General features: G+C 55.8%; 54 protein-coding genes, 1 tRNA gene, 3 pseudogenes and 1 riboswitch (1 of these 59 only partly in view). Of the genes and pseudogenes, 32 read left to right on the top strand and 26 right to left on the bottom strand.

Annotated features, from left to right (window positions below):
- Both parC and ACOTX7_RS16670 read right to left on the bottom strand, forming a co-directional pair.
- Window positions 1-1,891: the 5' portion of a DNA topoisomerase IV subunit A gene (parC, locus tag ACOTX7_RS16675; RefSeq protein ID WP_006811968.1), read on the bottom strand. It extends 368 nt beyond the left edge of the window; only the first 1,891 of its 2,259 coding nucleotides appear in the window; it begins with the start codon at window positions 1,889-1,891; its stop codon lies off the left edge, out of view.
- A 118-nt stretch (window positions 1,892-2,009) separates the two neighbouring features.
- Window positions 2,010-2,411 carry a YgiW/YdeI family stress tolerance OB fold protein gene (locus tag ACOTX7_RS16670; RefSeq protein WP_039274438.1) on the bottom strand — a complete coding sequence of 134 codons (402 nt, stop codon included), beginning with the start codon at window positions 2,409-2,411 and terminating at the stop codon, window positions 2,010-2,012.
- A 139-nt stretch (window positions 2,412-2,550) separates the two neighbouring features.
- Between ACOTX7_RS16670 and qseB the strand changes: the two genes are divergently transcribed.
- From qseB to lysM, 5 genes are all read left to right on the top strand, one after another.
- Entirely contained in the window at window positions 2,551-3,210 is a 660-nt protein-coding gene (gene qseB, locus ACOTX7_RS16665) for a quorum sensing response regulator transcription factor QseB (protein WP_221256466.1), read from the top strand.
- A complete protein-coding gene (qseC, locus tag ACOTX7_RS16660) occupies window positions 3,207-4,544 on the top strand; it encodes a quorum sensing histidine kinase QseC (RefSeq protein WP_221813469.1) in 1,338 nt (445 codons plus the stop codon). Before qseB ends, qseC begins: the two co-directional genes overlap by 4 nt.
- Before the next feature lie 104 nt (window positions 4,545-4,648).
- The gene (locus tag ACOTX7_RS16655) at window positions 4,649-5,230 is read left to right on the top strand and encodes an NAD(P)H-dependent oxidoreductase (RefSeq protein ID WP_221256468.1); all 582 of its coding nucleotides are present in this window, start codon (window positions 4,649-4,651) and stop codon (window positions 5,228-5,230) included.
- 30 nt (window positions 5,231-5,260) lie between these two features.
- Window positions 5,261-5,575, top strand: a complete 315-nt coding sequence (locus ACOTX7_RS16650) for a putative quinol monooxygenase (RefSeq protein WP_003862506.1) — start codon at window positions 5,261-5,263, stop codon at window positions 5,573-5,575.
- An 85-nt stretch (window positions 5,576-5,660) separates the two neighbouring features.
- On the top strand, window positions 5,661-6,101 hold the full coding sequence (lysM, locus tag ACOTX7_RS16645; RefSeq protein ID WP_221256469.1) for a peptidoglycan-binding protein LysM: 441 nt from the start codon (window positions 5,661-5,663) through the stop codon (window positions 6,099-6,101).
- Between the two features lie 33 nt (window positions 6,102-6,134).
- Here the strand turns inward: lysM and ACOTX7_RS16640 are convergent, their stop codons facing one another.
- Genes ACOTX7_RS16640 through ACOTX7_RS16630 form a run of 3 tightly spaced genes read right to left on the bottom strand, consistent with a single transcriptional unit; the run spans window position 6,135 to window position 10,462 of the window.
- Entirely contained in the window at window positions 6,135-7,322 is a 1,188-nt protein-coding gene (locus ACOTX7_RS16640; RefSeq protein ID WP_006811974.1) for a glycoside hydrolase family 88 protein, read from the bottom strand.
- A 28-nt stretch (window positions 7,323-7,350) separates the two neighbouring features.
- Window positions 7,351-8,616 (bottom strand): oligosaccharide MFS transporter, encoded by a 1,266-nt coding sequence (locus tag ACOTX7_RS16635; RefSeq protein ID WP_221813471.1) that lies wholly within the window; start codon window positions 8,614-8,616, stop codon window positions 7,351-7,353.
- A 31-nt stretch (window positions 8,617-8,647) separates the two neighbouring features.
- Complete coding sequence (locus ACOTX7_RS16630) at window positions 8,648-10,462, bottom strand: DUF2264 domain-containing protein (RefSeq protein WP_221256470.1); 1,815 nt, start codon at window positions 10,460-10,462, stop codon at window positions 8,648-8,650.
- Window positions 10,463-10,628: 166 nt separating this feature from the next.
- Here ACOTX7_RS16630 and ACOTX7_RS16625 point away from each other — a divergent pair, with 166 nt between their 5' ends.
- A complete protein-coding gene (locus ACOTX7_RS16625; RefSeq protein WP_047355134.1) occupies window positions 10,629-11,465 on the top strand; it encodes an AraC family transcriptional regulator in 837 nt (278 codons plus the stop codon).
- Between the two features lie 101 nt (window positions 11,466-11,566).
- On the opposite strand, the gene parE is transcribed toward ACOTX7_RS16625, so the two are convergent.
- From parE to nudF, 5 genes are read right to left on the bottom strand one after another with little or no spacing between them, the layout of a single operon-like run.
- Window positions 11,567-13,459: a DNA topoisomerase IV subunit B gene (gene parE, locus ACOTX7_RS16620; RefSeq protein WP_006811978.1), complete on the bottom strand. Its 1,893-nt coding sequence runs from the start codon at window positions 13,457-13,459 to the stop codon at window positions 11,567-11,569.
- Window positions 13,460-13,487: 28 nt separating this feature from the next.
- Complete coding sequence (gene yqiA / locus ACOTX7_RS16615) at window positions 13,488-14,069, bottom strand: esterase YqiA (RefSeq protein ID WP_006811979.1); 582 nt, start codon at window positions 14,067-14,069, stop codon at window positions 13,488-13,490.
- Entirely contained in the window at window positions 14,069-14,896 is an 828-nt protein-coding gene (gene cpdA / locus ACOTX7_RS16610) for a 3',5'-cyclic-AMP phosphodiesterase (protein WP_047355133.1), read from the bottom strand. The genes yqiA and cpdA overlap by 1 nt, the downstream gene beginning before the upstream one ends.
- Before the next feature lie 27 nt (window positions 14,897-14,923).
- The gene (locus ACOTX7_RS16605; protein WP_003862516.1) at window positions 14,924-15,346 is read right to left on the bottom strand and encodes a DUF1249 family protein; all 423 of its coding nucleotides are present in this window, start codon (window positions 15,344-15,346) and stop codon (window positions 14,924-14,926) included.
- Window positions 15,343-15,975, bottom strand: coding sequence for an ADP-ribose diphosphatase (gene nudF / locus ACOTX7_RS16600; protein ID WP_221256472.1), 633 nt, complete (start codon window positions 15,973-15,975; stop codon window positions 15,343-15,345). The genes ACOTX7_RS16605 and nudF overlap by 4 nt, the downstream gene beginning before the upstream one ends.
- Before the next feature lie 203 nt (window positions 15,976-16,178).
- On the opposite strand from nudF, the gene tolC reads away from it, so the two are divergent.
- From tolC to ACOTX7_RS16585, 3 genes are all read left to right on the top strand, one after another.
- A complete protein-coding gene (gene tolC, locus ACOTX7_RS16595; RefSeq protein WP_032674054.1) occupies window positions 16,179-17,657 on the top strand; it encodes an outer membrane channel protein TolC in 1,479 nt (492 codons plus the stop codon).
- Between the two features lie 194 nt (window positions 17,658-17,851).
- Window positions 17,852-18,517 carry a DUF1190 family protein gene (locus ACOTX7_RS16590; protein ID WP_006811983.1) on the top strand — a complete coding sequence of 222 codons (666 nt, stop codon included), beginning with the start codon at window positions 17,852-17,854 and terminating at the stop codon, window positions 18,515-18,517.
- 2 nt (window positions 18,518-18,519) lie between these two features.
- Window positions 18,520-19,680, top strand: coding sequence for a glutathionylspermidine synthase family protein (locus tag ACOTX7_RS16585; protein ID WP_006811984.1), 1,161 nt, complete (start codon window positions 18,520-18,522; stop codon window positions 19,678-19,680).
- Between the two features lie 82 nt (window positions 19,681-19,762).
- On the opposite strand, the gene ygiD is transcribed toward ACOTX7_RS16585, so the two are convergent.
- Window positions 19,763-20,551, bottom strand: a complete 789-nt coding sequence (gene ygiD, locus ACOTX7_RS16580; RefSeq protein WP_221813473.1) for a 4,5-DOPA dioxygenase extradiol — start codon at window positions 20,549-20,551, stop codon at window positions 19,763-19,765.
- Window positions 20,552-20,681: 130 nt separating this feature from the next.
- Between ygiD and zupT the strand changes: the two genes are divergently transcribed.
- The 5 genes from zupT (at window position 20,682) to ACOTX7_RS16555 (ending at window position 26,664) form a co-directional block, all read left to right on the top strand.
- On the top strand, window positions 20,682-21,455 hold the full coding sequence (gene zupT / locus ACOTX7_RS16575) for a zinc transporter ZupT (protein ID WP_006811986.1): 774 nt from the start codon (window positions 20,682-20,684) through the stop codon (window positions 21,453-21,455).
- Between the two features lie 321 nt (window positions 21,456-21,776).
- On the top strand, window positions 21,777-22,337 hold the full coding sequence (locus tag ACOTX7_RS16570; RefSeq protein WP_205921450.1) for a fimbrial protein: 561 nt from the start codon (window positions 21,777-21,779) through the stop codon (window positions 22,335-22,337).
- Window positions 22,338-22,412: 75 nt separating this feature from the next.
- Window positions 22,413-24,848 (top strand): fimbria/pilus outer membrane usher protein, encoded by a 2,436-nt coding sequence (locus ACOTX7_RS16565; RefSeq protein WP_221813475.1) that lies wholly within the window; start codon window positions 22,413-22,415, stop codon window positions 24,846-24,848.
- 9 nt (window positions 24,849-24,857) lie between these two features.
- On the top strand, window positions 24,858-25,619 hold the full coding sequence (locus tag ACOTX7_RS16560; RefSeq protein WP_221813477.1) for a fimbrial biogenesis chaperone: 762 nt from the start codon (window positions 24,858-24,860) through the stop codon (window positions 25,617-25,619).
- Window positions 25,603-26,664 carry a fimbrial protein gene (locus ACOTX7_RS16555; RefSeq protein ID WP_006811991.1) on the top strand — a complete coding sequence of 354 codons (1,062 nt, stop codon included), beginning with the start codon at window positions 25,603-25,605 and terminating at the stop codon, window positions 26,662-26,664. Before ACOTX7_RS16560 ends, ACOTX7_RS16555 begins: the two co-directional genes overlap by 17 nt.
- Before the next feature lie 44 nt (window positions 26,665-26,708).
- Here ACOTX7_RS16555 and ribB read toward each other — a convergent pair whose 3' ends face one another.
- The gene (ribB, locus tag ACOTX7_RS16550; protein WP_006811992.1) at window positions 26,709-27,362 is read right to left on the bottom strand and encodes a 3,4-dihydroxy-2-butanone-4-phosphate synthase; all 654 of its coding nucleotides are present in this window, start codon (window positions 27,360-27,362) and stop codon (window positions 26,709-26,711) included.
- Between the two features lie 105 nt (window positions 27,363-27,467).
- Window positions 27,468-27,618: riboswitch (FMN riboswitch) on the bottom strand.
- Window positions 27,619-27,738: 120 nt separating this feature from the next.
- Here ribB and ubiK point away from each other — a divergent pair.
- Window positions 27,739-28,035 carry a ubiquinone biosynthesis accessory factor UbiK gene (gene ubiK / locus ACOTX7_RS16545; RefSeq protein WP_000566823.1) on the top strand — a complete coding sequence of 99 codons (297 nt, stop codon included), beginning with the start codon at window positions 27,739-27,741 and terminating at the stop codon, window positions 28,033-28,035.
- A 115-nt stretch (window positions 28,036-28,150) separates the two neighbouring features.
- Here the strand turns inward: ubiK and hldE are convergent, their stop codons facing one another.
- The 3 genes from hldE to ACOTX7_RS16530 are packed head-to-tail and all read right to left on the bottom strand — an operon-like array spanning window position 28,151 to window position 33,800.
- Window positions 28,151-29,581 (bottom strand): bifunctional D-glycero-beta-D-manno-heptose-7-phosphate kinase/D-glycero-beta-D-manno-heptose 1-phosphate adenylyltransferase HldE, encoded by a 1,431-nt coding sequence (hldE, locus tag ACOTX7_RS16540; protein WP_015571898.1) that lies wholly within the window; start codon window positions 29,579-29,581, stop codon window positions 28,151-28,153.
- Between the two features lie 40 nt (window positions 29,582-29,621).
- Complete coding sequence (gene glnE / locus ACOTX7_RS16535; RefSeq protein WP_421626136.1) at window positions 29,622-32,477, bottom strand: bifunctional [glutamate--ammonia ligase]-adenylyl-L-tyrosine phosphorylase/[glutamate--ammonia-ligase] adenylyltransferase; 2,856 nt, start codon at window positions 32,475-32,477, stop codon at window positions 29,622-29,624.
- 21 nt (window positions 32,478-32,498) lie between these two features.
- Complete coding sequence (locus ACOTX7_RS16530; protein ID WP_006811995.1) at window positions 32,499-33,800, bottom strand: inorganic triphosphatase; 1,302 nt, start codon at window positions 33,798-33,800, stop codon at window positions 32,499-32,501.
- Window positions 33,801-34,037: 237 nt separating this feature from the next.
- Between ACOTX7_RS16530 and ACOTX7_RS16525 the strand changes: the two genes are divergently transcribed.
- Together ACOTX7_RS16525 and ACOTX7_RS16520 are read left to right on the top strand one after the other, a co-directional pair.
- The gene (locus ACOTX7_RS16525) at window positions 34,038-34,658 is read left to right on the top strand and encodes a TIGR04211 family SH3 domain-containing protein (protein WP_001303390.1); all 621 of its coding nucleotides are present in this window, start codon (window positions 34,038-34,040) and stop codon (window positions 34,656-34,658) included.
- A 60-nt stretch (window positions 34,659-34,718) separates the two neighbouring features.
- Complete coding sequence (locus ACOTX7_RS16520) at window positions 34,719-35,960, top strand: multifunctional CCA addition/repair protein (RefSeq protein ID WP_221256475.1); 1,242 nt, start codon at window positions 34,719-34,721, stop codon at window positions 35,958-35,960.
- A 13-nt stretch (window positions 35,961-35,973) separates the two neighbouring features.
- On the opposite strand, the gene bacA is transcribed toward ACOTX7_RS16520, so the two are convergent.
- Together bacA and folB are read right to left on the bottom strand one after the other, a co-directional pair.
- Window positions 35,974-36,795, bottom strand: coding sequence for an undecaprenyl-diphosphate phosphatase (bacA, locus tag ACOTX7_RS16515; RefSeq protein ID WP_039269733.1), 822 nt, complete (start codon window positions 36,793-36,795; stop codon window positions 35,974-35,976).
- A gap of 106 nt (window positions 36,796-36,901) precedes the next feature.
- Window positions 36,902-37,270: a bifunctional dihydroneopterin aldolase/7,8-dihydroneopterin epimerase gene (gene folB, locus ACOTX7_RS16510; RefSeq protein ID WP_221256476.1), complete on the bottom strand. Its 369-nt coding sequence runs from the start codon at window positions 37,268-37,270 to the stop codon at window positions 36,902-36,904.
- A gap of 107 nt (window positions 37,271-37,377) precedes the next feature.
- Between folB and plsY the strand changes: the two genes are divergently transcribed.
- From plsY to ureG, 9 genes are all read left to right on the top strand, one after another.
- On the top strand, window positions 37,378-37,992 hold the full coding sequence (gene plsY / locus ACOTX7_RS16505) for a glycerol-3-phosphate 1-O-acyltransferase PlsY (protein ID WP_001272780.1): 615 nt from the start codon (window positions 37,378-37,380) through the stop codon (window positions 37,990-37,992).
- A gap of 111 nt (window positions 37,993-38,103) precedes the next feature.
- Complete coding sequence (locus tag ACOTX7_RS16500) at window positions 38,104-38,931, top strand: urease accessory protein UreD (protein WP_221813481.1); 828 nt, start codon at window positions 38,104-38,106, stop codon at window positions 38,929-38,931.
- A 10-nt stretch (window positions 38,932-38,941) separates the two neighbouring features.
- The gene (locus ACOTX7_RS16495; protein WP_213828524.1) at window positions 38,942-39,244 is read left to right on the top strand and encodes an urease subunit gamma; all 303 of its coding nucleotides are present in this window, start codon (window positions 38,942-38,944) and stop codon (window positions 39,242-39,244) included.
- 10 nt (window positions 39,245-39,254) lie between these two features.
- Complete coding sequence (locus ACOTX7_RS16490; RefSeq protein ID WP_221256478.1) at window positions 39,255-39,569, top strand: urease subunit beta; 315 nt, start codon at window positions 39,255-39,257, stop codon at window positions 39,567-39,569.
- Window positions 39,562-41,265, top strand: a complete 1,704-nt coding sequence (ureC, locus tag ACOTX7_RS16485) for an urease subunit alpha (RefSeq protein ID WP_221256479.1) — start codon at window positions 39,562-39,564, stop codon at window positions 41,263-41,265. Before ACOTX7_RS16490 ends, ureC begins: the two co-directional genes overlap by 8 nt.
- Before the next feature lie 9 nt (window positions 41,266-41,274).
- Window positions 41,275-41,739, top strand: coding sequence for an urease accessory protein UreE (gene ureE, locus ACOTX7_RS16480; RefSeq protein WP_006812002.1), 465 nt, complete (start codon window positions 41,275-41,277; stop codon window positions 41,737-41,739).
- 9 nt (window positions 41,740-41,748) lie between these two features.
- Window positions 41,749-42,288, top strand: a complete 540-nt coding sequence (locus ACOTX7_RS16475; protein ID WP_221256480.1) for a HupE/UreJ family protein — start codon at window positions 41,749-41,751, stop codon at window positions 42,286-42,288.
- Complete coding sequence (locus ACOTX7_RS16470) at window positions 42,288-42,962, top strand: urease accessory protein UreF (RefSeq protein WP_221813483.1); 675 nt, start codon at window positions 42,288-42,290, stop codon at window positions 42,960-42,962. The genes ACOTX7_RS16475 and ACOTX7_RS16470 overlap by 1 nt, the downstream gene beginning before the upstream one ends.
- 9 nt (window positions 42,963-42,971) lie before the next feature.
- Window positions 42,972-43,589, top strand: coding sequence for an urease accessory protein UreG (gene ureG, locus ACOTX7_RS16465; RefSeq protein ID WP_221813485.1), 618 nt, complete (start codon window positions 42,972-42,974; stop codon window positions 43,587-43,589).
- Between the two features lie 33 nt (window positions 43,590-43,622).
- Here ureG and ACOTX7_RS16460 read toward each other — a convergent pair whose 3' ends face one another.
- Window positions 43,623-45,425 (bottom strand): serine protease, encoded by a 1,803-nt coding sequence (locus ACOTX7_RS16460; protein ID WP_260630849.1) that lies wholly within the window; start codon window positions 45,423-45,425, stop codon window positions 43,623-43,625.
- 594 nt (window positions 45,426-46,019) lie between these two features.
- Between ACOTX7_RS16460 and ACOTX7_RS16455 the strand changes: the two genes are divergently transcribed.
- The gene (locus ACOTX7_RS16455) at window positions 46,020-46,700 is read left to right on the top strand and encodes a LuxR C-terminal-related transcriptional regulator (RefSeq protein WP_047355120.1); all 681 of its coding nucleotides are present in this window, start codon (window positions 46,020-46,022) and stop codon (window positions 46,698-46,700) included.
- A gap of 31 nt (window positions 46,701-46,731) precedes the next feature.
- Here ACOTX7_RS16455 and tsaD read toward each other — a convergent pair whose 3' ends face one another.
- Complete coding sequence (tsaD, locus tag ACOTX7_RS16450; RefSeq protein ID WP_006812008.1) at window positions 46,732-47,745, bottom strand: tRNA (adenosine(37)-N6)-threonylcarbamoyltransferase complex transferase subunit TsaD; 1,014 nt, start codon at window positions 47,743-47,745, stop codon at window positions 46,732-46,734.
- Between the two features lie 236 nt (window positions 47,746-47,981).
- Here tsaD and rpsU point away from each other — a divergent pair, with 236 nt between their 5' ends.
- The 3 genes from rpsU (at window position 47,982) to rpoD (ending at window position 52,068) form a co-directional block, all read left to right on the top strand.
- Complete coding sequence (gene rpsU / locus ACOTX7_RS16445) at window positions 47,982-48,197, top strand: 30S ribosomal protein S21 (protein ID WP_001144069.1); 216 nt, start codon at window positions 47,982-47,984, stop codon at window positions 48,195-48,197.
- Between the two features lie 115 nt (window positions 48,198-48,312).
- Complete coding sequence (gene dnaG / locus ACOTX7_RS16440; protein WP_221256483.1) at window positions 48,313-50,058, top strand: DNA primase; 1,746 nt, start codon at window positions 48,313-48,315, stop codon at window positions 50,056-50,058.
- 165 nt (window positions 50,059-50,223) lie between these two features.
- Window positions 50,224-52,068 carry an RNA polymerase sigma factor RpoD gene (rpoD, locus tag ACOTX7_RS16435; protein ID WP_006812010.1) on the top strand — a complete coding sequence of 615 codons (1,845 nt, stop codon included), beginning with the start codon at window positions 50,224-50,226 and terminating at the stop codon, window positions 52,066-52,068.
- A gap of 94 nt (window positions 52,069-52,162) precedes the next feature.
- Here the strand turns inward: rpoD and mug are convergent, their stop codons facing one another.
- Window positions 52,163-52,669, bottom strand: a complete 507-nt coding sequence (mug, locus tag ACOTX7_RS16430) for a G/U mismatch-specific DNA glycosylase (protein WP_006812011.1) — start codon at window positions 52,667-52,669, stop codon at window positions 52,163-52,165.
- A 124-nt stretch (window positions 52,670-52,793) separates the two neighbouring features.
- Here mug and ACOTX7_RS16425 point away from each other — a divergent pair.
- Window positions 52,794-52,869, top strand: a tRNA-Ile gene (locus tag ACOTX7_RS16425).
- Between the two features lie 41 nt (window positions 52,870-52,910).
- The gene (locus ACOTX7_RS16420; protein WP_313899430.1) at window positions 52,911-53,174 is read left to right on the top strand and encodes a SymE family type I addiction module toxin; all 264 of its coding nucleotides are present in this window, start codon (window positions 52,911-52,913) and stop codon (window positions 53,172-53,174) included.
- A 39-nt stretch (window positions 53,175-53,213) separates the two neighbouring features.
- Here ACOTX7_RS16420 and ACOTX7_RS16415 read toward each other — a convergent pair whose 3' ends face one another.
- The 6 genes and pseudogenes from ACOTX7_RS16415 to ACOTX7_RS16390 all read right to left on the bottom strand — a co-directional run.
- A complete protein-coding gene (locus ACOTX7_RS16415) occupies window positions 53,214-53,510 on the bottom strand; it encodes a contact-dependent growth inhibition system immunity protein (RefSeq protein WP_221813502.1) in 297 nt (98 codons plus the stop codon).
- Complete coding sequence (locus tag ACOTX7_RS16410; protein WP_221925161.1) at window positions 53,507-53,794, bottom strand: RNase A-like domain-containing protein; 288 nt, start codon at window positions 53,792-53,794, stop codon at window positions 53,507-53,509. Before ACOTX7_RS16410 ends, ACOTX7_RS16415 begins: the two co-directional genes overlap by 4 nt.
- A gap of 78 nt (window positions 53,795-53,872) precedes the next feature.
- Window positions 53,873-54,106: pseudogene (locus tag ACOTX7_RS16405) on the bottom strand (hemagglutinin repeat-containing protein); the annotation flags it as partial.
- Between the two features lie 77 nt (window positions 54,107-54,183).
- Window positions 54,184-54,516 (bottom strand): hypothetical protein, encoded by a 333-nt coding sequence (locus tag ACOTX7_RS16400; protein WP_205924490.1) that lies wholly within the window; start codon window positions 54,514-54,516, stop codon window positions 54,184-54,186.
- 720 nt (window positions 54,517-55,236) lie between these two features.
- Window positions 55,237-55,649: pseudogene (locus ACOTX7_RS16395) on the bottom strand (VENN motif pre-toxin domain-containing protein); the annotation flags it as partial.
- A gap of 314 nt (window positions 55,650-55,963) precedes the next feature.
- A pseudogene (locus tag ACOTX7_RS16390) lies at window positions 55,964-56,148 on the bottom strand (hypothetical protein); the annotation flags it as partial.

Here is a 56,148-nt window from a genome sequence, read left to right as displayed (position 1 = left end):
TGACGTGTGCGTTATCCGGCAGGCTGATCAGCGCTTTACCGGCACGGTTACGCGACACCAGATCGTTAAAGGTACAGATAAAGCCGTAGCCCGCATCGGACGCCATCAGCAGTTTTTGATCGTCGGCTTCCATCAGCATGTGGTCAACCGTGGCACCCGGCGGCAGCGTCAGCTTACCGGTCAGCGGCTCGCCCTGGCCGCGCGCAGACGGCAGCGTGATCGGATCAATAGCGTAGCTGCGGCCCGTGGAGTCGATAAACGCCACCGGCTGGTTGCTCTTGCCTTTTACCGCCGCCTTGAAGCTGTCACCGGATTTGTAGCTCAGGCCCGGCGCGTCAATATCATGGCCTTTGGCGCTACGCACCCAGCCGCTCTGGGAAAGCACGATGGTCACCGGCTCGGACGGCAGCATGTCGTGCTCGTTCATCGCCTTCGCTTCTTCGCGCTCGTGCAGCGGAGAACGACGGTCGTCGCCAAAGGCGTCGGCATCGGCCTGCAACTCTTTCTTCAGCAGGGTGTTCATCTTGCGCTCGGACGCCAGAATCGCCTGAAGCTGATCGCGCTCTTTTTCCAGCTCGTTCTGTTCACCGCGGATCTTCATCTCTTCCAGTCTGGCGAGATGGCGCAGTTTCAGTTCGAGGATCGCTTCGGCCTGGGTTTCGCTGATGCCAAAGCGCGACATCAGGGCGGGCTTGGGTTCGTCCTCGGTACGAATGATCTCGATCACTTCGTCAATGTTGAGGAACGCCACCAGCAAACCTTCGAGAATATGCAGGCGCTTAAGCACTTTTTCCAGACGATGGTTCAGACGACGGCGCACCGTATCGCGGCGGAAGGCCAGCCATTCGGTGAGGATCTCCAGCAGGTTTTTCACCGCCGGACGACCGTCCAGACCAATCATGTTCAGGTTGATGCGGTAGCTCTTTTCCAGATCGGTTGTGGCGAACAGGTGGTTCATCACCTGCTCCATGTCCACGCGGTTAGAGCGCGGCACAATCACCAGACGGGTCGGGTTCTCGTGGTCCGATTCGTCGCGCAGGTCGTCCACCATCGGCAGCTTTTTATTGCGCATCTGGGAGGCGATCTGCTCCAGCACCTTCGCACCGGATACCTGGTGCGGCAGCGCGGTGATCACCACGGCCCCGTCCTCTTTGGTCCACACCGCACGCATACGCACGGAGCCGCGACCGTTCTGGTAAATTTTGCGGATTTCCGCACGTGAGGTGATGATCTCGGCTTCGGTCGGATAGTCCGGCCCCTGCACGATATCCAGCAGTTCGTCCAGCGAGGTTTTCGGCTGCTCAATCAGGGTGATGGCGGCTTTTGCCACTTCACGCAGGTTGTGCGGTGGAATGTCCGTTGCCATACCCACGGCGATACCCGTCGTGCCGTTCAGCAGGATGTTCGGCAGACGCGCAGGCAGCATTTTCGGCTCCTGCATCGTACCGTCGAAGTTTGGCACCCAGTCAACCGTGCCCTGTCCCAGCTCGCCCAACAGCACTTCGGCATATTTAGACAGACGGGATTCGGTATAACGCATCGCCGCGAAGGATTTCGGATCGTCCGGCGCACCCCAGTTCCCCTGGCCATCCACCAGCGGATAGCGATAAGAGAACGGCTGGGCCATCAGCACCATCGCTTCATAGCAGGCGCTGTCGCCGTGCGGATGGTATTTACCCAGTACGTCACCGACGGTACGGGCGGATTTTTTGAACTTGGCGGTGGCGTTCAGCCCCAGTTCGGACATCGCATAGACGATGCGGCGCTGAACGGGCTTCAGGCCATCCCCGATAAACGGCAACGCCCTGTCCATGATGACGTACATAGAGTAGTTCAGGTAGGCGTTTTCCGTGAATTCATGTAGCGCGAGGCGCTCTGCCATATCGCTCATTACGTGTGATTCCTCAACTCAGAAACCGATGGGTTTCAGGCAATATTGCCGCAGATACTACCTCATCTGGCGAGTTGAGTCACAAAGAAAAAGGGCCGCTCATGCGGCCCTTTCCGGGTTATTTGTTCAGCTTGATAACCTGCTTCACGTCGATTTCAAACTCGTTCCAGTCTTTATCGATTTTACCCTGGAGTTCGACTTTATCCTGTGGCGTCACCGTCACGCCATTCCAGCGCTTGTGGTCGATCTCCACCACCACCGTGCCGCTTTCATCGCGGAAGGTGTAACGGTCATCGGACAGGCGCTCGGTAATATTACCGCGCAGTTTCACCCAGCTGTCGTCTTTCATATCTTTGACTTTAGCCGCGGTGGTGAGGTTGGCGTTGTTATCGACAAAGCCACCCTGCTGGGTATGCGTCTGGTTCTGTGTCGCAGATGGGCCAGAGAAGCCGCCCTGTGCAGCAAAGACAGGGGCCGTGGTCATCATCATGATGGCAGCAATTGCAGCGAATTTTTTCATCTTTATCTCTCCCTTTAATGTCGTTTCACAATCCATTAAACAGGGTAAACCTTAACAACTTCTTAAGGGGAAAATTTATTTATTTTTACTGTACAGCAGGCGCTTGCAGAAGGTTTACTGACGGCATCAAGGAGGAATTATGCGCATTTTACTGGTAGAAGATGACAAGCTCATCGGCGATGGCATCAAAGCAGGCTTAAGCAAAATGGGCTTTAACGTGGACTGGTTTACAGACGGTAAAACCGGGCAGGCGGCCCTGTACACCGCGCCGTATGATGCCGTGGTGCTGGACCTGACGTTGCCGGAAATCGACGGGCTTGCGATCCTGCGCGCATGGCGCGAAAGCGGTAAGAGCGAACCGGTACTGATCCTCACGGCGCGGGATGCGCTGAACCAGCGCGTCGAAGGGTTACGCCTGGGGGCGGATGATTATCTGTGTAAGCCGTTCGCGCTGATTGAAGTGGCGGCCCGCCTCGAAGCGCTGGTGCGCCGCAGCCACGGACAGGCGCGCAGCGAGCTGCGTCACGGCAAGGTGACGCTCGATCCGATAAGCCTTGTCGCCACGCTGGAGGGCGAAACGCTGGTGCTCAAACCAAAAGAGTTCGCCCTGCTGGAACTGCTGATGCGCAACGCGGGCCGCGTGCTGCCGCGCAAGGCCATCGAAGAGAAACTCTACAACTGGGATGATGACGTCTCCAGCAATGCTGTCGAAGTCCATGTTCATCATTTACGCCGCAAGCTTGGCAGCGAATTTATCCGCACCGTGCACGGCATCGGTTATACCCTGGGTGACGCATGAAACTGAGCCTGAAGCTGCGCCTGACGCTCCTTTTTTTGCTGCTGTCTCTGGCGGCCTGGTTTGCCGCAAGCGTGGTGGCATGGCATCAGACGACCGACAAGCTCGATAAGCTGTTCGATACCCAGCAAATGCTGTTTGCCAAACGGCTGCTGACGATGGACGTGGACGAACTCCGCGCCCCGGAACGCATGCGTGAGGTGCCGAAAAAAGCCAAACACGGCCATCTTGACGACGATGCGCTGGCCTTCGCGATCTTCACCGCCGACGGCAGCATGGTGCTTAACGACGGCGAAAACGGGCGCGACATACCCTATCACTACCGCCGGGACGGTTTTGCTGACGGTCAGTTGCAGGATGACAACGACGAATGGCGTTTTCTGTGGCTGACGTCCCCGGACGGGAAATACCGCGTGGTGGTGGGCCAGGAGTGGGAGTACCGACAGGATATGGCGCTGGACGTGGTCAGTTCGCAGCTGACGCCGTGGCTGGTGGCGCTGCCTGTCATGCTGCTGTTGCTGATTGTCCTGCTGAGCCGGGAGCTGAAACCGCTGAAAAACCTGGCGCAGACCCTGCGTTCGCGCTCGCCGGATGCGACCGACACGCTGCCCACCCACGGCGTGCCGACGGAGGTTCGCCCCCTGCTTGATGCGCTTAACCATCTTTTCGCCCGTACGCAGGAGATGATGGCCCGCGAGCGCCGCTTCACCTCGGATGCCGCCCATGAGTTGCGCAGTCCGCTGGCCGCGCTGAAGGTGCAAACTGACGTGGCGCAGCTTTCCCTCGACGATCCCGAGGCGCAGTCTAAAGCGCTGGGGCAACTGCATGCGGGCATCGACCGCGCCTCCCGGCTGGTGGACCAGCTTCTCACCCTGTCGCGCCTGGATTCACTGGATAATCTTGATGACGTCGAACCCGTGATGATGGCCGATTTGCTGCAATCCGCGGTGCTGGATATCTGGCACCCGGCGCAGCAGGCGGGCATTGATATTCGGCTCAACGTCAACGCACCCGAGGTGATGCGTCACGGGCAGCCGCTGCTGCTGAGCCTGCTGGGGCGTAATCTGCTGGACAACGCCGTTCGATACAGTCCGCGCGGCAGCGTGGTGGACGTGACGCTGAACACCCGAAGCTTTACCGTGCGCGACAACGGCCCGGGCATTTCATCCGATGCGCTGGCGCGTCTCGGCGAGCGCTTTTATCGCCCACCGGGGCAGGACGCGACGGGCAGCGGTCTGGGGTTGTCTATCGTGAAGCGTATCGCGGCGCTCCACGGGATGCGCGTCTCGCTGCGCAATGCACCTGAAGGGGGCTTTGAGGTGACCGTCAGCTGGTAGCTATTATTGCGCTGAGCGCAAAAGACTTTGCACATTTTGCTTATTTTTCCGCTCCGTCCTCGCGCGTAGAATACCCGGCATACTCTCAGCATCGAGGACAAATAATGAGCAACATTCTGATTATCAACGGCGCGAAAGAATTTGCGCACTCTAAAGGCCAGCTCAATGACACCCTGACCGAGGTCGCGGATGGTTTTCTGCGCGACGCCGGACATGATGTTAAGGTCGTGCGCGCGGACAGCGATTACGACGTGAAGGCCGAAGTGCAGAACTTCCTGTGGGCCGACGTGGTTGTCTGGCAGATGCCGGGCTGGTGGATGGGCGCACCGTGGACCGTGAAAAAATACATGGACGATGTGTTTACCGAAGGTCACGGTTCGCTGTATGCCAGCGACGGCCGCACCCGCTCAGATGCCTCTAAAAAATACGGTTCCGGCGGCCTGATTCAGGGCAAAAAGTACATGCTCTCCCTGACCTGGAACGCCCCGCTAGAAGCGTTCACTGAGCAAGATCAGTTCTTTGAGGGCGTGGGCGTAGACGGCGCGTATCTCCCGTTCCATAAGGCGAATCAGTTCCTGGGAATGACGCCGCTGCCGACCTTTATCGTCAATGACGTGATTAAAATGCCGGACGTCCCGCGCTATATCGCAGAATATCGCAAGCATCTCGCGGAAATTTTTGCTTAACTGGTAGCCTGGAATTAGAAGGAGTTAATTATGCTTACCGTTATTGCTGAAATCCGTACGCGTCCTGGCCAACATCACCGTCAGGCGGTACTGGATGAGTTCGCGAAGATCATCCCGACCGTACTGAAAGAAGAAGGCTGCCACGGCTACGCGCCGATGGTGGACGCCGCCACCAGTGCAAGCTTCCAGGCGACCGCGCCAGACTCAATCATCATGGTTGAGCAGTGGGAAACCGTCGCGCACCTCGAAGCCCATTTGCAGACCGCGCATATGAAAGCGTGGAGCGATGCGGTGAAAGGGGACGTTCTGGAGACCCACATCCGCATTCTGGAGCAAGGGGTTTAAAACCTGCCTTCCCTCTCCTTCCGGGGAGGGAATTCTCTCTGACCTGCTATGCTTATTCTGACTTCATGTTTAACAGGAGGATGGAATGGGACTTTTTAACTTCGTAAAAGAAGCAGGCGAAAAGCTGTGGGATAACCTGACCGATCATAAAGGTCAGAGCGACAAAATCACCGAGCACCTCAAGAAACTCAACATTCCCGGTTCCGAAAAGGTTCAGGTTAACGTCACCGACGGCAAGGCCAGCGTGACGGGCGACGGACTGACGCAGGAGCAGAAAGAAAAAATCCAGGTCGCCGTCGGCAACATCGCAGGCGTCAGCGAGGTGGAGAACAATATCACCGCGACAGATGCCCAGGATGAAGCCACCTACTATACGGTGAAATCCGGCGATACCCTGAGCGCGATCGCCAAAACCGTGTACGGCGATGCTAACCAGTACAACAAGATTTTTGAGGCTAACCGCCCAATGCTCTCCAGCCCGGATAAAATCTATCCCGGCCAGACGCTGCGCATTCCAAAAGCGTGATCGATAAGTCGGGGGTGCCCCCCCCGACTGTCGTTACCAGTACAGTTTCCAGCTCTGGGTGAAACGCACCAGCGCCTCCACGTAGAAATAATCTCCCCAGCTTGCACACTCATCCACCCCTTTGTTGCTCGCGAGGTGGTAAACCGAGTGCTTCAGCAGCCCGTTGCCCTTCTCGTCTTTGCCCATCAGGTAATGTTTCGTCAGTGACGACATAATGCCTTTGGCCCACTCCAGATAGCGCTCGCGATCCGGGTCCGTCACCGGCAGGTGCTTCACCAGCTCCAGCAGTCCGCAGACCGCAATCGCCGCCGAGGAGGAGTCACGCAGTGCGTCGGTGCCCACCAGCGCCAGATCCCAGTGGCAGACGTAGTCTTCCGGCAGACGGTTAAGGAAATAATTGGCCAGCCTTTTGGACAAGGCGATCATCGTTTCGTCGCCGGTATAGATATAGCTCAGCAGGAAACCGTAAATCCCCCACGCCTGCCCGCGCGACCAGCAGGAGTCGTCAGCATAGCCCTGCTGGGTATTGCCGTAGCGCGGTGCGCCGGTTGCTACATCCATATAGTAGGTGTGGAAGGTGGAGGCATCGTCACGAATGAGGTACGTCGCAGCCTGCATCACGTGTGCTTTGGCGGCGTCGGCAAAGCGCGGATCGCCCGTCTGCTCCGTCGCCCAGTAGAGCAGCGGCAGGTTCATGTTGCAGTCGATGATCATCCGCCCGGCCTGCTCTGGATCGGAGAGATCGCCCCACGCCTGGATGATCTTCGCCTTCTCGTGAAAACGCTCCAGCAGGGCTTCCGCCGCCAGCAGCGAGAAGCCGCGCGCCTCACGGTTTCCGGTCAGCCGCCACGCGGCTACGCAGGAGAGCGTATAGAGGAAGCCTAAGTCGTGAGTGTTGGTGTCGTTGCGCCCGGCGATGCGCAGGCCAAACGAGCGCACGTGTTTTTCCGCCATCGCGCGGAATTTTGCCTCGCCGCTCATCTCCCACGCCAGCCACAGCTGCCCGGTCCAGAAGCTGGTGGTCCACTCCACGTTGTCAGTTAGCGGATAAAAACCGTCCTGGCAGGTTTCCGCCGGGAATTTGTCGCCGAACTCCGTTAAATGACGGCTAATCAGGTCGAGAACGTGGCTGCGTGCCGAATTCAGTTCATCGCTGAATGCGCGGGCGTCAACGGGCGCAGCGATAGCGGACAGACGTTCCTCTTTGATACGACTTAACATATTTCGGTTCCTTCTTTGACGGCGTAATTTATCGTGTGGACGTTTCTGCTACGTTCAGCGCGCGCGCTCCGCGCCATTTGCTCTGGCAGGCGGATAACGTAAAGGCAGAAATAAAGGTAAAGGTCAGCGCCGTGGCGCCCATGATGATATAGGTCTGCTCGAAGCCGATGCGGTCATACATATAGCCCGCAGGGGAAGAGACCACTACGTTGCCCACGTAGAGCATCGCCTGATAGCCGAGTAAATACATGGTGGCATTCACGCGCTTGTCGAAATGCTCGGCGATATATTTAAAGACCGACACCAGCAGAAGGCATATTTCCAGACCGTACAGCGGCTTAAGCACGGAAATTAACAGGTGAGAATCGCACATACCTGAAATAATCAGACGCGCCCCGACCACCAGCCCGACAATTAACAGCCCGCGCTTGGCACCAATAAAGTTCACAAACAGCGGGACCACCATATACATGACAAATTCCATGCCCGACTGTACGGTCCCGAGATAGCCGAATACGGCGTTGCCCTCATGAATATCATCGAAGAAGGTGACGAAATAACGTGAGAACTGCTGCTCAGCAATAAACATCATCCACGCCACGCCCGCCACGTAGAGGCAAAAAGCCCAGAATTTGCGGTTACGCAGCAGGGCGTAAACGTCCGACGGGGCGATTTTCTCTTTCGTCAGCACCTCGCCTGCGTGTGCGGAGTTAGTGTTCACTTTCAGGCTCAGCAGGACAATCAGCATCACCACCGACGCCACGCTGCCAAGAATGAAGTTATACGCCGGAGAGAGGTTAAACAGCAGGCCGGAGAAAGAGGACGCCACCGCCCAGCCGAGCGATCCCCACATACGGATCTGCCCGAACTCCATGCCGTTTAAGCGGCTAAAGCGGTCGGAATACGATTCGCATGCCGCCACGCCCGCGTACCAGGCAAAGCTTAAATAGAGCGCGCCGATAATAATCCCCAGCAGGGTATTGGACATTAACAGCGGCTGATAAACATAAATAAAGAATGGCGCCATCAGGGCCGACATGATCACCACAAAATAGAGCAGGTATTTGCTCATGCCGATCTTATCGAGAATATAGCCGTAGATCGGCTTGAGAATAACGGAGAATATCCCGTTCACCGCAAAAACGGTTCCAATCACCGATCCGCTCAGGTTGGCTTTCTGACCGAGCCAGATCGCCAGCAGACCAATACTGGCGGACCAGGTAAAAAAATAGAGAAAGATAAAGCTGCTGATTTTGTAATATTCAGTTCTGTTGGTTGTCGATGTACTTTTCATATCATCCTCGCCGGGGTGTAGGGCCAGATTTTTATAATGTGAACGACAGCTTACGTTCGCTTCCGGGTTCGCTAATAACGACCTGGTTATGGGTTATATTCAGCTGTGGCGTCGCCGCAGCGGGCTGATTTGCACCAGCCAGGACGGCGCAACAGAGCCAGCTTTCCCCTTGCGGGAGGTCGGCTTTTAACAACGGAATGGAGGCGCACTCCGCAAACATAATGCTGCTGTTCGGCGGCGTGACGATGCTGTCCGGCTGGCGGCGAATGGCAGGCGAGAGATCGACAATGACGCTGCTGCCGTTTTCAGCCATCAGATAACAGCCGCGATCGCGCACCTGGTGGTCCGTTTTCATTACCGCAAAGCCGCCCTCGACGGTTTGCAGGGTGCGCGCGCTATTGATACGGTGCAGACGCAGGTGCCACTCCCCGAACGGGATCTGCCAGGTCGCAATCTGGACGTCACGCCACGGCGACCAGCGCGAGAAAATGTAATTTTCATCCACCCGAACCTCTTCACACGCGCGACGACCGCGGAAATAGTCGTCTCCGTCCGCCAGCAGCAGCATGGAATCGCAGGCCGCATGCTTCAGGCCAAAACGCCCGCGCTCGATGGTGAAGCCGAAGCGGCTGGAGTAGGCAAATTTGGTGTATTTCGCTTCGGTGTTGACATAATTGTTCAGCTCCAGCTGACCGGCGGTGAGCATCACGACGTGTTGAGAATCTTTCGAATGCATCAGGATCTGCTGCGCATGCGGAATCACATGTTTTTCAGCAAGCGTGGGCAGCGGTTGTTCTTCCGCCTGCCAGAACGGGTGTGCTTCCGGCAGCGCCAGGATCAGATAAGTTTTCAACGCCCAGTAGGGTGAACCGGGGGAGTTGTAATCCTCGCACATCGCCAGGTTCGGATACGCAAAGCCGAGCGTCAGAATGCCGTCGCGATCGACAATCGGCTGCTGTTGCCACCAGCGCAGATGTCGCAGCACAATGCCCTTCACGATGCCCGGGGTGAAGACATCCAGTTGAGAAAAGGCCACCGCGCTCCAGAAGGCGACCATAGCGAAGCGGTAGGTCAGGCTGCGGCCAAACGGTACTGAAGCGCCATCGGCGGCGGACCAGTAAATAAAGTCCTCCGCAAAGAGACGCGAGCGCTCGCGCAGTACCTTCGCCCTCGCCTCGTCGTCACTCAGGGTGGCGTAGATCAGGCCGTAGAAGTGGAAGGCCATGGAGATGTAATAGTCTTTCGGACGGCCCGGGCCATCGGAATACCAGCCGTCGCCGAGGTAGTAGGCGTCCATCAGCGCAAAGCGGTGGTCAATGGCGGCCTGGTCATACGGCAGACCGGCGCGTTTAAAGCCGAGCTGGACCATAATGGCAAAGTAGTTCCAGTTGCTGTCCGGCATTTGCGCGTCGGTGATCTGGTTGAGCCACGCATGCAGGTTCATCACTTCACGTTCAGAAAAGCGGGCGGTAAGTTTATCTCCCAGCAGCGCAAGCCCCAGACCGTAAGCCGCCATCTCCACCAGACGCTGATCGTACGGGCCGGTTTCGCCCCAGTAGCCGCTGCTTTGCGGGTCGGTACCGAGCTTAATGGCAGTAAGGTACTTCTCGCTGAACGGCGTGCTTTCGCCGGACGCCATCAGCGGAAACAGCCCCCACAGCGCGCGGGACAGCCCCTCCATCTGCGCAATGTCCGTTGCGTAATGGGCGCTGGTGTCGCCCAGCGAGAATCGGGAACGGTTCGCCGGAAATTGCGTGTCCAGCGCCTGCAACAGCGCATTCAACGATGCCACCACGTCCTGGCGTGAAGACAATGGATTTGATTTTTCTTTGTTTGCCGCCCACATAGGTTCGCCCTCGTAATCAACTGCCGCAAAGCATAGTGAATCCGTATGGGGCAGAAATGTTAGCCATGTCACAGGCGCGAGCGATGAATAAACCCGCAGTTGAGAAAATTTAAAAAGGTGGTTTATAAAGACGGTCAGTGGGGAAAAAGTTGAGTTTTATTGCACTATGCACGACACGCCGACATCCGATCTTCTGGAACTGATCACCCTGAACGATACCGTGGCCTCGTTCAGCCGCCTGTTTGCCAATACCGTTCGCTACCATCACTGGCATCAGTGCCTGGAGATCCTCTATGTGGAGGAGGGCTTTGGCGTAGCGATTGTCGATAATCGTCACTACACCATGCGTCCCGGACGGCTGTTTTTCTTCCCCCCTTTTACGCTGCATAAGGTCATGGTGGACGAACAGGCGGAGGCGATTTACCGCCGCACCATTATTCACCTCGACCAGCACGCGGTGCTGAAGATCCTGCGGGATTTTCCCCAGACCCGGCAGCGGCTGGAGCGGCTGTCGCGCCGCGGCGGCGAAGCGTGGGTCGCCGATTTAGCCCACTGTCATCACCATATCGACCATCTGTTTAGCTGCTATAAACCGCCAATGAACGGCGAGAGCATCGCCAGCCTGCTGATCGGCCTGTTCGCGATGCTGCCCGACGATCGCGACGGCGAGCCGGGCAACAGCCAGGGGATCGCCAGCCAGGTGATGTTCTGGCTCGACGAGCATTATCAGGAGAAATTTCGTCTGGATGCGCTGGCCGCAGAGCTGGGTAAATCGCGCAGTTACGTATCGCGAAAATTTCATGCGGAAACGGGCGAAAAAATTCACGACTACCTGAACACGCTAAGGTTGCGTAAGGCGTGCGAGTGGCTGCTGCATAGCGAGGCGAGCGTACGTGAGATTGCATCCCGGGCGGGATTTTCCGACGTGACGTGGTTTATCAGCGCGTTTAAAAAGGGGATTGGCGAGACGCCGTTGCAGTACCGGAAAAACCATTCATCGTGATGCGGGGCATTTCTTGCCCGGCGGCGCTACGCTTGCACGGGCCTACGGGATAAGTAGGCCGGGTAAGGCGCAGCCGCCACCCGGCAAAAAGACAGCGTGTATCAGGCCTCTATATCCGCCATGTCGCCTTTCTCCTGTAGCCAGTTACGTCGGTCTTCAGAACGTTTCTTGGCCAGCAGCATGTCCATTACGGCGTTGGTTTGCTGTTCATCTTCATCGCTGATGGTCAGCTGCACCAGACGGCGGGTATTCGGATCCAGCGTGGTTTCACGAAGCTGCATCGGGTTCATCTCACCCAGCCCTTTAAAGCGCTGAACGTTCGGTTTGCCCTTCTTGCGTTTGAGCTGTTCCAGCACGCCCGCTTTCTCTTCTTCCGTCAGCGCATAGTAGACTTCTTTGCCGAGATCGATACGGTACAGCGGTGGCAGCGCCACGTGGACGTGACCGTTTTTCACCAGCGCGCGGAAGTGCTTCACAAACAGCGCACAGAGCAGCGTGGCGATGTGCAGACCATCGGAGTCCGCATCCGCCAGGATACAGATCTTGCCGTAGCGCAGCTGGCTCAGATCGTCGCTGTCCGGATCGATGCCGATCGCCACAGAGATATCGTGTACTTCCTGCGAAGCCAGCACTTCGTCTGAAGAGACTTCCCAGGTGTTGAGGATCTTACCCTTGAGCGGCATGATCGCCTGGTATTCACGATCGCGCGCCTGCTTGGCGGATCCACCTGCCGAGTCCCCTTCCACCAGGAACAGCTCGGTGCGGTTGAGATCCTGGGCGGTACAGTCCGCCAGCTTGCCCGGCAGCGCAGGGCCGCTGGTCAGCTTTTTACGCACCACTTTCTTCGCCGCGCGCAGACGACGCTGGGCACTGGAGATCGCCATTTCAGCCAGCATTTCTGCCGCCTGAACGTTCTGGTTCAGCCACAGGGTAAACGCATCTTTCACCACGCCGGAAACGAACGCCGCACACTGACGTGAGGACAGGCGCTCTTTAGTCTGACCGGCAAACTGCGGATCCTGCATCTTCACGGAAAGCACGTAGGCGCAGCGGTCCCAGATATCTTCTGCGGAAAGCTTCACGCCGCGCGGCAGAATGTTGCGGTATTCGCAGAACTCACGCATCGCATCCAGCAGACCCTGACGCAGACCGTTGACGTGCGTACCGCCGAGCAGCGTTGGGATCAGGTTGACGTAGCTTTCGGTCAGCAGCTCGCCGCCTTCCGGCAGCCACAGCAGCGCCCAGTCCACCGCTTCGGTGTCACCTTCGAAATTCCCGACGAACGGTTTTTCCGGCAGGGTCGGCAGGCCGTTAACCGCTTCGCACAGGTAGTCGTTCAGCCCCTTTTCGTAGCGCCAGCTCTGCTCGGTGTTGTTAACGTGATCTTTAAAGGTAATTTCCACGCCCGGACACAGCACCGCTTTGGCTTTCAGCAGATGCGTCAGGCGGGATACCGAAAAGCGTGGACTGTCGAAGAAGCTTTCGTCAGGCCAGAAGTGGACGCTGGTGCCGGTGTTGCGTTTACCGCACGTTCCGACAACCTGCAAATCCTGCACTTTTTCGCCGTTTTCAAACGCGATGTTATACACCTGACCATCGCGACGGACGTTCACTTCCACGCGCTTTGACAGGGCGTTAACCACGGAGATCCCCACGCCATGCAAGCCGCCAGAGAACTGGTAGTTTTTGTTGGAGAACTTACCGCCCGCGTGCAGACGGCAGAGGATCAGCTCAACGGCAGGAACGCCCTCTTCCGGGTGGATATCTACCGGCATGCCGCGGCCGTCGTCGATGACTTCCAGCGACTGATCGGCGTGCAGGATAACGTCCACGCGTTTGGCATGGCCTGCCAGCGCTTCGTCCACACTGTTATCAATTACTTCCTGGCCCAGGTGGTTTGGGCGCGTCGTATCGGTGTACATCCCCGGACGGCGGCGAACCGGCTCAAGCCCGGTGAGTACCTCAATGGCATCAGCGTTATAGGTTTGCGTCATGATTTAAACTAGCAATTCGCATTGATTGTCAGTGGCTGTGCAGTCCAAGAAAATCGACAATCTGGGTGAAATGATCTTCAAAGCCCGTGAAAGCATGGTTTCCGCCCTCTTCTACAGTCTGGCGGCAGGATGCGTAATACGCCACTGCCTGGCGGTAATCCAGCACTTCATCTCCCGTCTGTTGCAGCAGCCAGATAAGATCGGGCGCTTCAAGCGGGTCGACCTGCATAACTTTGAGATCGTAAATATGGCGTGACTCTAGCACATATTGTTGGCCGGTGTAGGGGTTCTCGTTTTCACCAAGAAAGTCCCTTAACAGCTCAAATGGCCGGACCGCCGGGTTGACGACGACAGCGGGCAACATAAAGCACTGCGACAGCCAGGTGGCGTAGTAGCCGCCGAGTGACGACCCGACAACGCCAAACGATTCGCCGCCGTGTTCAAGCACGATCGATTCCAGCATCTCTGCCGCATCCGCCGGATAAGGGGGCAACTGCGGAATAATCATCTCCACGTGGGGATGATGTGCGCTCAGCCACTGGCGAAACTGCGTCGCCTTTGCGGAACGCGGTGAACTGTTGAACCCATGGAGGTAAAGGAGCGTCGACATCAGTAGCCTTCCGAAGCGGTATCCGGGCGGAATTGTGCCCCGGCCAGACGGCAAACTTCGGTGGTCAGCGAGCCATCGGCATGCAGCTCCAGCCAGCGCCAGCCCGGTGCGATGGTATCCAGCGTAAAGTTGGCGCAATGGGGCTTAAACTGCACGCAGGTAGAGGGCGTCGCGAGCAGGCGGCGACCGTTCCAGTCGAGATCCTGTTCCTGGTGAATGTGCCCGCAGAGCAAATTTTGCACGCGCGGGAATTTCGCCAGCACGCCGTCCAGCGCCGCAGAGTTGCGTAAGCTGTGCTGATCGAGCCAGCTACAGCCCGCCGGCAGCGGATGATGATGCAGTAACAGCAGCGTATTACGATTCGGTTCGGCGGCCAGTTTTGTCTCCAGCCAGTCAAGCTGATAGTCGCTCAACTCACCGTGCGGAACGCCAAACACCTGACTGTCGAGGAGCAGAATTTGCCACTGGTCCCCCGCAAAGACACATTTTGCCGGTGAAATCCCCGCATCCTGAAGCGAACTGTACATGGCGGGCTGAAAATCGTGATTGCCCGGTAGCCAGACGCAAGGCACGCTAAAGCTCGCAATCCCTTCAGCGAAATGCTGATAGGCTGCGGAGGATTGATCCTGCGCCAGATCGCCCGTCGCGACGATCAGATCGCATGGCCGCTTTTCAGCATGGATCGCGTCAAGAACCGCCTGATAACTCTCCCAGGTGTTCACGCCCAGAAGCGTCTCATGCTTTTCGGCAAAAAGGTGGGTGTCGGTGATTTGTAATATCCTGACTGGCGCCCCACCAGCAACAGTCAGGTTCAACAGGCTTTCCAAATGGTGTCCTTAGGTAGGTTTATGACGCTAACAAACCGGAATCGCCATTGCTCCATGTGCTAAACAATATCTTAGCCAGTCGGCTAAAAACTGGTTAATTTGATGCTTTTCGTCGCGTTGATGCAACTTTTTATTCGGATAATCATACCGCGCTTTGAAGCGAAAGATCTGCTGGCTTGAACACACTTCAGCGACCATCGCGTCGTGATAAAGACGCACCGTCATCGACGGCAGGCTCCAGTAGCTGATGCTCGGCGCCGTTTGCTCAATCTCCACCAGCGTAGTGTAGCGCGTTGATTCTGTTATCGTTAACCGATACTGCGCGTTGCTCACCTGATAGCTCACCGTTTCGCCGGGCGCGTCATTTCGCGGCAGCAGGCGGCGCAGCTGGGCGAAATTGGTTTCGCACAGGCGCATCATTTCTGGGAAGTCAGGTGTATAACGCTTCATTTTTTCCACTCGTGTCGTAATGTCTGATAATGCAGCTGTAGCCATTGCAGGGCGATGACAGACGCTGCGTTGTCGATTTTCCCCTCTTCTACCCACTGGTAAGCCTGCTCCCGACTCACCACATGAACCCGAATATCTTCGTTTTCATCTGCCAGACCGTGGATCCCTTCCGCTGTCGTGGCGTCCACTTCGCCCACCATAATAGATGAACGTTCTGTAGTCCCGCCCGGGCTTGCCAGGTAGCTCAACACCGGTTTCGTCCGGGCAACCACCAGACCCGCCTCTTCCAGCGCCTCGCGGCGACCGACCTCTTCGACCGACTCACCTTCCTCGATCATTCCGGCCACCATCTCCAGCAACCACGGCGTTTCGCTGGTCTCATAAGCTGCGATTCGCACCTGTTCAACCAGCACAACTTCATCACGCACTGGGTCATAGGGTAGCAACACTGCCGCATGCCCGCGCTCAAAAATTTCGCGTTTGATCTCACCGCTCATTTCACCGTTAAACAGACGATGCCTGAAACGGTAAAGTTCCATTGAAAAAAAACCGCTATAAAGCGTTTCTCGTGCAATAATTTCTACATCGTTTTTGGCGAAGGTGACAGGCACGTTTTCTGGTTTTTGCATCGGTCGAGTCCTGGTAGCAATGGTGATGAAATTGTGAATTTCAAGGCTGTTTGGCTGCCGTTTGTATGGCTATATGGTAGATTGGAGCAAATTACCGCCAGATGGCACGTTACGCCAACCTTTTGGTGTGGATGATTCTGTTAGAATCGGCAATTATTTTTAATTAGATCAGCGCTAATACTGCTTCACAACAAGGAATGCAAATGAAGAAATTGCTCCCCATCCTTATCGGCCTGAGCCTGACGGGCTTCAGTGCAATGAGCCAGGCAGAGAACCTGTTACAGGTCTACCAGCAGGCACGTCTGGGCAACCCTGATTTACGTAAATCAGCGGCCGATCGTGATGCTGCGTTTGAAAAGATTAACGAAGCACGTAGTCCACTGCTGCCGCAGTTAGGCTTAGGTGCAGATTATACCTACACTAACGGTTTTCGCGATAACAATGGCATCGACTCGAATGCCACCAGTGCCTCTTTACAGCTTACACAGACCCTGTTCGACATGTCCAAATGGCGTGAACTGAGTTTGCAGGAAAAGAGCGCAGGCATCCAGGATGTCACCTATCAGACCGACCAGCAGACGCTGATCCTGAATACCGCGACCGCCTACTTCAACGTACTGAGCGCGATTGACGCCCTCTCCTACACCGAAGCGCAGAAGCAGGCGATTTACCGTCAGTTAGATCAAACCACCCAGCGTTTTAACGTGGGTCTGGTTGCCATCACTGACGTGCAGAACGCCCGTTCACAGTACGATACCGTACTGGCTAACGAAGTGACCGCACGTAACAACCTCGACAACGCGCTGGAAGCACTGCGTCAGGTCACCGGTAATTACTATCCTGAACTGGCCTCTCTGAACGTGGACAGTTTCAAAACGGACAAACCGCAGGCGGTTAATGCTCTGCTGAAAGAAGCGGAAAACCGTAACCTGACCTTGTTGCAGGCGCGCCTGAGCCAGGACCTGGCACGCGAGCAGATCCGCCTTGCACAGGATGGTCACCTGCCGACGCTGAGCCTGAGCGCCTCTACCGGCGTATCGGATACCAGCTACAGCGGCTCTAAAACGACCTCACAGGCTTATGACGACAGCAACATTGGTCAAAACAAAGTTGGGCTGAGCTTCTCTCTGCCACTCTACCAGGGCGGGATGGTTAACTCTCAGGTGAAACAGGCGCAGTACAACTTTGTTGGCGCAAGCGAGCAGCTGGAAAGCGCGCACCGCAACGTGGTGCAGACCGTGCGTTCTTCCTTTAACAACGTCAATGCCTCTATCAGCAGCATCAACGCCTACAAACAGGCCGTTGTCTCTGCGCAAAGCTCTCTGGACGCGATGGAAGCGGGCTACTCCGTGGGTACGCGTACCATCGTTGACGTGTTAGACGCAACGACCACGCTGTATAACGCGAAACAGCAGCTCTCCAGTGCGCGTTACCAGTACCTGATTAACCAGCTGAACATCAAGCAGGCACTGGGTACGCTGAACGAGCAGGATCTGCAAATGCTGAACAGCACGCTGGGTAAACCGGTCTCCACGTCGCCTGACAGCGTCGCGCCGGAAAATCCACAGCAGGATGCCGCCGTGGATAATTTCACTGCTAACAGCAGCGCCCCGGTTGCACAGCCAGCGGCAGCGCGTAGCACCGCCCCTGCCAGCAGCGGCACGAATCCGTTCCGTCAATAAGCCTTGTCCGATGGCGCTGCGCTTATCGGGCCTACTTAATCGTAGGCCGGGTAAGCGCAGCGCCACCCGGCGCAAAATCACACCTGAACGTAAGCCAACGTAAAGATCTCCCTGTTTCCGCCCCTCTTCGCTTCATTTTCAACCACTCATCCTCTATCCTGAGCGTTATTACACCTGGGTCCTGGAAGACAAATATGAAACGGACAAAAACGATGAATCACGCGTCGTTCCGCAAAAGCTGGAACGCACGCCACCTGACACCTGTCGCGCTGGCCGTCACTGCCGTCTTTATGCTGGCAGGCTGCGAGCAAAGCGACGAAACGGTTTCGCTGTATCAAAACGCCGACGACTGCGCGAGCGCAACCGGTAAAGCTGCCGAATGTACGACGGCCTATAACAACGCCCTGAAAGAAGCGGAACGTACCGCGCCGAAATATGCCTCACGCGAAGACTGCGTAGCCGAATTCGGGGAAGGCCAGTGCCAGCAGGCACCTGCTCAGGCGGGTATGGCACCGGAAAATCAGGCGCAGGCACAGTCCAGCGGCAGTTTCTGGATGCCGCTGATGGCGGGTTATATGATGGGCCGTTTGATGAGTGGCGGTGCGGGCTACCAGCAGCAGCCGCTGTTTAGCTCCAAAAACCCGAACAGCCCGGCGTACGGTAAATACACCGATGCCACCGGCAAGGGTTACGGTGCTGCAACGCCTGGCCGTACGATGACCGTACCGAAAACCGCAATGGCACCGAAACCCGCTACCACCAGCACCATTACCCGTGGTGGCTTCGGTGAGTCTGTTGCCAAACAAACCACCATGCAGCGTAGCGCGACCGGCTCTTCGACTCGCTCAATGGGCGGCTGATCATGGAACGAGTCAGTATTGTCGAGCGCCCGGACTGGCGCGAAAAAGCCACCGAATACGGTTTCAACTTTCACACCATGTACGGCGAACCGTACTGGTGTGAAGATGCTTACTATAAGCTCACGCTCGCTCAGGTCGAAAAGCTTGAAGAGGTGACCGCCGAACTGCACCAGATGTGCCTGAAGGTGGTCGAGAAAGTCATCGACAGCGATGAGCTGATGACCAAATTCCGCATTCCGAAGCACACCTGGAGTTTTGTCCGTCAGTCCTGGAAAACGAACCAGCCTTCGCTCTACTCTCGCCTCGATCTGGCATGGGATGGCGTGGGCGAACCGAAGCTTTTAGAAAACAACGCGGATACGCCAACCTCCCTGTATGAAGCGGCGTTCTTCCAGTGGATTTGGCTGGAAGATCAGGCGAATGCCGGAAACTTGCCGGAAGGCAGCGACCAGTTCAACAGCCTTCAGGAAAAGTTGATTGAACGTTTCGCTGAACTGCGGGAACAGCACGGTTTCAACCTGTTGCACCTCGCCTGCTGCCGCGATACCGAAGAAGATCGCGGTACGGTTCAGTATTTGCAGGATTGTGCAGCCGAAGCGGAAGTGGCGACGGAATTCCTTTATATCGAAGATATCGGTTTAGGTGAAAAAGGTCAGTTTACGGACATGCAGGATCAGGTGATCAGCAACCTGTTCAAGCTCTATCCGTGGGAATACATGCTGCGCGAAATGTTCTCTACCAAACTGGAAGACGCTGGCGTGCGCTGGCTGGAACCAGCCTGGAAGAGCATTATCTCCAATAAAGCCCTGCTGCCGATGCTGTGGGAGATGTTCCCGAACCACCCGAACCTGCTGCCTGCTTATTTTGCCGAAGATGATTTCCCGCCGATGGAGAAATACGTCGTTAAGCCAATCTTCTCCCGTGAAGGGGCAAACGTCTCGATTATCGAAAACGGTAAAACGCTGGAAGCCGTTGAAGGGCCGTATGGTGAAGAAGGGATGATCGTCCAGGCGTTTTATCAACTGCCGAAGTTTGGCGACAGCTATACGCTGATCGGCAGCTGGCTTATTAACGATCAGCCTGCCGGGATTGGCATTCGCGAAGATCGGGCGCTGATTACGCAGGATCTGTCGCGGTTCTATCCGCATATTTTCGTCGAGTAAGATCTGCCGGGTGGCGGCTTCGCCTTACCCGGCCTGCATGTCGAGCGTAGGCCCGGTAAGCGTAGCGCCACCGGGCATGTTTTTACCCCACCTGCACCGAAAGCATACTCAAACTCCCCATCTCAATGCCGTCGATCGGGATCGTCACCGGTTCCTGACCATCCCACGCCCCCAGTACATACAGCAATGGCAAGAAGTGTTCCGGCGTCGGGTTAGAGAGTGAACCGCCGTCGTGCGCCAGATAGTTCACCAGCGGATGCTGCTCAACCGGCCCCTGCCAGGTCAGGTTGTCTTTTACATAGTCATTAAAGGCTGTTGCCCAGGGGTACGGCGTGTTTTCACCGTGCCAGCGTACCGTACGCAGATTGTGTACCACGTTACCACTGGCAATCAGCATGATGCCCTCATCACGCAGGATTGCCAGCTTGCGGCCCATCTCCATGTGCCAGGCCGCCGGTTTGGTGCTGTCGACGCTCAGCTGCACCATCGGGATATCGGCCTCGGGATACATTTTAATCAGGACGCCCCATGAGCCATGGTCAAAACCCCAGGCTTCTTTATCCAGCGCAACCGGAACCGGGGCGAGCAGATCTACCAACCGCTGCGCCAGCTCAGGGGAGCCAGGCGCAGGGTAATGCGTGTCATACAGCGCCTGCGGAAAGCCGCCAAAATCATGAATCGTTTTTGGCGTTTCCATGGCCGTCACGCCAGTACCCCGGGTAAACCAGTGCGCAGAGACCACCACAATTGCCTTCGGACGCGGTAACGACTCACCCAGGTGACGCCAGGCGCGGGTATAGACGTTATCTTCCAGGACGTTCATTGGGCTACCATGGCCTAAAAACAGTGCTGGCATACGAGAAGAAGACATGGTGATATCCTTAAAGGAGGTGTCAATGTGATGGGCCTACATTACGCGCATTCAGGTGAAGATGAACGCAGATAACCGTGAAGATCATCATCAGGAAATTTGAATGTCAGATATCGCTTAAGGAGAATGCATGTCAGTACCTTTGATTTTGACCTTACTTGCGGGCGCCGCAACCTTTATCGGTGCGTTCCTCGGGGTACTCGGGCAAAAACCCTCTAATCGCCTTCTGGCCTTCTCGCTGGGTTTCGCCGCCGGGATCATGCTGCTTATCTCGCTGATGGAGATGCTGCCCGCCGCGCTTCATACCGAAGGGATGTCGCCTGTTCTGGGCTATGGCATGTTTATCATTGGTCTGCTGGGTTATTTTGCGCTCGACCGTACTCTTCCTCACGCCCACCCGCAGGATTTAATGCAAAAAAGCGTTACCCCCATCCCGGGCAATATCAAACGCACGGCCATTCTGCTGACGCTGGGTATCAGCCTGCATAACTTTCCGGAAGGAATCGCTACCTATGTCACGGCCAGCAGCAACCTTGAAATGGGTTTTGGTGTGGCGCTGGCAGTCGCTTTGCACAATATTCCTGAAGGACTTGCCGTTGCCGGGCCCGTTTATGCCGCCACGGGTTCAAAACGTACCGCTGTCTTTTGGGCAGGTATCTCCGGGATGGCTGAAATTCTCGGCGGCGTGCTGGCGTGGCTGATCCTCGGTAGCCTCGTCTCCCCGATTGTGATGGCTGCGATTATGGCTGCCGTGGCGGGGATTATGGTTGCGCTCTCTGTCGATGAGCTGATGCCGCTGGCGAAAGAGATCGATCCCAACAATAACCCCAGTTACGGCGTGTTGTGTGGCATGTCAGTGATGGGGATGAGTCTGGTTCTGCTGCAAACCGCGGGCATTGGCTAAACGTTAATGCCTTCGTTTAATTCGGAGGCATTCTTATCCATGAGGAACTTAATAACGGTCATGAATATTATCAGGCGTATTTTTATTATACGGCGTGACGGTTAATAATATATTATTATCTTATATTATTACGCCACAGTCAGCTTATTGGTTCTTCCGCTAACAAATAACGCATTAAGATAGAGCGAATTTATACATTAACCTTCCCTTAAAATCTATTTTAGCCGCGTTAATCGCATCACCTGCCCCCAAACCGTATACTTTGCGAGTATTCTGATAAATAGCACGCAGATTATGAATTCATTTAAAAAGGATATTTTCATGTATATGGGAAAAAAAGTACTGTTGGCCGTCGCTATGGCAGCCATTGTATCAGGTTCTGCTTTTGCTGAAGAGCAAGGTTCAGGCAAAATCACATTCAAAGGCGTTGTCATTGACGCACCGTGCAGCATCGCACCAGACAGCGTAGATAAAGAAATCGACCTTGGTGAAGTGACCACTGCCGTAATTAATGCCAATAAAAAATCTACGCCTGTTCCGGTCGAAATTAATCTGGAAAACTGCCAGCTTGACGATCCGAAAGACGAGACTGACTCGCCTGTCTCTAAAGTGGATGTGACCTTCACCAGCGCCGCAACAGACGCGACGGATACCAACCTGATGACCAACACCTATGCAAACGGTGCTCAGAACGTGGGTGTACGTCTTCTGGATAATGCGGAGACTAATCTCCCACTGGGAGCAGGACAAACGATTGACCTGCTGGCAGGTTCAACCACTCAGACGCTGCATTTCAAAGCCGTTATGGAAGTCCTTACCGGTAAAACGGCGACAGCAGGCCAGGTTGAAGCAACCGCTAACTATGTCCTGATGTACAAATAATTTCTTTGCATCACGCTTTCAACCGGCTGGCAATTCATGCCAGTCGGCTCTGCCTCTTTTTCGAGTAACAGGATGATGGCATACAAATTACACTGGGTAATCATCATTGCGTCCCTGTTAATGACGAGAATTACCTCTGCCACCGAATTTAATATTAATGCCATCGATAAAGATCAGCGCAATAGCGTTGATTTATCCTTTTTTAAAGATCACATTCCCGTCATTCCGGGAAATTATTTTGTTACGGTTGCCATCAATGATATTCCGCTGGCAAATGGCTGGCAGCTTCGCTGGAGAGAAATAAATAACACGGTTCAGGTCTGTATTCCCCCCGAGCTGGCCGATACATTTGCGTTGCAGGATGACGTTCGTCATGCTTTGCCGGAAAAAGAGGGATGCGTTGATTTCGCCGCCAGACCAGACATCAAATTTACTTTTGAGCAAGCCAGCCAGACGCTTAAAGTGACGGTCCCCCAGGCGTGGCTACAATACCGTGCGGCGGACTGGATGCCGCCGTCCACCTGGGATCACGGCGTACCGGGCGTACTGCTGGATTACAATCTATTTGCCAGCCATTATCAGCCCGATAGCGGCGACAGCAATAATAACGTCAATACGTACGGCACCGCCGGTGTAAACATGGGATCGTGGCGGCTACGCAGCGATTACCAGTACACCCAGAGCTATACGGAAGCAGGCTCGGATCACGACGGTCGTTTTTCACGCCTGTATATGTTCCGGCCCCTGCCTGCCCTCGGTGCGAAATTGACGCTCGGTGAAACGGATTTCCAGTCCGCCATTTTCGATGCCTTCACCTATACCGGCGCATCACTGATTAGCGATGAGCGTATGCTGACCTGGTCGCTGCGCGGCTATGCCCCCCAGATTACCGGGATAGCGCAAACCAACGCTACAGTAACCGTAAGCCTTGCCGACCGCGTGATTTACCAGAGTAAAGTGCCGCCTGGTCCTTTTGTTATTCAGGATCTTAACCAGTCGGTACAGGGCACGCTGGACGTCAAAGTCACGGAAGAAGACGGACGGGTCAGCACCTACCAGGTATCTGCTGAATCCGTTCCCTTTTTAACGCGCAAGGGACAGGTCCGCTACAAGCTTGCGGCGGGTAAAGCACGCAAAGACGCCTCTCACGACGTAGAGGATAACGCATTCCTCAGCGGCGAATTTTCCTGGGGCATGCTGTCACACACCTCCCTGTATGGCGGCATGCTGGCAGATGGCGACCACTATCGTTCTGTCGCCACCGGGATTGGCCAAAATATGGCGTATCTGGGCGCACTCTCTTTTGACGTCACGCAGGCCACCAGCCAGTTGCCTGGCCGGAGTAGCCAGACAGGTTATAGCTATCGCTTTAACTACAGTAAGCGCTTTGATACCACGGGCAGCCAGCTTACGCTCGCCAGCTACCGCTACTCAGACCCTCAATTCCTGAGCTACGCCCGCTATCTTGATGATGACCGCCAGGCGGAAAAACAGACCCTGAGCGTGACGGCAAGCCAGTACCTGCCAGCGTTATCACTGAATCTGTATGTAAACATTCTGCGGCAGACCTGGTGGAACGCATCGCCATCCACCACGGGCAGCGTTACGGCGGGCTACAACTTTGATGTTGGTCGCTGGAAAAACCTGGGTGTGACCCTCTCCTGGAGTAAAACACATTACGAAGAAGACGACGACAGTGACGATACCCAGCTTTACCTCACGCTCAGCGTCCCGCTCGATCCCGATCACCGGCTTAGCTATGACATGCGCAACAGCGACACGCTCAGTCATAACGTGTCGTGGTATGACACGTCAGACCGGAATAACACCTGGGGCGTTTCCGCAGGTGCGGAAAGCGGTAAGCCGAACTCCGCCGCGCAGGTCAGCGGAAATTATCAGCACTATTCCGCCTTCGGCGATCTGAATCTCTCAGGCAGCTATAAGGCTGAAGAATATCACTCCCTTAGCGCAAGCTGGAACGGCTCATTCACTTCAACGGTGAAAGGCGCCGCGTTGCACCGACGCAGCTACGGCAATGAACCGCGGGTGATGGTCAGCACCGACGGCGTGGGCAATATTCCCCTGAACCTGTCCCGGGATGAAACCAACCGGTTTGGTATCGGCGTTTTGCCGTCATTCTCCAGCTATTCCCCCGCCACCGTGCAGGTCAATATGAACAACCTCCCGGATGGCGTGGATGTGGACAACCGCGTCGTGACGTCAACCTGGACTGAAGGGGCCATTGGTTATCGTCAGATTGCCACCCGCGCAGGTAAGGATGTGGCTGGCGTTCTGCGGATGCCATCAGGAACGCCCCCGCTCGGGGCGATTGTTCGCCTGGAAGAAAGTGATTTACAGGTTGGGATGGTGGCCGATGAAGGCCACGTCTGGCTGGGCGCCGTTGAGCCAGAACAGCAATTTCGGGTGACATGGGGCGACAACCAACAGTGTCGCTTCTCGTTACCTTCTCACTTAGAAAACAGTATGCAGTTAATACTGCCGTGTCAGTAAGAAATCATCATGAAATTAACGCCGTTTAAAAGCCTGTGCCTGGTGCTAATCAGCACAGCATTTACCGCTCATGCAGCCATTAACCTGGACCGCACACGCATTATTTTTTCAGAAAGCGACAAGGCCACCAGCCTGAAAGTGGACAACCAGAGCAAGGCGCTGCCTTATCTGGCGCTCTCCTGGATTGAAGATGAGAAGGGGCAAAAAGAAGACACGCACTTTATGGCGCTTCCTCCCATTCAACGCATCGAAGCAGGCTCCTCGTCCCAGGTGAGAATCGTTAAACAAGCCGCTACGCGCCAGTTGCCGAAAGACAGGGAATCACTGTTTTATTTCAACCTGCGTGAAGTGCCGCCGAAAAGCGCCAGCGCAAGCGAGGAGCGTAGCGTAATGCAGGTGGCGATGCAGAGCCGAATCAAGCTGTTATGGCGGCCTAAAGCGATTACCAAAAAGCCCGGCGAGCAGGCGGAGATGCGGTTGGAAATTTCAGCCAATGCTAGCGGGCTGACCCTGCATAACCCGACGCCGTACTACATCACCCTGGCCTGGCTCAGTAAGGATGCGAAGACCATGCTGCCGGGCTTCGACAGCCTGATGCTTGCGCCGTTTGCCACAGCAACGACCTCTACCGGCGACTATCACGGAAATTATTACAGCATCGGCTATATCGACGATTACGGTGCCCTGAAAAAGTTCGACGTGCAGTGCGCGGGAACCGCCCAGTGCGCCCTGACCGAACGGAAGATCGAAAACGATGCGAAATCTCACTAACCTGCTGTTTATATTGCTGCTCACGGTGCTGCCGTTAAAAGAGGCGCTGGCGCTGGACTGCTACCTCGGAGGGGCGGGTGGCCCCGTCGAAAAAACCGAAACGATATCGCCGTTTGCTATCCCCAGCAATGCGCAGCCAGGCGAGAAGATTTGGGAGTCGAATGACATCAAAATCCCGGTGACATGCGATCACAACGTCACAAGCGGCTTTGAACCGGAGGACGTTTTTGCCTGGGTGAATCCCTATCCTTCTGCCACCGATCCCTATTATGAACTTGGGGTGACTTATGAAGGGATCGACTATGACGCCACGGGCCAGCCCAACGGCGTGGATACCCGCCAGTGCCTCGACAACAAAAACATCACAATTTATACCCCTGCTCAGATCCACCAGATGGGCTGGGAAAACCTCATATGCTCCGGCAACCCGGAGGATATTCACACCTCCCGCACCTTTGTTGCACGACTGCGCTTATACGTAAGAATCAAAGCGATGCCGCCTCACGGCTACGTAAGCTCGCTGAGCGATTACATAGTTGTCCAGTTTGACGGTAAAGGCGGTGTGAACCAGATGGCCGATGCGAAAAACCTCAAGTACCACATTACCGGGTTACAGAACATTACGGTACTGGACTGCGGGGCAACGTTTAGTATTTTTCCTGAGAACCAGGAGATCGACTTTGGTACCTTCAGCGCGCGCGATATCGTGAATCAGCAGAAACGTATTCGCACGTTTTCGATACGAACGACCAAAGTGCAGGATGCCCAGTGCTCCGACGGCTTTAAGATGGATTCGTCTTTTTACACCACTGAGACGCTGAGTGCGGACGACACCGCGTTGCTGATCGGGAATGGTTTAAAACTGCGTATTCTTAACGGAACGGAACCCTACACCTTCAACCAGTATAAAGAATATGCTGATTTCACGGGCGAGAAGCTGAACGTTGAGCAAAACTACACGGCTGAACTTTCACGGGAAGAAGGGAAAGCGATTCAGTCCGGGCCGTTCGAAACGGTGGTGCTGTTCAAAATTAACTACCACTAAACACAAAAAAGCCGGGTTTCCCCGGCTTTTTTACATCAGCGATTTCAGCTGGCTTTGCGCTCGTGCGCCTGGCGATACTCCACCAGATCGTCAATCGTCACCACTGGCATGTTGTGCAGACGCGCAAAGGTGATGCACTCCGGCGCGCGCGCCATGGTGCCATCATCATTGGTCAGTTCGCACAGTACGCCTGCTGGCTTGAAGCCAGCCAGCGTCACCAGGTCGATGGTCGCTTCGGTATGACCACCACGGGTCAGCACGCCGCCCGGCTGCGCGCGCAGCGGGAAAACGTGGCCAGGACGGTGCAGATCGGATGGTTTCGCACCATCAGCAATCGCTGCACGCACGGTGGTCAGGCGGTCAGCCGCCGACACACCGGTGGTGACGCCATGCGCCGCTTCAATGGTCACGGTGAAGCCGGTCCCGAAGGCGCTGGTGTTGTTTTCAACCATCATCGGCAGATCAAGCTGCTGACGACGTTCTTCGGTGATGCACAGGCATACGATGCCGCTACCGTGACGGATGGTCAGCGCCATCTGCTCAACGGTCATGTTCTCGGCGGCAAAAATCATGTCGCCTTCGTTTTCACGGTTTTCATCGTCCAGCACCATCACACCGCGGCCTTCGCGCAGTGCATCCAGTGCATGTTCAACACGTTGAGTTGAAGTGCCAAAAGAGGAAAGTAGCGTCTGATTCATGGTAAAAAAACCTCATTAACTTTATGGTTACCAGAATCAGGGCAGTCTTAGGAGCGCCGTACAAGCGGCAAAAAAATAACGTGAGCGGGCCTTGCCCGACTGGATCGTTACTCTCTCCCATCCGGACTCTAACCGTCGGCCCCGGAATTACACCGGATCTGCTGACCTTTGAGAATTCACCCAAAGCGCTCGCGGGCTTTCAGCGTTAAGCTGATTTACCGCCGGTGGGGAATTTCGCCCCGCCCTGAGAATAAGCGAGATAACTATAACGCTATTGATTACCCTGGGCAATGCATAAGCTTCAAACAATTTTGTTTAACCCACGGCATGACACGCTACAATAGGCACTAACACCTTTTCATCAAGGGAAACGACAATGATTGACCCAAAGAAAATTGAGCAGATCGCGCGTCAGGTTCATGAGTCCATGCCGAAAGGTATTCGTGAGTTTGGTGATGACGTTGAGAAGAAAATCCGCCAGACGTTGCAGGCACAGTTGGTTCGCCTTGATTTAGTCAGCCGCGAAGAGTTTGACGTGCAGACGCAGGTGCTGCTGCGCACCCGCGAGAAGCTGGCGCTGCTGGAACAGCGTCTGAGCGAGCTGGAGAGCCGCAATGCGCCGGAAGAAGTGAAGCCAGCACCAGCTATTCCACCGGTGGATGACCAGGCATAAGTGCGGCCTGATGTGCCCGGTGGCGGCTACGCCTTACCGGGCCTACATGAACGCGTAGGTCGGGTAAGGCGCAGCCGCCATCCGACATAAAAAAACGGGCCAACTGGCCCGTTTTTTACTGACTGTCTTTCTGGATCTTCTTGATGATGTTGGTGGTTGAACACCCGTCCTCAAAGTTGAGCACCATCACTTCACCGCCATTCGCCCAGACCTCTTCGCTACCTGCGATTTGCTCTGGTTTGTAATCGCCGCCCTTCACCAGCAGGTCAGGCAGGATCCCGGCAATCAGGCGCTGCGGGGTATCTTCTTCAAATGAGACCACCCAGTCCACCGCTTCCAGCGCGCCGAGTACGATCATGCGCTGCTCCAGCGGGTTCACCGGGCGCGTTTCGCCTTTCAGACGTTTGGTTGACGCATCGCTGTTGACCGCCACAATCAGGCGATCGCCCAGCTTGCGCGCATTCGCCAGATACGAAACGTGGCCCGCATGCAGGATGTCGAACACGCCGTTCGTCATCACCACCTTCTCACCGCGTTTGCGCGCGGCGGCAACGGCCACTTTCAGTTCGTCTTCGGTCATCACGCCAAAGCCGGTATCCGCACGCCCACGCACCGCGTTTTCCAGCTCGATTGGCGAAACGGTGGAGGTGCCGAGTTTACCGACGACCACGCCCGCCGCGGCGTTCGCAAAGTAGCAGGCTTCTTCCAGGGAGTTACCCGCCGCCAGCGTCGCCGCCAGCACGCCAATCACCGTATCACCGGCACCGGTCACGTCATACACTTCCTGCGCCTGGGTTGGCATATGCAGCGGCGCCTTGCCCGGTTGCAGCAGCGTCATGCCCTGTTCGGAACGGGTCACCAGCAGCGCTGACAGCTCAAAATCAGCGATAATTTTCATGCCGCGCTCAACCAGCTCTTCTTCAGTTTTGCACTTGCCCGCCACCGCTTCGAACTCAGAGAGATTTGGCGTCAGCAGGGTTGCGCCGCGATAGCGCTCAAAATCGGTGCCTTTCGGGTCGATCAGTACCGGTACGCTGGCTTTACGCGCCAGCTGGATCATGGTCTGCACGCTCGCCAGCGCGCCTTTGGCATAATCAGACAGCACCAGCGCGCCGATATTGCCCAGCGCCTGGCTAATGCGCTCGTGCAGCGGCTCAGGATCGACGCCTTCGAACCCTTCTTCGAAATCGAGGCGGATCAGCTGCTGGTTACGCGAAAGCACGCGCAGCTTGGTGATGGTTGGGTGTGTCGGGACAGAAACGAAGTCGCACTTCACGTTCACGTCCGCCAGCGACTGACTCAGGGCACGCGCCGCATCGTCAATGCCGGTCAGGCCGACCAGACGCGAATGCGCGCCCAGCGAGGCTATGTTCATCGCCACGTTTGCCGCGCCGCCTGGACGCTCTTCAATGGTGTCGACCTTAACTACCGGCACCGGCGCTTCCGGAGAGATACGGCTGGTCGGCCCATACCAGTAGCGATCCAGCATCACATCACCGACAACCATAACTCCAGCACGTTCAAACTCTGGCAGTGTTACTTTCATTCCTGACTCCAGAAAGATTCACAATTTGCGCGCGATAATATCACACTTGTTTTGTTACGCACGGTTCCACCAGCCACTTCTGCCAGCTTGTGGTCACCTGCTCGCGTTCATCGGTGAAACAGTCCAGCGCCACATGGCCCGGCTGTTCCTGCAACGCCAGATGGTGCAACTCATCACGCAGCGTGGTGTAGGCGCGGGTTAACGCCTGCGCCTCCTGCTCATCCATAATGTCGTTCTGCGCCAGCAGTTCCAGAATGCGCACATTATCCGACCAGCGGGTCAGCTTCGGCTTGTCGTGCGCGTGCAGCAGCACCAGGTACTGAGTGATAAACTCGATATCAGTAATGCCGCCTTCATCGGCTTTAATATCAAAGCGATCGCGATGTTTGTTGCCAAGGTGCGCGCGCATCTTCTCCCGCATTTCCCGCACTTCGGTTTGCAGCGTACTGCCCTCGCGCGGGGTCGTCATGACCGCTTTGCGAATCGCATCGAACTGCGTTTTGAGCTGCGGATCGCCGTACACCACGCGGGCGCGCACCAGCGCCTGATGCTCCCAAGTCCAGGCTTCGTTCTTCTGATAGTCGGCAAAAGCCTCCGTCGAAGTGACCAGCATGCCTGCCGCGCCGGACGGGCGCAGACGCGCATCCACTTCATACAGAATGCCGGATGAAGTGCGAGTACTGAACAGGTGCATAATGCGTTGGGCCAGGCGCAAATAGAACTGCCGCCCGTCGATTTCACGCTCGCCGTCGGTCATCACGTCCGCCGGGCAGTCGTGGAGGAAAATCAGATCCAGATCGGAGCTGTAGCCCAGCTCCCAGCCGCCCAGCTTGCCGTAGCCGACCACCGCAAAACCGCGACCTTCGCGGTCGGCAAGGTGCTTCGGCTGCCCGTAGCGGGCCACCATCTGCACCCACGCCTGATGGACAACCGCGTCGATGATCGCTTCCGCCAGCCAGGTTAAGTGATCGCTCACTTTCATCACCGGCAGCGTACCGGCGATATCTGCCGCCGCCACGCGCAGCATCTGCGCCTGCTTAAACTGACGCAGCGCCTCAAGCTGTTGCTCTTCGTCCTCTTCCGGCACGCGCAGCAGATACTGACGCAGCTCGTCACGGTAGGCGTCCGTCGCCGTCGGCTGATAGAGCGTATTCGGATCGAGCAGTTCATCCAGCAGCAGCGGATAACGCGCCAGCTTGTTCGCCACCATTGGCGAGGCGGCGCAGAGGGAAATCAGGTGCTTCAGCGCGCCGGGAAACTCGCTCAGCAGTTCCAGGTAAGTGGTACGCGTGACGATCCCGCTCAGCAGCGGCATCATGCGCGACAGCGGCACCGGCGCGTCCTCGCGGGAACAGACATCGCTCAGCAGATGCGGCATCAGTTGATCCAGCACCTGACGACCGCGCGGGCCAATGGCGCGTTTGTTCAGTTCGAGGCGGAAATCGGCAATCAACGCCACCACGCGATGGCGCGCGTCGTCGCTTAAGTGCGCCAGTACCGGCGTGGTGTCATCTTCCTGGAGCGCGTCCTGCCACAGTTCGCGCCAGTGCTCGGAGAGCGCATCGTCCTGCGATTCACTTTCGTCGTCGCCGATCAAATCGTTAAAGATGCGGCGCACGCCCGCCATATGGGCTTCCAGCCGTTCCGTCAACGCCGCCCAGTCGTCCACGCGCATCCCCCAGGCCAGACGCGCCCGGTTCAGCTCATCCCCCGGTAACGTCTGGGTCTGTTCGTCGTTGATACTTTGCAGCAAATTTTCCAGACGACGCAGGAAGAGATAAGACTCACGCAGCGTTTGCGCGTCGCCTTCCGGCAGCAGATGCAGCTGATCGATGGCGCTCAGCGTCGGCAACAGCGAGCGGGATTGCAGAGAGGGTTCACGCCCGCCGCGTATCAGCTGGAAGACCTGGACGATAAATTCGATCTCACGAATACCGCCCGCGCCGAGCTTGATGTTGTCCTTCAGACCACGGCGGCGTACTTCGCGGGCAATCATCCCTTTCATGTTACGCAGAGACTGGATCACGCTGAAGTCGATGTAGCGGCGGAACACAAACGGGCGCAGCATGGCGCGCAGCTCGTTGGCGTAGGCATCATCGCTGTCGCCCATGATCCGCGCTTTGACCATCGCATAACGCTCCCAGTCGCGGCCCTGCTCCTGGTAATAATCCTCCAGCGCCGCAAAGCTCAGCACCAGCGGACCGCTGTCGCCAAACGGACGCAGGCGCATGTCCACGCGGTAAACAAAACCATCCTGCGTGGGCTGATCCAGCGCCTTAATCAGCCGCTGCCCCAGGCGAGTAAAGAACTGGGCGTTATCCAGCTCGCGACGACCGCCGCGCGTGGAGCCGTTCTCTGGCCAGGCAAAAATCAGGTCGATGTCTGAGGAGAAGTTCAGCTCGCAGCCGCCCAGCTTGCCCATCCCCAGAATCAACAGCGGTTGCGGAACCCCGTCTTCGCTGCACGGCGTGCCCCACTCTTTACAGCAGGCGGCGTAGAGCCAGTCCCGCGCGGCGACAATCAGCGTCTGCGCCAGCTCGCTCAGCTGCTGCAAGGTGCTCTCTTCGCTCACCAGCTCCAGCGCCTGCGCCCAGGCAATGCGTACCATCACCCGGCGGCGGAACTGACGCAGAACGCGCATCAGCGTCGGCTCATCCGCCACCTCCTCCAGCGCGGTGTGCAGCCAGCCAGCATAATGCCGCCACTCGTCAGCCTGCGGCGGCGCGCTTTCCAGCGCTGTCAGCCAGTCCGGGTAGGCACTGACGCTCTCCTGCACAAAATCACTGAAGATGAGCACGCTTTTCGCCTGCTCGCTTAACGATGACGCGGGTAACGACTCAGGCAGGCGTTCGCAAACGGTCTGCCAGTGCTGCTGTAACTGCGAAGAAAGCGGCATATCAGAGGTTCCTTGCCAGAATTAACGTTTTCCGCTGTGCAGCCAGTACGGATCCTGTGAAATGGCTTCGTTGCGGAAATGCTCGATCTCAATCTGCTGACGGGTCTCGATGGCATGCTGAAGCCCCTGCCAGTTCTCCAGCCAGGCCTGCGCCTTCACGCCCTCATACGCACCTGACAACAGCAACATGCTGTCGATGTTACGCGCCAGACGGGGAAGCTGGTCGCCATACTGGTCGCCCAGCGGATGCGCGAAGGTGGTTCTCAGCTCGGCCGCGTGGCGGGAAAGATGGATATCCGCAAAGCGTTTGAAGTTTTCCGCGATTTTGGTCTGCCCTTTCGCATCAAGGAACGTGCGCCAGCCACGCGTCACCAGAAATTCGGTCAGCGCCAGTTTCGCGCTGGCATTTTGCGGGCTGTAGATCGCCGTTTGTGCCGACACGTCGGAAAGCATCAGCGTTTCGGTTTGAGTGAGCAGATCACGTAAGTGAGCGCTGGCTTTACGCGGTACGATACCGCCGAACAGCGCCAGGGTATGACGCACCAGCCCCATAGCGGCCAGCACCTGTTTTTTGGCATTTTTCACATTACGCGCCCACAGCTCCTCGTGGTATTGCCACTGTGAGAGCGCCAGTTCAAGCGCCGCTTCCATGCCCTGCTCCACGGAGGCTTTCGGCACAACGCGCAGAATCGGGGTTTCTCGCAGCACGCGCGGCGCATTTCCGGCGGCCAGGTGATAGCCGCGCGCCGCTTTACTCAGGCTGCCCTGACGCAGACCAGGCTGGTTCACCAGCTTGCGCGCCAGCTTCAGCACGTCGCTCGCCTCGCCTTCCAGCAGTTCAAGCTCCAGCTCGCAGATCGGCTCCTGCTCATCACCCGCCTTAATTTCACCGCGGTCAAAGGCGATCTCAATGCGGCTCTTGCCTTCCGTCACCAGCCATTTCTCGCGCCAGAAATCGGTGCTGAACAGCGGTTGCGCCTCTGCCGACAGCGTTGCGGGCAGCGTCCCTTCCGGCCACACTTCCGCCGGAAAACGATCCAGCTCAAGTTCTGGCTTACTGATGTCGATATTGTATTCCGGACGCTGGTGCAAACCGCCCACCACGCGACCGGCGATTTTCATCGTCATCTCGTAGCGCCCGTTCGCACCACGGATACGCAGGCCCATATCGTGGTTGCGCAGCCAGTTGTCCGGCGTTTCGTAATAGATGTTGAGCAGCTGTACGGGTTCATGGTGCTCGCCGGACAGCGTATTCAGATGCTGGCGGAGCGCGTCAGCGCTGTCTTTTTCGACGATAAACTTTAATTCGATCTCTTGTGCCATAGCCTTGTACTTTTGCGTGCGTCACAGACGCGTCGATGAAGGCGAACTTCCTCGCCATTTGTTTGTCAGTACATAGTATTTTGCGCCAAATTGCCACGCAATGAGCAATTTGACGGGCGTAAAAGTTTAAAGCGGTGGAAATCATGACACAGATGATTCCGATTGATGATGAATCCTTTGCGTAGCGACACTGATGCCACTACTATCGTTCCACTTTTTATGAAAATAACGACTGATATGCTTAAATTACGCCTGATTGGACTTACTTTACTCGCTTTTAGCGCCGCAACCGCGGTCCACGCTGAAGAGAAACGTTACGTTTCTGATGAACTGAACACCTGGGTACGCAGCGGCCCTGGAGACAATTATCGCCTCGTGGGTACGGTAAATGCCGGCGAGGAAGTGACGCTACTGCAAACTAACGCAGACACCAATTACGGCCAGGTTCGTGACAGCTCTGGCCGCACCTCGTGGATCCCGCTGAAAGAGCTGAGCACAGTGCCAAGCCTGCGCACCCGCGTGCCGGATCTGGAAAATCAGGTGAAAACCCTGACCGATAAGCTGAACAACATCGACGGCACCTGGAACCAGCGTACCGCAGAGATGCAGCAAAAAGTGGCGCAAAGCGACAGCGTGATCGCCGGTCTGAAAGACGAAAATCAGAAGCTGAAAAACGAGCTGATTGTGGCGCAGAAGAAAGTGAACGCCGCTAATCTACAGCTGGATGACAAACAGCGCACCATCATCATGCAGTGGTTTATGTATGGCGGCGGCGTGCTGGGCGTAGGTCTGGTGCTGGGTCTGGTGCTTCCTCACCTTATCCCAAGCCGTAAACGTAAAGACCGCTGGATGAACTAACTCGTCTTCTCTGCCACACTTACGTATCATCTTGCGAAAAGAGAAAACGGGAGTGTTGGCGTGAAGAGTTATCTGGTCGGTGGTGCGGTACGTGATGCGTTATTAGGTCTGCCGGTCAAAGATAAAGACTGGGTCGTGGTCGGTGCCACGCCCGAAGCGATGATTGACGCGGGCTACCAGCAGGTAGGCCGCGATTTTCCTGTGTTCCTCCATCCGCAAAGCCGGGAAGAGTACGCCCTGGCACGCACCGAACGGAAATCCGGTTCCGGTTATACCGGCTTCACCTGCTATGCCGCGCCGGATGTGACGCTGGAGCAAGACTTATTGCGCCGCGATCTCACCATTAACGCCCTGGCGCAGGACGAAAACGGTCATATCATCGATGCTTACGGCGGCCAGAACGATCTGCGCGACCGTCTTTTACGCCATATCTCCCCCGCCTTTTCTGAAGATCCGCTTCGGGTGCTGCGCGTGGCGCGTTTTGCCGCCCGTTATGCCCATCTCAGCTTCCGTATCGCCGACGAGACAATGGCGCTGATGACGGCCATGACCGACGCGGGTGAGCTGGAACACCTGACGCCAGAACGCGTCTGGAAAGAGACTGAAAATGCCCTGACCACCCGCAATCCACAGGTCTTTTTCCAGGTCCTTCGCGACTGCGGGGCGCTGAAGGTGCTGTTCCCGGAAATAGACGCCCTGTTTGGCGTGCCCGCCCCGGCGAAATGGCACCCGGAAATTGATACCGGCGTTCACACTCTGATGACGCTGAGCATGGCCGCCATGCTCAGCCCTGAGGTGGACGTGCGCTTCTCCACCCTCTGCCATGACCTCGGCAAAGGGTTAACGCCTAAGGAACTGTGGCCACGCCACCACGGGCACGGTCCGGCTGGGGTGAAGCTGGTTGAAGGACTTTGCCAGCGCCTGCGCGTGCCGAATGACATTCGCGATCTGGCAAAACTGGTCGCTGAATTTCACGACCTGATCCACACCTTCCCAATCCTGAAGCCCGCCACCATCGTGAAGCTGTTCGATAACATCGACGCCTGGCGCAAGCCGCAGCGCGTGGAGCAGATCGCCCTCACCAGCGAAGCCGACGTACGTGGCCGCACCGGGTTTGAAGCGTCCGATTATCCGCAGGGTCGTTTGCTGCGTGAGGCGTGGGACGTCGCGAAAGCGGTGCCGACGAAAGATGTGGTAGAGGCAGGATATAAAGGCCCGGCGATCCGCGAAGAGCTGACGAAACGGCGGATTGATGCGGTCGCGGTGTGGAAGGAAAAACGTTGCCCTCAGCCGAAAGAGTGAGGGCAACCCGTTATCAGAAGAAGACCACGTACACCGCAGCGGCAACGATAAAGCGGTAGATCGCGAACGGAATAAATGAGATACGCTTAATCAGTTGCAGGAAGGTTTTGATGGCAATCAGCGCCACAATAAAGGCGGTGATAAAGCCCACGGCGAACATCGGAATGTCGCCCACGGTCAGGAAGCCGATGCTTTTGTAGAGATCCAGCGCGGTGGCGCCCATCATCATCGGTACCGCCAGCAGGAACGAGAACTCAGACGCCGCGTAACGGCTCACGCCCATCAGCATCCCGCCGGAAATGGTGGCCCCTGAACGGGAGAAGCCCGGCCACAGCGCCAGACACTGGAAGCAGCCAATCATAAACGCCTGGCGATACGTCATATCGTCCAGGCCTTCCGCACGCGGGGTTTTTGGCTTCAGCACTTCTGCGGCAATCAGCAGGAAACCGCCGACGACCAGGGCGTACATCACGTTAATCGGGTTAAAGAGCGATTTAATGGTGTCGTGGAATACCAGCCCCAGCACCACCGCCGGGATCATCCCCAGCAGAATATGAATCAGCGTCAGGCGGCCCTTGCTTTCGCCTTCACGCTGCGGCAAACGCCCGAAGTGGATGCCGATCAGACCAAACAGACGACGCCAGAACATCACGACTACCGCCAGAATAGAGCCGAGCTGAATCACCACCTCAAACGTCTTTGCGGTATCGCCTTCAAAGCCAAGAAGATGGCCAACGATAATCATATGGCCCGTACTGGACACCGGCAAAAACTCCGTCAATCCTTCGACCACACCCAGTATTGCCGCCACCAGCAGCGAGTGCATATCGCTCATCTATAAACCCCTAAAAAAAGATATAAAAAACGGTGCCCACACGGACAACCGTGAAAGATACGGTTTTAAGACCGGTATAACCTAAAATGGTTTAGCTATTATGACGTTAAATCTTTCCTTTCAGATTTGTGCCACGCTCAATAATGACGCCCACGTTGGCGGCGCGCGCCACCGCACCCGGCTTGCTCAGTTTGATGCGTACCCACGGTGAGTTAAACTTGGTCAGCAGCAGCTCCGCCACCTCTTCCGCCACGCGTTCCACCAGCGCAAAACGTTGCCCTTCCACATGGCCAATGACCGTTTCACTGATGTCGGCGTAGCTCAGACAGTCATTCACATCGTCGCTTTTCCCTGACTTGCGGTTATCCCAGCCCATTTCGATATCGAACACCAGTTTCTGCTCGATGGTCTGTTCCCAGTCGTAAACACCAATTGTGGTGATTACCGAAAGTTGCTCTATAAATACAATATCCATCACGACCTGCCTGCTTTTTGGCTAAACCGGATACCACTTCCGGCGAATTATGCGTATTATCCACAGATGCTGAGAATACAGATACATTTTCAAAACGGAACAGCGTTATGAGTGCAATCGCGCCTGGAATGATTATCCTCGCCTACCTTTGCGGCTCAATCTCCAGCGCCATTCTGGTCTGCCGCATCGCCGGGTTGCCTGACCCGCGTGAAAGTGGTTCCGGGAATCCGGGGGCGACCAATGTACTACGAATTGGCGGCAAGGGAGCAGCCGTAGCGGTTTTGATTTTTGATGTTCTGAAAGGAATGCTTCCCGTCTGGGGCGCGTATGCGCTCGGCGTTACACCCTTCTGGCTGGGGCTGATTGCCATCGCCGCCTGCGTCGGCCATATCTGGCCGGTTTTCTTTGGTTTTAAAGGCGGTAAAGGCGTTGCCACCGCGTTTGGCGCGATTGCGCCGATCGGCTGGGACTTAACCGGCGTCATGGCCGGGACCTGGCTGCTGACCATCCTGCTAAGCGGTTATTCGTCGCTGGGCGCCATCGTCAGCGCGCTGATCGCCCCGTTCTATGTCTGGTGGTTCAAACCGCAGTTTACCTTCCCGGTGTCGATGCTCTCCTGTCTGATCCTGTTGCGCCATCACGACAACATTCAGCGCCTGTGGCGTCGTCAGGAAACCAAGATCTGGACGAAGCTCAAAAGAAAGAAAAAAGAGCCAGAATAAAGCGCGCGACGTCAGTAACAGCGTCCTTATCCATAAGCGAGTCATATGACAGCCTTCATTTCCGCTAGGGCATACTGAAAAGTATCCCTCTGGCGCGCGAATGGAAGCACCATGTTAGCAACTCAGGTCACTGATAATTCATACAAAGGCTGGCAGGCCTCGCTTGCCCTCCAGTTTTGTCATACCCCTGAGAAAACCCGCCTCCATGCCGCGCGTCACACCGGACCGCTCACCGTTCAGCGTCCGTTTTATCCCGAAGGGGAAACCTGCCACCTTTACCTGCTGCACCCGCCAGGCGGAATTGTGGGCGGCGATACGCTGGATATCTCCGTGCGGCTCGACGCCAAAAGCCACGCGCTTATCACCATGCCCGGCGCCAGCAAGTTCTACCGCAGCAGCGGTCCGCAGGCACGTCTGAGTCAACATTTTTACCTCGACGAAGATGCCACGCTGGAGTGGCTGCCGCAGGACACCATTCTCTTTCCCGGCGCGAATGCCGCGCTGCGTTCCGTTTTCCACCTGAAGGCTTCCAGCACGCTGCTGGCGTGGGAGCTGTACTGCCTGGGCCGTCCGGTGATAAACGAAACCTTCACCCACGGCACGCTGGAGAGTCGCCTGGAGGTGTGGGTGGATGACGAACCGCAACTGATTGAGCGGCTGCATCTCAGCGATGGCGACCTTACGCCCGTCGCCGGTAAACCGTGGAGCGGCACCCTGCTGTTCTATCCGGCTACCGATGTTCACCTCGAAGCGGTGCGCGCGCTGCTCGCGCCACTGGAAAATTATGCCGGGGCAACACTCACCGATGACCTGCTGTCGGTGCGTTTTCTCTCCCACGACAACCTGATTTGCCAGCGGGTGATGCGCGATATCTGGCAGTCGCTTCGCCCGCTTCTCACCACCAAAACCGCCTGTTCGCCGCGTATCTGGCAGACATAAGAGAAACGCTATGGAACTGACACCCAGAGAAAAAGACAAGCTGTTGCTGTTCACCGCTGCGCTGGTTGCTGAGCGCCGCCTGGCGCGCGGGGTAAAGCTCAATTACCCGGAATCGGTCGCGCTGATCAGCGCCTTTATTATGGAAGGCGCGCGCGATGGCGAAACCGTCGCCTCGCTGATGGAGGCGGGCCGCCACGTCCTGAGGCGCGATCAGGTGATGGATGGCGTGCCGGAGATGATCCCGGATATACAGGTGGAGGCCACCTTCCCGGACGGATCCAAGCTCGTCACCGTCCACAACCCGATCGTGTGAGGAGCGCGTGATGATCCCAGGGGAATACCAGATCCAGCCCGGCACTATTGCGATCAACGTCGGGCGCGAAACCCGAAGCGTGATTGTTGAAAACCACGGCGACAGGCCGATCCAGGTCGGCTCGCACTACCACTTTTACGAGGTCAACCCGGCGCTGAAGTTTGACCGCGAAGGCACTAAAGGCTACCGGCTGAACATTCCGGCGGGCACCGCCGTGCGCTTCGAGCCGGGCCAGAAGCGGGAAGTGACGCTGGTGCAGGTGACGGGCGAGCAGCGCATTTTTGGCTTTCGCGGCGAGGTAATGGGCGAGGTGAAACATGGCTGAGATTTCGCGCCAGGCGTATGCCGATATGTTCGGCCCCACCACTGGCGATAAGGTAAGGCTGGCGGACAGCGAACTGTGGATCGAAGTGGAAGACGATCTCACCATCTACGGCGAAGAGGTCAAATTCGGCGGCGGAAAGGTGATCCGCGACGGCATGGGCCAGGGGCAGATGACCGCCGAAGAGTGTGTGGATCTGGTGCTCACCAATGCGCTGATCGTCGATCACTGGGGGATCGTGAAGGCCGATATTGGCGTCAGGAACGGGCGGATCTTCGCCGTCGGCAAAGCCGGAAACCCGGACATCCAACCCGGCGTGACGATCCCGATTGGCGCGGCAACGGAAGTGATCGCCGCCGAAGGGAAGATCGTCACCGCTGGCGGGATCGACACCCACATCCACTGGATCTGTCCGCAACAGGCGGAAGAGGCGCTGGTGTCTGGCGTCACCACCATGATCGGCGGCGGCACCGGCCCCGCGGCAGGTACGAACGCCACCACCTGTACGCCGGGGCCGTGGTATATCGCCCGCATGTTGCAGGCCGCCGATACGCTGCCGGTGAATTTTGGCCTGCTGGGCAAAGGGAACGGTTCAAACCCGGACGCCCTGCGCGAGCAGATCGCGGCAGGCGCTATCGGGCTTAAGATCCACGAGGACTGGGGCGCGACGCCCGCCGCGATCAACTGCTCGCTGGAGGTGGCCGAAGAGATGGACATTCAGGTGGCGCTGCACAGCGATACGCTGAACGAGTCCGGTTTTGTCGAAGATACGCTGGCGGCCATCGGCGGGCGCACCATCCACACCTTCCACACCGAAGGCGCGGGCGGCGGCCATGCGCCGGATATCATCACCGCCTGCGCGCACCCAAATATTCTGCCCTCTTCCACCAACCCGACGCTGCCTTACACGGTCAACACCATCGACGAGCATCTGGACATGCTGATGGTCTGTCATCATCTCGACCCGGATATCGCCGAGGACGTGGCGTTTGCCGAATCCCGCATTCGCCGGGAGACCATCGCCGCCGAAGACGTGCTGCACGATATCGGCGCGTTCTCGCTCACCTCTTCAGATTCACAGGCGATGGGCCGCGTGGGGGAAGTGATTATCCGCACCTGGCAGGTGGCGCACCGCATGAAGGTGCAGCGCGGCGCACTGCCGGAAGAGACGGGCGAAAACGATAACTTCCGCGTGAAGCGCTATGTCGCCAAATACACCATCAACCCGGCGCTGACCCACGGCATTGCCCATGAAGTGGGATCGATTGAGGCGGGCAAGCTGGCGGATCTGGTGGTCTGGTCCCCGGCGTTCTTTGGCGTTAAACCCGCCACCATCGTCAAAGGCGGGATGATCGCCTGCGCGCCGATGGGCGATATCAACGCCTCGATCCCCACGCCGCAGCCGGTGCATTACCGCCCGATGTTTGGTGCCCTTGGTGCCGCGCGCCACGCCACGCGGCTGACGTTTATCTCGCAGGCGGCTCATGCCAGCGGCATTCCGCAGCAGCTCAACCTGCAAAGCGCCACCGCAGTGGTGAGAGGCTGCCGGACGGTGAAAAAGGCCGACATGATCCACAACGATTTACAGCCGAATATCACCGTTGACTCGCAAACCTATGAGGTGCGCGTCGACGGCGAACTGATCACCAGCGAACCGGCAGAGGTTCTGCCGATGGCGCAACGCTATTTTCTGTTTTGAGGAGTGATAATGATCTGTTTAACCCAACGCCTTGACCACGCGCACCCGATTACCGCCAGCGTCACGCTGCCGATTGACGTGCGGGTGAAAAGCCGCGCCCGCGTGGCGCTGAACGACGGTCGCGAAGCCGGGCTAATGCTACCGCGCGGTTTGCTGCTGCGCGGCGGGGATCTGCTGACTACCGACGACGGCAGCGAAGTGATCGAAGTGATCGCCGCCCCGGAGTCGGTTTCCGTGGTGCGCTGCGCCGACCCGTTCCTGCTCGCCCGCGCCTGTTATCACCTGGGTAACCGTCACGTGCCGCTGCAAATCATGCCCGGCGAACTGCGCTATCACCACGACCACGTCCTCGACGACATGCTGCGTCAGTTCGGGCTGGAGGTGGCCTTCGCCAGCCTGCCGTTTGAACCGGAAGCGGGCGCTTACACCAGCGATGCCCACAGCCATAGCCACTCTCACGCTCATTCACATTAAGGACTCATCATGCGTAAGTATTTGCCCTTGTTACTGCTGGCTTTTTCCGTTCCGGCGCTTGCCCATCCGGGACACGGTACCGACAGCTTTCAGGCCGGGTTTCTCCACCCGCTGACCGGGTTTGATCACCTGCTGATGCTGACGGGCGCGGGCGTGCTCTCGGCACTGAGCGGCCGCAAACGCCTGCTGCCGTTTGCGACGCTCGGGATGATGCTTGCTGGCGCCGTTGCGGGCAGCCTGCTCGGCGGCTTTAGCGGCATGGAGATGCTGATTATCGCCTCGCTGGCGGTCTGCGGCGTGATGATGTTTAAGACTGAAAACCGCCTGCTGCTGGCGGTGCCTGCCCTGGCGATGTTCCACGGCTGGGCGCACGGGGTGGAGATGTCCGGCCACAGCTTCTGGCTGTTCACCAGCGGGTTTATGCTCGCCAGCGCCACGGTGCTGTGCGCCAGCTTTGCCGCGGGGCGGCTGCTGCGCCGTCACGACGGCCTGCGTAAAACCTTCGGCGGCGGGTTGATTGCCTCCGCTCTGCTGGCGCTGATCGCCTGATGGAGCACGCCCGCCAGCGGCTGCGCCTGATGCAGCTCTCCAGCAGCAGCCTTCCGGTCGGGTCGTTTACCTGGTCGCAGGGGCTGGAGTGGGCCGTGGAAGCGGGCTGGGTCACGGACGCAGGGGCCTTCAAGCGCTGGCAGATCCAGCAGATGGAGCAGAGCTTTTTCTGCGTGGATCTGCCGCTGTTTATCCGTCTTTATCAGGCCAGTGAGCGTAGCGATCTTACACATGCGAAATGCTGGACGGCATACCTGCTCGCCTGCCGGGAAACGTGCGAGCTGCGCGAAGAGGAGCGCAACCGCGGGGCGGCCTTTACGCGACTGATTAAGAGCTGGGAGCCTGACTGTCCGCCCGAATGGCTACCGCTGTTTATGCAAAGCCAGCTTAGCGGCATGGCGTGGCTCGGCGTGCGCTGGGGCATTAGCGCGCGCGAGCTGGCGCTGAGCCTCGGCTATAGCTGGATTGAGAGCGCGGTGATGGCGGGCGTCAAGCTGGTGCCGTTTGGTCAGCAGGCGGCACAACAGCTGATTATCGACCTGAGTGACCACTACGCCGCTGGTTTTGAACAGGCATTTTTAGGTGGCGACGACGCGCTGGGGGCAGCGACGCCGCTCTCTGCCATCGCCTCCGCGCGCCACGAAACCCAATATTCACGATTATTCCGTTCCTGAGGAGTCAACATGGCTGATTACAAACATCCCTTGCGCGTGGGCGTGGGTGGCCCGGTAGGGTCGGGCAAAACCGCGCTGCTGGAAGCGCTCTGCAAGGCGATGCGCGACACCTACCATCTTGCGGTGGTGACCAACGATATCTACACCAAAGAAGATCAGCGCATCCTGACCGAGGCGGGTGCGCTGGAGCCGGAGCGCATCGTGGGCGTGGAGACGGGCGGCTGCCCGCATACCGCTATCCGGGAAGATGCTTCAATGAATCTGGCGGCGGTGGAAGCGTTAAGCGAGAAATTCGGCAATCTGGATCTGATCTTCGTGGAAAGCGGCGGCGACAACCTGAGCGCGACCTTCAGTCCGGAGCTGGCGGACCTGACCATCTACGTGATCGACGTGGCCGAAGGGGAAAAAATCCCACGCAAGGGCGGACCGGGGATCACCAAATCCGACTTTCTGGTGATCAACAAAACCGATCTCGCGCCGTACGTGGGTGCGTCGCTGGAAGTGATGGAGCGCGATACCAACCGCATGCGCGGCGAGCGTCCGTGGACGTTTACCAACCTGAAGGCGGGTGACGGTCTGGCGACGATTATTGCGTTTCTGGAAGAGAAAGGGATGCTGCTGTTCTGAAAAAAGGCCTGGCATAGCGCCAGGCCGTGAGGGTTATTTACAGCTGTTATTGGCAGCACCCTGTTCGCGCCATGCACCCCACTGGCCGCCGGTGCCCGGCGTTTCCTGTCCCGGGTTGACATACCACTGGTTGAACCAAACTTTACCGTTGTAAGACACTTTGGTGCACTGGATTGGATAGGCAATTTTAGCGTTATAGGCGGGCGCCGCTGGATTTACCGGAGTGTCATCCGTCGCCGGGGTATCATCCGTCGCAGGGGTATCATCCGTCGTCGGAGTGTCATCCTTAGCCGGAGTGTCATCCGTCGCAGGCACCGCTGGCTTACTGACGTTAATGGTCATACTGTCCGTCGCGGTTCGCCCATCCGCGCCGGTCGTCGTCAGCGTAAAGGTCGCTTCCCCCTCGCTGTTGGCAGGAATGACGGCATAGGCATGTGCGCTGTCCACGCTTTTCACCAGCGTGCCGTTGAGTGTTGCCTCCAGGGAGAAGGTTTCCGCCCCTTTCGTCACACTCCAGTTATACGATTTGGCATTCAGGCTCTTGCTGCCGTCCAGCGGGTAGGTGCTCACGCCCGTGGTCGGTGAAACCATGGTATGATCCGCGCCAGCAACCGCCGTTGGGGCCGGTGCGGCAGGCGTGCCACCGTCTTTTAGCGCCAAAATACGGGCGACAGCACGTTCCATATCAGGCTGAGTCCCCACTTTTGCCGAATCTCCGTTCGCCAGTGGCGTACCGGTCTCCGCCAGGATCTGACGCATCTGACGCGGCGTCACGGTAATACCGTTGGCTTTGGCGATACCTGACAGGCTTGCTACCACACCCGCAATAATCGGGTTCGCGGAAGAGGTTCCCCCAAACGTCGAGGTATAAAAATCGTTAGCGCCCGCATTTTTATAAAGATCGCCATACCCTGTGGTCACCACATCCCAGCAGCCCCATGCAGCGCTGGTGACGCGCGAGCCATAGGTGCTGAACGACGCTTTTTTACCGTCTTTTGCACAAAACGCCCCGGCCAGGATAGCCCCGGAGTCCCGCACATTGACATCAAACGCCCCCCGGAACCCCGGGCTGTCCAGGTTGACATTCCCGTTACCTGCCGCCTCAATAACGTAAATGCCTTTATCCGTCAGCGCTTTAATCACATCGTAATAGGCAGGCTCAGACTCCATTGCGATCCAGCAATCCTTCGTACAACCCGCGGGATAACCGCCCGCTACGTGAATCCCGATCTGCACCACATCGCCAGCGTTTAACTGCGGAATTAAATTATAGAGGTTATTATGCGCTGAGGCAGAATACCCCAGTCGGCTTTTCCAGCTGATCCCCCGAATACCGGTGCCAATATCTTTCGCCGCCATAATCCCGACTGAGGCGGTGTCATGATCCTGCTTATCAATATAAGTCGTCTTTCCTGAACTGAGGCTTATCGGCGGTAAGTTGATATGGTTGCTGTTCCAGGGATAAATCTCCGTTGAAATAATCGTCACCCCCTCACCCGCACTGCCTGCATAGTGATCGACGCTCTCGCGGTTAACGCCACCCATATAATAACCGGTGCGTTTAACATCCGGAGCTTTGAGATAATCCTGCTTATTGCGGAAATCCGGCGCTGCGGCAGCCGTTAAATTTCCATTCACCGAAGACTTCAACGACGACGCAAGAGCCGTGACATCCAACGATACCGGTTCGGCCTCCGGATAAACCAGCTCGACGTTCTGATTCTGCTCCAGCTCTGTAATAATATGGTTAATATATGTTTTATCCTGGCTTTTCTCTTTCGGTAACGCGATGCGCAGATAGCGGTCGAAGCCATAGCGCTTATTGAGTTCCGTCAACTCGGATGACTGGGCTGAACTACGCAGATTAGTCGGCCTGAACATATTAGTTGGTGTAAGGGAAGTGTCGCTCAGGGTAATTTTATTGTTTGTCGCTTTTAACAAACCTGTCGTCGGCTTTAGTTTGACTACAATTGCGTTGTAGGTAGCATTATCCTGTGCCAACTCGTTTTGCACAGAATATTCAGCCGCAGCAGAAAATGAAATTGCCGCACAAATAAAAAGAGACAGGGCACTTTTCTTCATGATACTCACGGTTCCTTTGTGAATTGAAATTTCTCCTTTTTCACTCTCTCTGATATATGCACCGTGAAGAATAAGAGCAGCCTGATCTGTGGGACAGACATTTCTCTCATTAAATAAGAAAATTCTACATCATGATATTTTATATTTCGCAATGCGAGGATACACTCAGATACAAAAAACGTAAGCATTAATCATAATGAAATAATCAACATGCGCCGCCGTTAAAAATATTCTCATCGCTGCTGCGATTTTAACGCGACCTGGATTTTAATAACGATATATCTTGCGAGGTGTTCCAACCGCCGTTGGCCCCGCCATTATCATGAAAGGGTAATACAACGCAGCATTATGGACATTAAAATCGTTATCGCTGAAGAATCCTCGTTGATTCGTCGCGGCTTATCCTCAATGATGCCAGCGCTCTCGTTACCCACCTCCGGCATGAATCAGAGGTGTGTGCTAACCGGAGAGGCTGCCTCTTCCGCTGAACTTCTTTCGCTTCTGGGCCAGCATCACCCCGATATCGTTATCCTGGGCTATTCACTGACAACCAGCCTGAGCCGACCTCCGCTTGCGGGTATGGACGGTCTGAAGCTATTGAGATGGCTCAATCAGACCTATCCTGCGATCAACGTTATCCTGATCTCACCCTATGCCAACGCCATGCTTATTCGTCAGGCGCTAAAGGAAGGCGTGAAATCGTATTTGTCGCGTGATATCAACGAGAAAACCTTAAGCCAGGCGATTGCAACGGTCCTGAAAGGGGAGATCTATATCGAAAGCCAGCTGGTTAATATGCTTTTTCGTCATGAGATGACAGATATAGAAAAACTCTCGCCGCGGGAAATTGATGTGCTGCGTCTGATTTGTAAGGGATTACATTTGAAGGATATTGCCCAGCATATGCACCTGAGCATCAAAACGGTCAGTGCGCATAAGATCCGGGCGATGGAAAAGCTGGATGTGCAAAACGACTGCCAGCTTTACTCGTTGATCATCAAGAACCAGATGTTCGACATCAGGATGTAAACCTCCCCCGTCGCGACGACGGGAGAGCCGTTTATGCCTCCGGCAGTTCCGCCAGCGGCCAGCGTGGACGTACGGACACGCTCAGGTCAGCCGTTGCGCCAGCATTCAGGCGTACCATTCCGGCGTAAGCGATCATCGCCCCGTTATCGGTACAAAATTCCGGACGGGCGTAGAACACTTCCCCGCGGCGCTTTTGCATCATCTCCGCGAGCTTCGCGCGCAGCGTACGGTTGGCGCTGACGCCGCCCGCCATCACCAGGCGCTTAAAGCCGGTCTGATCCAGCGCGCGTTTGCACTTGATCATCAGCGTATCCACCACCGCGTCTTCAAACGCGCGGGCGATATCGGCACGCGTCTGCTCACTGTCATCGTTATTGCGGATGGTATTCGCCGCGAAGGTTTTCAGCCCGGAGAAGCTGAAATCCAGCCCCGGACGGTCAGTCATTGGGCGCGGGAAGACAAAGCGCCCTTCCGTACCCTGCGCGGCCATTTTCGACAGCATCGGGCCGCCCGGGTAATCCAGACCCAGCAGCTTGGCGGTTTTGTCGAAGGCTTCACCAGCGGCATCGTCGATCGACTCGCCCAGCAACTCGTACTTGCCAATGCCCGTGACGCTAATCAACTGCGTATGACCGCCGGAGACCAGCAGCGCCACAAACGGGAACGCAGGCGGATTGTCTTCCAGCATCGGCGCCAGAAGATGCCCTTCCATATGGTGAACCGGAATCGCTGGCACATCCCACGCGAAGGCCAGAGAACGGCCGACCGTTGCGCCGACCAGCAGCGCGCCGACCAGACCCGGACCTGCGGTATAGGCCACGGCATCAATATCGGTTGAGCTTAACCCGGCCTCTTTCAGCGCCGCCTGAATCAGGGGAACCGTTTTGCGCACGTGGTCACGAGAGGCCAGTTCAGGCACGACGCCGCCGTAGTCAGCGTGCAATTTCACCTGACTATACAGTTGGTTGGCCAGAAGCCCTTTTTCGTCGTCGTAAATGGCGATGCCGGTTTCATCGCAGGATGTTTCAATACCCAGTACACGCATGACTTGTTTTACCTCGTTTCAATACCGCGCAGTGTAGAGCCTGGGCGGGTTGATGTAAAACTTTGTTCGCCCCAGGAGGAAGGCTCGTGTATACTCCTCACCCTTATTAAAGTCCCTTTCAAAATCGCATCGGTGCTTTACAAAGCAGCAGCATTTGCAGTAAAATTCCGCACCATTTTGAAATAAGCTGGCGTTGATGCCAGCGGCAAACCGAATTTATCAAAGGTGAGAGTTACATGCCGGTAATTAAAGTACGTGAAAACGAGCCGTTCGACGTAGCACTGCGTCGCTTCAAACGTTCATGCGAGAAAGCAGGTGTTCTGGCTGAAGTTCGTCGTCGTGAGTTTTATGAAAAACCAACGACCGAACGTAAGCGCGCTAAAGCTTCCGCTGTGAAACGTCACGCGAAGAAACTGGCTCGCGAAAACGCACGCCGTACTCGTCTGTACTAATCTGTTGAGGGCTACAGCCCTCAATTGACAGACAGAGTTGTAGTCGTAAGGCCGTGCTTCCGGAAGGAATGCGCGGCTTGTTTTCGTTTATAAGTCGCTTAAATTTTTGGGGCATATGGCCGGAAGAATCCCACGCGTTTTCATCAATGACCTGCTTGCCAGAACCGACATCGTCGATCTCATCGACGCGCGGGTGAAGCTAAAAAAGCAGGGCAAGAACTACCATGCGTGCTGTCCGTTCCATAATGAAAAAACCCCCTCTTTCACCGTAAACGGTGAAAAACAGTTCTACCATTGCTTCGGCTGTGGCGCACACGGTAATGCCGTCGATTTTTTGATGAACTACGACAAGCTCGAGTTCGTTGAAACCGTCGAAGAGCTGGCGGCGATGCATAACCTTGAAGTGCCGTATGAAGCGGGCAGTGGGCCAAGTCAGATCGAGCGCCATCAGCGGCAAACGCTGTATCAACTGATGGATGGCCTGAATTCGTTTTACCAACAGTCTCTTAAGCACTCTGCGGCTGAGCCTGCGCGTCAGTATCTGAACAAGCGCGGACTGAGCGACGATGTGATTGCGCGTTTCGCTATTGGTTACGCCCCGCCCGGCTGGGACAACGTATTAAAGCGTTTTGGCGGCAATAGCGAAGATCGTAAATCCCTCATCGACGCAGGCATGCTGGTCACCAACGACCAGGGACGAAGCTACGACCGCTTCCGTGAACGGGTGATGTTCCCGATCCGCGACAAGCGTGGCCGGGTAATAGGTTTTGGTGGTCGCGTGCTGGGTGATGCCCTGCCGAAATACCTTAACTCCCCGGAAACCGATATTTTCCATAAGGGCCGCCAGCTTTACGGTCTTTATGAGGCACAGCAGGATAATGCGGAACCTCCGCGTCTTCTGGTCGTCGAAGGCTATATGGACGTTGTTGCGCTGGCGCAGTACGACATTAACTATGCCGTTGCGTCGTTGGGAACGTCCACCACGGCGGATCATATCCAGCTGCTGTTCCGCGTGACGAACAACGTGATTTGCTGTTACGACGGTGACCGCGCAGGACGCGATGCCGCCTGGCGCGCGCTGGAAACCGCGCTGCCGTATATGACCGACGGGCGTCAGCTACGCTTTATGTTCCTGCCCGACGGTGAAGACCCGGATACGCTGGTACGTAAAGAGGGTAAAGCGGCATTTGAAGCGCGGATGGAGCAGGCTCAGCCGCTCTCCACGTTTTTGTTTAACAGCCTGATGCCGCAGGTTGATTTGAGTACCCCTGACGGGCGCGCGCAGCTCAGCACGCTGGCGCTGCCGTTAATCAGCCAGGTGCCCGGTGAAACGCTGCGCATCTATCTGCGTCAGGAATTAGGCAACAAGCTCGGCATTCTGGATGACAGTCAGCTTGAACGTTTAATGCCTAAACACGCTGAAAACGGCACGGTACGCACCGCGCCTCAGCTAAAACGCACAACCATGCGTATACTGATAGGGTTGCTGGTGCAAAACCCCGAACTTGCTCCGCAAGTGCCGTCGCTGGCGGGTTTGAACCACGAAAAATTGCCCGGGCTTGGCTTATTTTCAGAATTGGTCAACACTTGTTTGTCTCAGCCAGGTCTGACCACCGGACAACTTTTAGAGTATTATCGCGGCACAAAAGAGGCCGCTACCCTTGAAAAACTGTCGATGTGGGACGATATAGCAGATAAGGATATTGCAGAAAAAACGTTCACCGACTCACTCAACCATATGTTTGATTCGATGCTTGAGTTGCGCCAGGAAGAGTTGATAGCTCGCGAGCGCACACATGGCCTGAGCAGCGAAGAACGCCGGGAGCTCTGGATGATTAACCAGGAACTGGCGAAGAAATAAGTCAAAGACAACAGTATTTAACGGCTTAAGTGCCGAATATCGATCGGGAAGCCCCCGGCAGCCGCACTGAGAGGCAGCGGCAAAAATATAAGTACGCCCTCGCTTTAAAGGTTGGCAGCCCTATCGCCGACACCAATCAAACGAATTAAGTGTGGATACCGTCTTATGGAGCAAAACCCGCAGTCACAGCTGAAACTTCTTGTCCAACGCGGTAAGGAGCAAGGCTATCTGACCTATGCCGAGGTCAATGACCATCTGCCGGAAGATATCGTCGATTCAGATCAGATCGAAGATATCATCCAAATGATCAATGACATGGGCATTCAGGTGATGGAAGAAGCACCGGATGCCGATGATCTGTTGCTGGCTGAAACCTCCAACAACACTGACGAAGATGCGGAAGAAGCTGCTGCACAGGTACTGTCCAGCGTGGAATCTGAAATCGGGCGTACGACTGACCCGGTCCGCATGTACATGCGCGAAATGGGTACCGTTGAACTGTTGACCCGCGAAGGCGAAATTGACATCGCAAAACGCATCGAAGACGGGATCAACCAGGTTCAGTGCTCTGTTGCCGAATACCCGGAAGCGATTACCTATCTGCTGGAGCAGTACGATCGCGTTGAAGCGGAAGAAGCGCGTCTGTCCGATCTGATCACTGGCTTTGTCGACCCGAACGCTGAAGAAGACATGGCGCCAACCGCCACTCACGTCGGTTCTGAGCTGTCTCAGGAAGAGATGGATGATGACGAAGACGAAGATGAAGAAGAAGACGACGACAGCAGCGACGACGATAACAGCATCGACCCTGAACTGGCGCGTGAGAAGTTTGCCGAGCTGCGTACCCAGTACGAAGTGACGCGTGACACTATCAAAGCGAAAGGCCGCAGCCATGCCGCCGCTCAGGAAGAGATCCTGAAGCTGTCTGAAGTGTTCAAACAGTTCCGCCTGGTGCCAAAACAGTTCGACTACCTGGTGAACAGCATGCGCGTGATGATGGATCGCGTACGTACCCAGGAACGTATCATCATGAAGCTGTGCGTTGAACAGTGCAAAATGCCGAAGAAGAACTTCATCACCCTCTTCACCGGCAATGAAACCAGCGAAACCTGGTTCAACGCCGCTATCGCGATGAACAAGCCGTGGTCTGAAAAGCTGCACGACGTGAAAGAAGATGTGCAGCGCGGCCTGCAAAAACTGCATCAGATTGAAGAAGAGACCGGCCTGACCATTGAGCAGGTGAAAGACATCAACCGTCGTATGTCCATCGGTGAAGCGAAAGCCCGCCGTGCGAAGAAAGAGATGGTTGAAGCGAACTTACGTCTGGTTATCTCTATCGCCAAAAAATACACCAACCGTGGCCTGCAATTCCTGGATCTGATTCAGGAAGGCAACATCGGTCTGATGAAAGCGGTAGATAAGTTTGAATACCGTCGTGGTTACAAGTTCTCCACCTATGCTACCTGGTGGATCCGTCAGGCGATCACCCGATCTATCGCAGACCAGGCGCGCACCATCCGTATTCCGGTGCATATGATTGAGACCATCAACAAACTCAACCGTATCTCTCGCCAGATGTTGCAGGAGATGGGTCGCGAGCCGACGCCGGAAGAGCTGGCTGAACGCATGCTGATGCCGGAAGACAAGATCCGTAAGGTGCTGAAAATCGCTAAAGAGCCAATCTCTATGGAAACACCAATCGGTGATGATGAAGATTCGCATCTGGGTGATTTCATCGAGGATACCACCCTCGAGCTGCCGCTGGACTCTGCCACCACCGAGAGCCTGCGTGCCGCTACGCACGACGTTCTGGCTGGCCTGACCGCCCGTGAAGCAAAAGTACTGCGTATGCGTTTCGGTATCGACATGAACACCGACCATACGCTGGAAGAAGTGGGTAAACAGTTTGACGTGACCCGCGAACGTATCCGTCAGATCGAAGCGAAGGCGCTGCGTAAACTGCGCCATCCGAGCCGTTCTGAAGTGCTGCGTAGCTTCCTGGACGATTAATCGGTCCTGAAATGAAAAAGCTCCCTTCGGGGAGCTTTTTTTTCCTCTCCTTGTGGGCGAGGCTCAGGGTGAAGGCATCATGCCCCAGTGGCCCCTAAAGCCCCCTCACCATCAGCGCCTCATCCAGTTCCCGATACGCCTCTACCAGCTTATCCAGCGTCGCCCTGTTCAGCCCGCTCGGGTTGGGCAACACCCAGACCTGCGTTACGCCGATAGTAATGTTCTGCTTACCCCATTTAGCCCCGCGCTGGCTGAACGCCTGTTCGTAGGCCTGCTTGCCGAGAATAGCCAGCGCGGCTGGCTGGTAGTCTTCAATCTTCTTAACCAGCTCTCGCCCGCCGCTTCGCAGTTCATGCAGATTGACCTCACTTGCCTGTACCGTAGGCCGCTCGACCAGCATGGTAATACCGCAGCGCGTATCCAGCAGATGCTGCTCCTCTTCCGGTTTGAGTAATCTGTCGGTGAACCCGGCCTGATAGATCACCTTCCAGAAGCGATTCCCCGGATGAGCAAAGTGAAAACCGGTGTGCGCCGATGACTTGCCAGGATTGATACCGCAGAACACCACCCGCAGGCCAGGGGCCAGAATATCGTTGATCATCTTTACTCCTGTCTATGCATCTTAAGATAAGTATAAAGGATTGATTATGCATTGTTTATAAAAACAGCAGGCAGGTGTGAATGGCTGGATTGCTGAGGGGAGTTACTTTATAATTCACCGCCACGGCCCCTTAGCTCAGTGGTTAGAGCAGGCGACTCATAATCGCTTGGTCGCTGGTTCAAGTCCAGCAGGGGCCACCAGATATCAGGGACTTACGAGAAATCGTGAGTCCTTTTGTTTTTTGGGGTGGCATTCACAGGTATTGAAGGTAAGGATCACGCAGGCAGGATTTACCGACGGGATGCCGGTAAAAATCAGGGTGATGCCGGACTGCATCGTTATTACCACCCAGAACACCCGCGAGCTGTGGGGCTGCGCCGAGGGGCTGAGCATGACTTACGTCAACCGGCAGAAGATGAAGCTGTGGTTAGGAGAGTTTCCGGGGGCGCTGAATGACACCGGCGACGTGCCGGTGATTAAGCGCCGTGACGGGCACTGTATGTAACGGCTGATAAAAAGATCCCGGCTCGATGGCCGGGACTGATCATTTTATTTGAATACTTATATGTTTCAGCCATTCTCCAGACGAAGGCCATTCATTAGGGTAATAATAATTACAATCAATTTGATTAAGCAGTATGTCCTGCAATTCATCATTTGATAGCGAAAGAGCCAACAGATAATCTATTTCAGATTTCAGCTGCAACTGCTCTTCCACAGTTTCAGTAGCTTTGTAAGCAGCTAATGTTTCATCCGCATTACCAAATAGCACCTCAAAATCTTGGTTAAAATAGCACCTTAAAAGATATGTAAGAGATGGGTATTTTTCTCTAATATTCATTGTGTTGGATATCCAGTAATAATTTTATAGCCATCCGGCATTGAAGGATCTCTTCCTATAATGATTCTGGCATTTGTTGCAGGTACAGCACTTGTCGAACCGCGAGTAACACTTATGCCAATAGGAGTAGAGGATTGATTGTCAAGCTCTAAATAGCCTTTTTGGCTACCAGATAAATAATCTTGGATCTTTGCTTGGTTACTATCAATGGCTTTACTTGTTACAGCCTCTGCAACAGCCCTATCTGTAAATGTAGATGCTGTTTTTGTGTTGCCTGTAGACACTCAATCGAATAACTCCGCTTCAGATTTTCCAACATGTCGATCACTCAAATGACCGCCTGCTTTTTCATGAGCGGCTAACCCGCCGCTGCCTGCAAACAGGCCGCTCTGCTCCTGCACCGAGTCGTAGTCGCTGGTCATTTTGTCGCGGCTGACATTGATGCTGCCCGAGAAACCGCCTGCACCAAAGGTGTAACCCACACCGCCGCTGACGCTGTTCTGCCTGCTGTTGTAGTGGTCGCTGTCCTGCGTACTGGCTATCGTCAGGTCGCGCCCGATATCCGCCACCACGGCGTCGCCGCTCAGCCGCGAGCCTTTCTCCCGCGTCGCACTGTAACGGGCATTTTTCCTGATCGATAAAAGTAAGATCCCGGCTCGGTGGCCGGGATCGTTCATTTATTAGAATACGACTCTGGAAGCCTGTAACTCTCTGGAATATCCGGCCATGAATCATGTTTATTGATCAATATGGCATCGTCAATAATATCCTGATAAAGATTAGAGAGATTTAAAGAAGCTATTCTGACTCTGGTTAGCGCACATTGAATAGCTATTTTGTCATTTTTCTCTATCGTCTGACTTAACAACGTCACTGCTGATTTAAACTCATTGGCATAACCATCATAATTTTCATATGAATAAAAAATATTCAGTTCTTCCTGAGTGTTTTTATCAGGGGAGATCATTGTAAAGCAACTTTTAAGCTCTTCAAGAATATCAATCATTTAAGCTTCCTTCCGCAGCTTTAGTCTTTGATTCATTGATTGTTCCATCCAAATTCAGTACAGCCCTAAAATTCCCTCGTTTATCAAAAACTTCAATGTGATTCTTATGCTGCCCATCCAGATAAAACTGGTCACCTTTCTTAATATGGTCGCCAATATCTCCGGTGGCTTTGTAAACGCTTTGCCCCTGATACTGTTGACTTGATTTCTGTGCAGTATTTTTAACATCACTACCGAACCCAGGTTGTTTCAGAAATTCATTCATATTCCCGACAGCACCCTGATTAGGCTGATATTTTCCACCTTTATTAATCCCGGCAGCAATCCCCGCAGCGCTGGTTCCAACAACCTGCGCTAACGAGTTAACGGCAAGCTGTTTCGCTTCTTCTGAATCACCGGACATCAGCGCATTGTGGATTGCTGCATTTCTGTCCGCTTCAAGCTGCGGCAGCACCACCTGAAGATAAGCCCACTCCTGCTTTTCTTCTGTCGTCAGGTTGCCCGTGCTATGAAGTTTATCACTAAGCTCGCCAAGACGGTTTGCATATGCCGTCTGTAGTCCACCAACTTCGTTAGCCTTGTCAACGCAGGCCTGAGCACCTTTACATTCAACAACACTCTTATGCTGCTCAGCATTCTGTTGTTTGTACTTCTCAGTAACCCCGGTTTCGCAGCCCGAATTCCCCTGACACTGAGACAGCTCTTTAATGCGGTCCTGGTTCTGACCGACACTCAGCGAGTTATTCTCAACCGCATTCTTCCCGCCCTGCGCCCCCGCAGCAGCCGACGCCGTACTGTCTCCCGCCAGCCCTCCGGCTATCCCCGCCGATATCGTTGCCAGCGTGCTGACCGTCTGCTTCTGCTCCTCGCTCAGCGTCGACAAATCTTTGACGTCAGGATACAGCATACCCGCTATCGCCTTCGCCGCAAGCTCTCCCGTCGCCGCGCCCGCTGCTGCACTGTTCCCTGAAGTGCTGCAACCGCGCCACCAGTATCGCATGTGCGATGGTGTTGACCGCCGGATTACCCTCCGTCTGTTTCAGCAGGTGCGCCAGCTCGGGGGCCGAGGCCCCCGCCAGTGCACCGGTGATATCACCGCCCGCCAGCCCCTGAAGCGCCGCCGTTGCCGCCTGCCGGTGTACAAACGGGGTAACGGGAATTTTTCCTGACGACTAAAAGGCTCGCCGGCCGGGATCTTTCAACTATCGGTAGCGTTTATAATGCCTGTAGTAGAGATACCAACATCCGACGGCAACTATTACACCGGTGAAACAAGCAGCTTTGGTATATTTGAATGTATCAGTCCAAGATAGCTCAAATGGAATCCCATAGGAAAAAGATACATATATCCTAATCAGAATATATAAAACTAAAAACATGATAACGAACATAGGTATGCAAACAATAAATAAATAAAGAAGAACACGTAACCAATATTTACCAGCCATTATTCTTCTCCCCCTATTTTATTTGCCATCGCTTTACCTGCTTGATCATTAAGCATTTCTGTAGTAGCGCTACTCATTGCGTTTCCAGCTATCCCAGGCAACGGGCTTTGTGGCGTAGGCATGGATATTCCCATATCTAGTTTTGTCCATTCCCAATTTTTCCAGTTTGGATTGGCTTTGTTGA

It is taken from the genome of Enterobacter cloacae complex sp. IR5418 (assembly GCF_049238105.1).
In the GTDB taxonomy this organism is placed as follows: domain Bacteria; phylum Pseudomonadota; class Gammaproteobacteria; order Enterobacterales; family Enterobacteriaceae; genus Enterobacter; species Enterobacter hormaechei.
Note: the sequence above shows the minus strand (reverse complement) of the source record. Positions and strands in the feature narration are given on the sequence as shown.

Excerpts from the sequence above, each read along its gene's own strand:
- ACOTX7_RS16670 (WP_039274438.1), bottom strand. The coding sequence starts at position 2,411 with ATGAAAAAATTCGCTGCAATTGCTGCCATCATGATGATGACCACGGCC.
- qseB (WP_221256466.1), top strand. The coding sequence starts at position 2,551 with ATGCGCATTTTACTGGTAGAAGATGACAAGCTCATCGGCGATGGCATC.
- qseC (WP_221813469.1), top strand. The coding sequence starts at position 3,207 with ATGAAACTGAGCCTGAAGCTGCGCCTGACGCTCCTTTTTTTGCTGCTG.
- ACOTX7_RS16655 (WP_221256468.1), top strand. The coding sequence starts at position 4,649 with ATGAGCAACATTCTGATTATCAACGGCGCGAAAGAATTTGCGCACTCT.
- ACOTX7_RS16650 (WP_003862506.1), top strand. The coding sequence starts at position 5,261 with ATGCTTACCGTTATTGCTGAAATCCGTACGCGTCCTGGCCAACATCAC.
- lysM (WP_221256469.1), top strand. The coding sequence starts at position 5,661 with ATGGGACTTTTTAACTTCGTAAAAGAAGCAGGCGAAAAGCTGTGGGAT.
- ACOTX7_RS16640 (WP_006811974.1), bottom strand. The coding sequence starts at position 7,322 with ATGTTAAGTCGTATCAAAGAGGAACGTCTGTCCGCTATCGCTGCGCCC.
- ACOTX7_RS16635 (WP_221813471.1), bottom strand. The coding sequence starts at position 8,616 with ATGAAAAGTACATCGACAACCAACAGAACTGAATATTACAAAATCAGC.
- ACOTX7_RS16630 (WP_221256470.1), bottom strand. The coding sequence starts at position 10,462 with ATGTGGGCGGCAAACAAAGAAAAATCAAATCCATTGTCTTCACGCCAG.
- ACOTX7_RS16625 (WP_047355134.1), top strand. The coding sequence starts at position 10,629 with ATGCACGACACGCCGACATCCGATCTTCTGGAACTGATCACCCTGAAC.
- parE (WP_006811978.1), bottom strand. The coding sequence starts at position 13,459 with ATGACGCAAACCTATAACGCTGATGCCATTGAGGTACTCACCGGGCTT.
- yqiA (WP_006811979.1), bottom strand. The coding sequence starts at position 14,069 with ATGTCGACGCTCCTTTACCTCCATGGGTTCAACAGTTCACCGCGTTCC.
- ACOTX7_RS16605 (WP_003862516.1), bottom strand. The coding sequence starts at position 15,346 with ATGAAGCGTTATACACCTGACTTCCCAGAAATGATGCGCCTGTGCGAA.
- nudF (WP_221256472.1), bottom strand. The coding sequence starts at position 15,975 with ATGCAAAAACCAGAAAACGTGCCTGTCACCTTCGCCAAAAACGATGTA.
- tolC (WP_032674054.1), top strand. The coding sequence starts at position 16,179 with ATGAAGAAATTGCTCCCCATCCTTATCGGCCTGAGCCTGACGGGCTTC.
- ACOTX7_RS16590 (WP_006811983.1), top strand. The coding sequence starts at position 17,852 with ATGAAACGGACAAAAACGATGAATCACGCGTCGTTCCGCAAAAGCTGG.
- ACOTX7_RS16585 (WP_006811984.1), top strand. The coding sequence starts at position 18,520 with ATGGAACGAGTCAGTATTGTCGAGCGCCCGGACTGGCGCGAAAAAGCC.
- ygiD (WP_221813473.1), bottom strand. The coding sequence starts at position 20,551 with ATGTCTTCTTCTCGTATGCCAGCACTGTTTTTAGGCCATGGTAGCCCA.
- zupT (WP_006811986.1), top strand. The coding sequence starts at position 20,682 with ATGTCAGTACCTTTGATTTTGACCTTACTTGCGGGCGCCGCAACCTTT.
- ACOTX7_RS16570 (WP_205921450.1), top strand. The coding sequence starts at position 21,777 with ATGTATATGGGAAAAAAAGTACTGTTGGCCGTCGCTATGGCAGCCATT.
- ACOTX7_RS16565 (WP_221813475.1), top strand. The coding sequence starts at position 22,413 with ATGGCATACAAATTACACTGGGTAATCATCATTGCGTCCCTGTTAATG.
- ACOTX7_RS16560 (WP_221813477.1), top strand. The coding sequence starts at position 24,858 with ATGAAATTAACGCCGTTTAAAAGCCTGTGCCTGGTGCTAATCAGCACA.
- ACOTX7_RS16555 (WP_006811991.1), top strand. The coding sequence starts at position 25,603 with ATGCGAAATCTCACTAACCTGCTGTTTATATTGCTGCTCACGGTGCTG.
- ribB (WP_006811992.1), bottom strand. The coding sequence starts at position 27,362 with ATGAATCAGACGCTACTTTCCTCTTTTGGCACTTCAACTCAACGTGTT.
- ubiK (WP_000566823.1), top strand. The coding sequence starts at position 27,739 with ATGATTGACCCAAAGAAAATTGAGCAGATCGCGCGTCAGGTTCATGAG.
- hldE (WP_015571898.1), bottom strand. The coding sequence starts at position 29,581 with ATGAAAGTAACACTGCCAGAGTTTGAACGTGCTGGAGTTATGGTTGTC.
- glnE (WP_421626136.1), bottom strand. The coding sequence starts at position 32,477 with ATGCCGCTTTCTTCGCAGTTACAGCAGCACTGGCAGACCGTTTGCGAA.
- ACOTX7_RS16530 (WP_006811995.1), bottom strand. The coding sequence starts at position 33,800 with ATGGCACAAGAGATCGAATTAAAGTTTATCGTCGAAAAAGACAGCGCT.
- ACOTX7_RS16525 (WP_001303390.1), top strand. The coding sequence starts at position 34,038 with ATGCTTAAATTACGCCTGATTGGACTTACTTTACTCGCTTTTAGCGCC.
- bacA (WP_039269733.1), bottom strand. The coding sequence starts at position 36,795 with ATGAGCGATATGCACTCGCTGCTGGTGGCGGCAATACTGGGTGTGGTC.
- folB (WP_221256476.1), bottom strand. The coding sequence starts at position 37,270 with ATGGATATTGTATTTATAGAGCAACTTTCGGTAATCACCACAATTGGT.
- plsY (WP_001272780.1), top strand. The coding sequence starts at position 37,378 with ATGAGTGCAATCGCGCCTGGAATGATTATCCTCGCCTACCTTTGCGGC.
- ACOTX7_RS16500 (WP_221813481.1), top strand. The coding sequence starts at position 38,104 with ATGTTAGCAACTCAGGTCACTGATAATTCATACAAAGGCTGGCAGGCC.
- ACOTX7_RS16495 (WP_213828524.1), top strand. The coding sequence starts at position 38,942 with ATGGAACTGACACCCAGAGAAAAAGACAAGCTGTTGCTGTTCACCGCT.
- ACOTX7_RS16490 (WP_221256478.1), top strand. The coding sequence starts at position 39,255 with ATGATCCCAGGGGAATACCAGATCCAGCCCGGCACTATTGCGATCAAC.
- ureC (WP_221256479.1), top strand. The coding sequence starts at position 39,562 with ATGGCTGAGATTTCGCGCCAGGCGTATGCCGATATGTTCGGCCCCACC.
- ureE (WP_006812002.1), top strand. The coding sequence starts at position 41,275 with ATGATCTGTTTAACCCAACGCCTTGACCACGCGCACCCGATTACCGCC.
- ACOTX7_RS16475 (WP_221256480.1), top strand. The coding sequence starts at position 41,749 with ATGCGTAAGTATTTGCCCTTGTTACTGCTGGCTTTTTCCGTTCCGGCG.
- ACOTX7_RS16470 (WP_221813483.1), top strand. The coding sequence starts at position 42,288 with ATGGAGCACGCCCGCCAGCGGCTGCGCCTGATGCAGCTCTCCAGCAGC.
- ureG (WP_221813485.1), top strand. The coding sequence starts at position 42,972 with ATGGCTGATTACAAACATCCCTTGCGCGTGGGCGTGGGTGGCCCGGTA.
- ACOTX7_RS16455 (WP_047355120.1), top strand. The coding sequence starts at position 46,020 with ATGGACATTAAAATCGTTATCGCTGAAGAATCCTCGTTGATTCGTCGC.
- tsaD (WP_006812008.1), bottom strand. The coding sequence starts at position 47,745 with ATGCGTGTACTGGGTATTGAAACATCCTGCGATGAAACCGGCATCGCC.
- rpsU (WP_001144069.1), top strand. The coding sequence starts at position 47,982 with ATGCCGGTAATTAAAGTACGTGAAAACGAGCCGTTCGACGTAGCACTG.
- dnaG (WP_221256483.1), top strand. The coding sequence starts at position 48,313 with ATGGCCGGAAGAATCCCACGCGTTTTCATCAATGACCTGCTTGCCAGA.
- rpoD (WP_006812010.1), top strand. The coding sequence starts at position 50,224 with ATGGAGCAAAACCCGCAGTCACAGCTGAAACTTCTTGTCCAACGCGGT.
- mug (WP_006812011.1), bottom strand. The coding sequence starts at position 52,669 with ATGATCAACGATATTCTGGCCCCTGGCCTGCGGGTGGTGTTCTGCGGT.
- ACOTX7_RS16415 (WP_221813502.1), bottom strand. The coding sequence starts at position 53,510 with ATGAATATTAGAGAAAAATACCCATCTCTTACATATCTTTTAAGGTGC.
- ACOTX7_RS16400 (WP_205924490.1), bottom strand. The coding sequence starts at position 54,516 with ATGATTGATATTCTTGAAGAGCTTAAAAGTTGCTTTACAATGATCTCC.